General features: G+C 35.9%; 47 protein-coding genes (1 of these 47 running past the window's edge). 9 read left to right on the forward strand and 38 right to left on the reverse strand.

Annotated elements, in window-relative coordinates; all coding sequences use genetic code 11:
- Window positions 1-291: 291 nt before the first annotated feature.
- Together GHT08_RS07160 and GHT08_RS07165 are read right to left on the reverse strand one after the other, a co-directional pair.
- Entirely contained in the window at window positions 292-1266 is a 975-nt protein-coding gene (locus GHT08_RS07160) for a permease prefix domain 1-containing protein (RefSeq protein WP_163580750.1), read from the reverse strand.
- Window positions 1266-1598: a PadR family transcriptional regulator gene (locus GHT08_RS07165; protein WP_163580751.1), complete on the reverse strand. Its 333-nt coding sequence runs from the start codon at window positions 1596-1598 to the stop codon at window positions 1266-1268. The genes GHT08_RS07160 and GHT08_RS07165 overlap by 1 nt, the downstream gene beginning before the upstream one ends.
- A 120-nt stretch (window positions 1599-1718) precedes the next feature.
- On the opposite strand from GHT08_RS07165, the gene GHT08_RS07170 reads away from it, so the two are divergent.
- Window positions 1719-1940 (forward strand): hypothetical protein, encoded by a 222-nt coding sequence (locus GHT08_RS07170; protein WP_163580752.1) that lies wholly within the window; start codon window positions 1719-1721, stop codon window positions 1938-1940.
- Window positions 1941-2225: 285 nt separating this feature from the next.
- Here the strand turns inward: GHT08_RS07170 and GHT08_RS07175 are convergent, their stop codons facing one another.
- Complete coding sequence (locus tag GHT08_RS07175; protein WP_033404487.1) at window positions 2226-2459, reverse strand: TM2 domain-containing protein; 234 nt, start codon at window positions 2457-2459, stop codon at window positions 2226-2228.
- Between the two features lie 298 nt (window positions 2460-2757).
- Between GHT08_RS07175 and GHT08_RS07180 the strand changes: the two genes are divergently transcribed.
- The 4 genes from GHT08_RS07180 to GHT08_RS07195 all read left to right on the forward strand — a co-directional run bounded on the left by GHT08_RS07180 (window position 2758) and on the right by GHT08_RS07195 (window position 5373).
- The gene (locus tag GHT08_RS07180) at window positions 2758-3405 is read left to right on the forward strand and encodes a sigma-70 family RNA polymerase sigma factor (protein ID WP_163580753.1); all 648 of its coding nucleotides are present in this window, start codon (window positions 2758-2760) and stop codon (window positions 3403-3405) included.
- 16 nt (window positions 3406-3421) lie between these two features.
- A complete protein-coding gene (gene clpP / locus GHT08_RS07185) occupies window positions 3422-4006 on the forward strand; it encodes an ATP-dependent Clp endopeptidase proteolytic subunit ClpP (protein ID WP_163580754.1) in 585 nt (194 codons plus the stop codon).
- A gap of 618 nt (window positions 4007-4624) precedes the next feature.
- Window positions 4625-5041 carry a MarR family winged helix-turn-helix transcriptional regulator gene (locus tag GHT08_RS07190; protein ID WP_163580755.1) on the forward strand — a complete coding sequence of 139 codons (417 nt, stop codon included), beginning with the start codon at window positions 4625-4627 and terminating at the stop codon, window positions 5039-5041.
- Window positions 5032-5373 (forward strand): DUF3147 family protein, encoded by a 342-nt coding sequence (locus GHT08_RS07195; RefSeq protein WP_163580756.1) that lies wholly within the window; start codon window positions 5032-5034, stop codon window positions 5371-5373. Before GHT08_RS07190 ends, GHT08_RS07195 begins: the two co-directional genes overlap by 10 nt.
- 138 nt (window positions 5374-5511) lie before the next feature.
- Here the strand turns inward: GHT08_RS07195 and GHT08_RS07200 are convergent, their stop codons facing one another.
- The 4 genes from GHT08_RS07200 to GHT08_RS07215 form a co-directional block, all read right to left on the reverse strand.
- Window positions 5512-6129: a YdhK family protein gene (locus GHT08_RS07200; protein WP_163580757.1), complete on the reverse strand. Its 618-nt coding sequence runs from the start codon at window positions 6127-6129 to the stop codon at window positions 5512-5514.
- A 77-nt stretch (window positions 6130-6206) separates the two neighbouring features.
- On the reverse strand, window positions 6207-7382 hold the full coding sequence (locus GHT08_RS07205; RefSeq protein WP_163580758.1) for a D-alanyl-D-alanine carboxypeptidase family protein: 1176 nt from the start codon (window positions 7380-7382) through the stop codon (window positions 6207-6209).
- A 449-nt stretch (window positions 7383-7831) separates the two neighbouring features.
- Complete coding sequence (locus GHT08_RS07210) at window positions 7832-8875, reverse strand: YheC/YheD family endospore coat-associated protein (protein ID WP_163580759.1); 1044 nt, start codon at window positions 8873-8875, stop codon at window positions 7832-7834.
- 24 nt (window positions 8876-8899) lie between these two features.
- A complete protein-coding gene (locus GHT08_RS07215; protein ID WP_163580760.1) occupies window positions 8900-10114 on the reverse strand; it encodes an ATP-grasp domain-containing protein in 1215 nt (404 codons plus the stop codon).
- A gap of 371 nt (window positions 10115-10485) precedes the next feature.
- On the opposite strand from GHT08_RS07215, the gene GHT08_RS07220 reads away from it, so the two are divergent.
- Together GHT08_RS07220 and GHT08_RS07225 are read left to right on the forward strand one after the other, a co-directional pair.
- On the forward strand, window positions 10486-11718 hold the full coding sequence (locus GHT08_RS07220; protein WP_163580761.1) for an ATP-grasp domain-containing protein: 1233 nt from the start codon (window positions 10486-10488) through the stop codon (window positions 11716-11718).
- 78 nt (window positions 11719-11796) lie between these two features.
- On the forward strand, window positions 11797-12219 hold the full coding sequence (locus GHT08_RS07225; RefSeq protein ID WP_163580762.1) for a CotY/CotZ family spore coat protein: 423 nt from the start codon (window positions 11797-11799) through the stop codon (window positions 12217-12219).
- 865 nt (window positions 12220-13084) lie between these two features.
- On the opposite strand, the gene GHT08_RS07230 is transcribed toward GHT08_RS07225, so the two are convergent.
- The 7 genes from GHT08_RS07230 to iolG all read right to left on the reverse strand — a co-directional run bounded on the left by GHT08_RS07230 (window position 13085) and on the right by iolG (window position 21335).
- Window positions 13085-14806: a prenyltransferase/squalene oxidase repeat-containing protein gene (locus GHT08_RS07230; protein ID WP_163580763.1), complete on the reverse strand. Its 1722-nt coding sequence runs from the start codon at window positions 14804-14806 to the stop codon at window positions 13085-13087.
- 30 nt (window positions 14807-14836) lie between these two features.
- Complete coding sequence (locus tag GHT08_RS07235) at window positions 14837-15667, reverse strand: carbohydrate ABC transporter permease (protein ID WP_163580764.1); 831 nt, start codon at window positions 15665-15667, stop codon at window positions 14837-14839.
- Entirely contained in the window at window positions 15660-16517 is an 858-nt protein-coding gene (locus tag GHT08_RS07240) for a carbohydrate ABC transporter permease (protein WP_163580765.1), read from the reverse strand. The genes GHT08_RS07235 and GHT08_RS07240 overlap by 8 nt, the downstream gene beginning before the upstream one ends.
- Window positions 16518-16598: 81 nt before the next feature.
- Window positions 16599-17852 (reverse strand): ABC transporter substrate-binding protein, encoded by a 1254-nt coding sequence (locus GHT08_RS07245; RefSeq protein WP_163580766.1) that lies wholly within the window; start codon window positions 17850-17852, stop codon window positions 16599-16601.
- Window positions 17853-17980: 128 nt separating this feature from the next.
- The gene (locus GHT08_RS07250) at window positions 17981-19720 is read right to left on the reverse strand and encodes a multicopper oxidase family protein (RefSeq protein WP_163580767.1); all 1740 of its coding nucleotides are present in this window, start codon (window positions 19718-19720) and stop codon (window positions 17981-17983) included.
- A 53-nt stretch (window positions 19721-19773) separates the two neighbouring features.
- Window positions 19774-20247 carry a thioredoxin family protein gene (locus tag GHT08_RS07255; protein ID WP_163580768.1) on the reverse strand — a complete coding sequence of 158 codons (474 nt, stop codon included), beginning with the start codon at window positions 20245-20247 and terminating at the stop codon, window positions 19774-19776.
- 53 nt (window positions 20248-20300) lie between these two features.
- Window positions 20301-21335, reverse strand: a complete 1035-nt coding sequence (gene iolG, locus GHT08_RS07260) for an inositol 2-dehydrogenase (protein WP_163580769.1) — start codon at window positions 21333-21335, stop codon at window positions 20301-20303.
- A gap of 396 nt (window positions 21336-21731) precedes the next feature.
- Here iolG and GHT08_RS07265 point away from each other — a divergent pair, with 396 nt between their 5' ends.
- Window positions 21732-22721, forward strand: coding sequence for a LacI family DNA-binding transcriptional regulator (locus tag GHT08_RS07265; RefSeq protein ID WP_163580770.1), 990 nt, complete (start codon window positions 21732-21734; stop codon window positions 22719-22721).
- A gap of 533 nt (window positions 22722-23254) precedes the next feature.
- Here the strand turns inward: GHT08_RS07265 and GHT08_RS07270 are convergent.
- The 23 genes from GHT08_RS07270 to GHT08_RS07380 all read right to left on the reverse strand — a co-directional run bounded on the left by GHT08_RS07270 (window position 23255) and on the right by GHT08_RS07380 (window position 54024).
- Window positions 23255-24457, reverse strand: coding sequence for a Gfo/Idh/MocA family protein (locus tag GHT08_RS07270; protein ID WP_475404880.1), 1203 nt, complete (start codon window positions 24455-24457; stop codon window positions 23255-23257).
- Complete coding sequence (locus tag GHT08_RS07275) at window positions 24448-25416, reverse strand: sugar phosphate isomerase/epimerase family protein (RefSeq protein ID WP_163580771.1); 969 nt, start codon at window positions 25414-25416, stop codon at window positions 24448-24450. The genes GHT08_RS07270 and GHT08_RS07275 overlap by 10 nt, the downstream gene beginning before the upstream one ends.
- A 108-nt stretch (window positions 25417-25524) precedes the next feature.
- Window positions 25525-26607, reverse strand: a complete 1083-nt coding sequence (locus tag GHT08_RS07280) for a substrate-binding domain-containing protein (RefSeq protein ID WP_163580772.1) — start codon at window positions 26605-26607, stop codon at window positions 25525-25527.
- A 32-nt stretch (window positions 26608-26639) separates the two neighbouring features.
- Window positions 26640-27617 carry an ABC transporter permease gene (locus tag GHT08_RS07285; RefSeq protein WP_163580773.1) on the reverse strand — a complete coding sequence of 326 codons (978 nt, stop codon included), beginning with the start codon at window positions 27615-27617 and terminating at the stop codon, window positions 26640-26642.
- Between the two features lie 22 nt (window positions 27618-27639).
- Window positions 27640-29115 (reverse strand): sugar ABC transporter ATP-binding protein, encoded by a 1476-nt coding sequence (locus GHT08_RS07290; RefSeq protein ID WP_163580774.1) that lies wholly within the window; start codon window positions 29113-29115, stop codon window positions 27640-27642.
- 257 nt (window positions 29116-29372) lie between these two features.
- Entirely contained in the window at window positions 29373-29981 is a 609-nt protein-coding gene (locus GHT08_RS07295; protein ID WP_163580775.1) for a hypothetical protein, read from the reverse strand.
- A 101-nt stretch (window positions 29982-30082) separates the two neighbouring features.
- A complete protein-coding gene (locus GHT08_RS07300; RefSeq protein WP_163580776.1) occupies window positions 30083-31429 on the reverse strand; it encodes an alkaline phosphatase family protein in 1347 nt (448 codons plus the stop codon).
- 25 nt (window positions 31430-31454) lie between these two features.
- A complete protein-coding gene (gene eboC, locus GHT08_RS07305) occupies window positions 31455-32336 on the reverse strand; it encodes a UbiA-like protein EboC (RefSeq protein ID WP_163580777.1) in 882 nt (293 codons plus the stop codon).
- Window positions 32333-33193 (reverse strand): sugar phosphate isomerase/epimerase family protein, encoded by an 861-nt coding sequence (locus GHT08_RS07310; protein WP_337747254.1) that lies wholly within the window; start codon window positions 33191-33193, stop codon window positions 32333-32335. Before GHT08_RS07310 ends, eboC begins: the two co-directional genes overlap by 4 nt.
- Window positions 33159-33980, reverse strand: a complete 822-nt coding sequence (locus GHT08_RS07315; RefSeq protein ID WP_163580778.1) for a TatD family hydrolase — start codon at window positions 33978-33980, stop codon at window positions 33159-33161. The genes GHT08_RS07310 and GHT08_RS07315 overlap by 35 nt, the downstream gene beginning before the upstream one ends.
- Window positions 33981-34013: 33 nt before the next feature.
- Window positions 34014-34868: a sugar phosphate isomerase/epimerase family protein gene (locus GHT08_RS07320; RefSeq protein ID WP_420370953.1), complete on the reverse strand. Its 855-nt coding sequence runs from the start codon at window positions 34866-34868 to the stop codon at window positions 34014-34016.
- Window positions 34869-34958: 90 nt separating this feature from the next.
- Window positions 34959-35546, reverse strand: a complete 588-nt coding sequence (locus GHT08_RS07325) for a CalY family protein (RefSeq protein ID WP_163580780.1) — start codon at window positions 35544-35546, stop codon at window positions 34959-34961.
- A 30-nt stretch (window positions 35547-35576) separates the two neighbouring features.
- Entirely contained in the window at window positions 35577-36167 is a 591-nt protein-coding gene (gene sipW, locus GHT08_RS07330) for a signal peptidase I SipW (RefSeq protein ID WP_163580781.1), read from the reverse strand.
- A gap of 121 nt (window positions 36168-36288) precedes the next feature.
- Window positions 36289-36495 (reverse strand): hypothetical protein, encoded by a 207-nt coding sequence (locus tag GHT08_RS07335; RefSeq protein ID WP_163580782.1) that lies wholly within the window; start codon window positions 36493-36495, stop codon window positions 36289-36291.
- Window positions 36496-36573: 78 nt separating this feature from the next.
- Entirely contained in the window at window positions 36574-39924 is a 3351-nt protein-coding gene (locus GHT08_RS07340) for a ThuA domain-containing protein (protein WP_163580783.1), read from the reverse strand.
- A gap of 606 nt (window positions 39925-40530) precedes the next feature.
- A complete protein-coding gene (locus tag GHT08_RS07345; RefSeq protein WP_163580784.1) occupies window positions 40531-41604 on the reverse strand; it encodes a Gfo/Idh/MocA family protein in 1074 nt (357 codons plus the stop codon).
- 41 nt (window positions 41605-41645) lie between these two features.
- Window positions 41646-42476 (reverse strand): carbohydrate ABC transporter permease, encoded by an 831-nt coding sequence (locus GHT08_RS07350; protein WP_163580785.1) that lies wholly within the window; start codon window positions 42474-42476, stop codon window positions 41646-41648.
- 17 nt (window positions 42477-42493) lie between these two features.
- Complete coding sequence (locus tag GHT08_RS07355) at window positions 42494-43390, reverse strand: carbohydrate ABC transporter permease (protein ID WP_163580786.1); 897 nt, start codon at window positions 43388-43390, stop codon at window positions 42494-42496.
- A gap of 64 nt (window positions 43391-43454) precedes the next feature.
- Window positions 43455-44804 carry an ABC transporter substrate-binding protein gene (locus GHT08_RS07360; protein ID WP_163580787.1) on the reverse strand — a complete coding sequence of 450 codons (1350 nt, stop codon included), beginning with the start codon at window positions 44802-44804 and terminating at the stop codon, window positions 43455-43457.
- A gap of 343 nt (window positions 44805-45147) precedes the next feature.
- Window positions 45148-46155 (reverse strand): LacI family DNA-binding transcriptional regulator, encoded by a 1008-nt coding sequence (locus GHT08_RS07365; protein WP_163580788.1) that lies wholly within the window; start codon window positions 46153-46155, stop codon window positions 45148-45150.
- Between the two features lie 137 nt (window positions 46156-46292).
- Entirely contained in the window at window positions 46293-46730 is a 438-nt protein-coding gene (locus GHT08_RS07370; RefSeq protein WP_163580789.1) for a GNAT family N-acetyltransferase, read from the reverse strand.
- A gap of 328 nt (window positions 46731-47058) precedes the next feature.
- The gene (locus GHT08_RS07375; protein ID WP_163580790.1) at window positions 47059-48387 is read right to left on the reverse strand and encodes a S8 family peptidase; all 1329 of its coding nucleotides are present in this window, start codon (window positions 48385-48387) and stop codon (window positions 47059-47061) included.
- A 264-nt stretch (window positions 48388-48651) separates the two neighbouring features.
- Entirely contained in the window at window positions 48652-54024 is a 5373-nt protein-coding gene (locus GHT08_RS07380; RefSeq protein ID WP_163580791.1) for a phosphodiester glycosidase family protein, read from the reverse strand.
- A gap of 698 nt (window positions 54025-54722) precedes the next feature.
- Between GHT08_RS07380 and GHT08_RS07385 the strand changes: the two genes are divergently transcribed.
- On the forward strand, window positions 54723-55571 hold the full coding sequence (locus GHT08_RS07385; RefSeq protein WP_163580792.1) for a CvfB family protein: 849 nt from the start codon (window positions 54723-54725) through the stop codon (window positions 55569-55571).
- 415 nt (window positions 55572-55986) lie between these two features.
- Here the strand turns inward: GHT08_RS07385 and GHT08_RS07390 are convergent, their stop codons facing one another.
- Window positions 55987-57671: the 3' portion of a beta-glucoside-specific PTS transporter subunit IIABC gene (locus GHT08_RS07390; protein ID WP_163580793.1), read on the reverse strand. 202 nt of this gene lie beyond the right edge of the window; the window shows 1685 of its 1887 coding nt (coding positions 203-1887); its start codon lies off the right edge, out of view; it ends in the stop codon at window positions 55987-55989.

Genomic DNA, 57671 nt, shown 5'->3' on the forward strand with positions numbered 1-57671 from the left:
TATGAAAGAATCCTGTAAAAATGTAGACTTTATATAATAAGTTTAGACTTTTCACCAATCATTTAGATAATTTGTTCGGAGGAGAGAACATGAAAATCTTTGATTCACATTTCCCTTTTGTCAAAGTAAAAGCAACTGGTTTCGGGAGAATTTACTTTAATTTCCCAAAGGAAACTATACGTTGGTATTTGGGAATAAGTAACTTAAACTGGTACGGAGCATTACTAAAGCATTCTCTGTAGTTGAAATATGCTTTAGTAATACAAGTGTAATGGATGGACTCAAAATTAGTTATTCTTCTTTATTTACCAAGATAGAATAAGCTCCACTAAACATAGCAAACAACAGCCCCGTAATAGGAAACACAATCCAATTAATATACCAGAGACCATAAATGAAACCACTTATCAAGAACACGATTACGGCTAATGGCCAAATTATCGAAGCTACGGCACCAATGACACGATCTTCATCTTTTTCTTTGGTTCGTTTTGCATCCCCTTTTAAAAGTTTATCGTATGCTCCGTACATATTACCAAAATATACGAATAAATATACTGCAACTGCGACAAGTGCTAACATAATAAACACTCCAAAGTTAGCCATATTATCATTAAGAGCAATCATGCCAAGAAGAATTGCTGGAGATAGTATAATTAGAACAACTCCAACAATCATAATGATCGTAAACGTTGGCTGGTAAGCGTCATTCATTGTTTTTATTTTACTTCTTAAATCGATTGGTAAATCAAAATTCCCCTTTACACTAATATATTTATACTTATCTAATTGCATTCCCGCATAGATAAATAAGCCAACTGCGATCGCTACACATAATAATAGTATAATTACTCCTATATACATTCCTGTTTCCACAGTCAAGCCATTCATGTATCCATTTTCAAATAAACCTAGTAAAAGAACAAACATGGCTGAACCGAAAATACACAAAACCGCTCCTATTCCAATCCATTGACCCGATTTTTTACTAACCTGAAGATAATTATCCACCTCTTGCTCCGTTAGTAATGGTTTTGTCATTACCCCTTCCTCTTGTGAAATGTCGAACTCTTCGATGATTTCGTCAATATTACCGAATTCAGAAATAACAATCCCTATTGCTTCATTATCCGTTTTACCAGCTTGCTTTAATTCATGATACTTTTCTTCCATATTAGCCAGAAGTTCATCCCTTAACTGCCTCATTTCCGTAGATTTCGGTAATGAAGCAAACATATTATCGACGTAATTAATAATGGTATCCATTATAGATAATCCTCCCTAATAAATTGGTTAATTACTTCCTTTGTTAACTCCCACTCTCTACACTTGTCTTGATAATAAAGCAATCCTGATTCGGTAATTCTATAATACGTTCGCTTTTTTCCAAAGGTTTGCCCTCTATGAAAAGATTCAATATAACCCTTTTTCAGAAGACGGTTAAATGCTGAATAAAGGGTGGTTTCCTTGATGACATACTTATCATTAGATAACTCTTTGATTCTTTTCGAAATTTCATATCCATAGGACTCTTTTTCTAACAATAAATAAAGAATAATCGTATCATTGTAGCCCCGAATTACATCACTACTAATCAAAAAGTTGACCCCCCTTCCCACATCCCAATTTACTTCACCTGTCGTAGTAATTTCAGTTTACCACAATTACTACGACAGGTGAAGTAAAATTTTTATTCTGTTCGTATAGGTGTGACCAGAATGATGAAATATTTGAACAACTTGACCACCACTCCGGCTGCCCACTTCCCTTTCCGTGGGGTTTGCCCTTCAGCTAACTTTTTTGAGCAAAATCCGCTCAAAAAAGTGGATCTTCAGGTCAAACAATTCCCACAGGAGTGGAAATGGGCGGCCTCCGCTAAGATTTGCTCTACAACATATATCAGAGCTAAAAAATTGGATTATTATTCCCTAAAAGACTAAAATATAGCATTGAGATCTCCAAAAAGTTGTGATACCAATGTTTGCATACTTTCCTTACAAGTAAGAAAAGCGCAGAGCGCCCGTCTAGAAACATATTGACTTCAGAATTAACTAAGCTAATGGACACGATGATTTACGAATCGATGATGACTTATTGTAGGGCCATTCGTGAAGTCGCCTAGTTTCTGGAGGATCGGTGCTAGACAAATACCCAAATTTTATATTTTCTTGTCGTAAAAAAAAAGCCTATTACATCACTAAAAGTGACACAATAGACTTCCGCTTTTATCTCGGGTTCCGACACATTCCCGGAATTAAGAAAATATCGACAAATAGCCAAATCCATAACACAACTAATGGAATCCAGCCAATTAAGAGCCAGGTAGTACCCCATCCTATGATGCCAAGTAAAAGCTGGGTGATCCCACTCCCTACACGACCTGTGTAAAAACGATGCAAACCGATTTGTCCGAAGAAAAACCATAATAAATATGCAATAGCTAAGTTTCTTTCTTTCATCGTCATATTAACTCCTCTCATTTACGATAACATATACTTGTTAATTTTATCATGTTAGGTCCATTATAGTGTATGAAAAATAATGACTAAGATTTTATCATAATTTTGGAAATTGGATAACCTAACATATTGGTATTTGAATCATTACTTATTTAAACTGAAATATAATATTAGTAAATTTTTGTTTTGCCCGTATCTTTCTATCCTCCAAATTAGTTATATAAGTAGAGAGGTTCCAAAGGAGTGAATGCAATTGCATGTCAACAGAAGTTTTTCTGCCAATGAAGGAGGTTATCATATGGAAGTAGAAAGACAATTTCATCAATTATATCCGAAACTGAAGAAATATTCATATTTTCTAGCTAAAAATAAATGGGATGCCGAAGATCTTATACAAGAAACTTTCTTTAAAGCGATGAAACATTATCATTCATCTGAAATAAGTGCAGCACTTTTGAATAAAATTGCTTACCATGAATGGATGGATACCGTAAAAAAAAGAAAGGTCGAGGTTTTTAAAACAGCGGAAGAGAAATCAAAAGAAGACCCAGCAAGTAAGGCAGATCGATTGATTGATTTAGCGAAGTTATTAGTGAATCATTTAACGCCAAAACAAGCAGTTATTTTCATGCTTAAAGAAGCATTCAGCTATCAATCAGGGGAAATAGCTGATTTACTGGATACAACCGAAATGGCAGTCAAATCAACTCTGCACAGAGCAAAAAAAAGATTAAACAATAACACTTCCCTTCAGTCCATCGATTCATTTTGGCAGGAAGAAGAAAGAAAGAAATTGTATGACTTGTTATACCAATCCCTTCAGGCAGATGATCCGGTTATATTGATTGATTGTATTTCCACTTTACATTCCTTGGCGGAAACACCTATGCTTGCGAAACCAACGCATTCATATACACCTCTCAATATGTATTCTATGGCCGCATAGAAAAGGAGGAATTGATATGGCTACGATTCCATATGTCATTGAACAATCAAGTCACGGAGAACGTTCCTATGATATCTATTCACGATTATTAAAGGATCGAATCATTATCATAGGCGATGAAATTAATGATCAGGTAGCAAACATTGTAACAGCTCAACTATTGTTTTTGGAAGCTGATAATTCTGAAAAGGATATTTCCATTTATATTAACAGCCCAGGTGGTTCCACATCTGCAGGATTTTCCATTTTTGACACAATGGAGCTTATCAAACCAGATGTTAGAACGATTTGCACTGGAATGGCTGCATCTTTTGGAGCCTTGCTGTTGCTTGCGGGGACGAAAGGAAAGAGATATGCACTTCCTAATAGTGAAATAATGTTGCATCAACCTATTGGCGGAACAAAAGGGCAGGCAACAGAAATTGAAATTACGGCTAGAAGAATCTTAAAACTCAAAAGTCACATTAACGAAATAATCTCAGAGCGTACAGGTCAATCCGTTGAAAAAGTAGCAAAAGATACAGAGCGTGATTATTTCTTAAGCGCACAAGAAGCCATGGAATATGGGATCATCGACCAAATTATTAAAAAGAAAAGATGAGCCAATAGGTTGTAGAAGGGCGTTTCATTTAAATGCTCTTCTACTTATCCATTTCTTCTTGCAGAACGCTTACAATATTATATTTAATGACTATGTGTTCAGGTACTTCTAAACAATATTGCAAAAATTAAAAGGCTTAACTTATTCTAGATGATAAGCCTTTTAATTTATTTTGTATTAGTAGCTTACTCATCAAACCGAGCCAGAGAAGAATAGCTGGTAAAAATACAACTAGCAACGGATAATTGATTCATTGCCATCCTAATATATATAAGAAAGGGAGCTTGAAAATCATGGATGTCACGTCTATTAAAGACTGCAGTTCATTACCGTATAAATTCTCATGTAAATGCAGCATAAAATCAAAAAGATATATAAATAAAAATTTCAATATTTCATTTTCTCCTTTTCACTTAGGAGCTTTTAAATAATAACTAAATACATTTCCTCAACCTTAACATATTACCCAAATTATTTTGTACCCTTCATGCGGAAAACTCTCGTACATACAGAGAGCTACTACACCCCTAATTTTTTGTAGAAAAGATAACTTGATTCTTTGCTTTACATCTAAATATACGATATAATCTTATAAAACGATATAAAAAGGTGGTTTTTATGAGCAATAATATCTCCCTATTAAATCAATATTGGACTGACATTTATTTTTATTTACACTATCCACATAAAGAAAAAATTTCTCATCAAGTAGTACGTATCCTTCAACTTATAGATAAACGAAAAGAAATAGGAGTTGGTGAAGTTGCTTCCCACCTGAATGTTTCACACAATACGGCATCTGAGCACGTTAAAAGAATGATTGCTAAGAAATATTTAAAAAAGGAAAGAGCTACAGAAGATGAGCGAAAAGTAATTCTTTCTTTAACAAATTTAGGTGAAGAAGTTTTATATCGAAACACCAGTCTGGATGAAAAGAAATTAGAACACGTGTTAAATCAATTGAATGAAAATGAAAAAAGTTTAATAGAAAATGCCCTAAAAACTTTGAGTGAGCGAGCTAAACAATGTATGTGATATTGAAAATTATTGTTTCAGCTGTCGTTATTGGGATTGTTACAGAAGTTTCGAGAAGACTTCCGGCCTATGGAGGAATTATAGCAGCTCTTCCTTTAGTAAGTTTACTTAGCATAATATGGCTGTATGTTCAAGGAGAAGAGACAACAACTTTAAGTAAGTTTGCGTTAGGAGTTCTTTGGGGATTTCCGGCAACTGCCGTTATGTTAATAATCGTTTATATCGCATTACAAAATGCAGTTCATTTATTCATTTCAATAGGTTTAGGTGTATCTGGATGGTTAGTATTTCTATTAATTCAAGATCTAGTTTTAAAGCACTTACTACAATAGACGAACTTTTGTCTAAAAGTTCGTCTCACAAAAGATGGTTCTGCTCCTTAACTAAGAGAAAAGGAGACGAACTCTTATATTTTACAAGAATAGTAAAAGAGTCTCTTCAATTTGAAGAAACCCTTTGATTAACCATATTTATTCACTGGGTGACAACTCATCTTCTATGACCCATTTATGATTAGTAACCTCTTCTTTCGTCGTAGTCAAAGTAAAATCAACCATATATACAGTAGTATCAATTGCTGAGTCTATTTCGGCTGTTGCACCATCCATGCCTTCCATATGAGCTGCATTTATGGTTGCTTCATCTCCAATTTCTAAAGGCTCTTCACCGACATCTTCTAATTCTTCATGTATAACCCATTTGTGATCTGTAACTCTATCACCACCATTTGTTGGTGTGTAGGACACGGAATAAACTGTAGTATCGTATGCACCAATAATAGTTGCTACTGCACCATTCATACCTTCCATATGGTCTGCTTCAATCATAGCTTGACTGTTTACTTCATAAGTTGGATTTTCAGCTTCTTCTAATTGTTCCGGAACCTCACCTGATCCAGACATATTCATTTCGGAATGATCATGATCCATATCTTCCGTTTCATCTTGTGCTTCAGATTCCATGTCCATTTCTTCAATATTTTGTTCTGTTTCAGTGCCATCTGGATTTGATTCCTCTGTTTCATTAGCGCAAGCTGCTAATACAAAGATTACAAATAAAGAAAGTAGTGAAGTTGTTATTTTTGTCATTGATATCCCTCCATTACATTATTTATCTATACAGTGCCCTAGAGAGTTGCAGATTATGTGTAGACTGCTTGTATATATTAAGAATATTTATTTCTGCGATACAAATGACCAACCACTAAGCATAACAAGAATACCGAAAGCAGAACGAATAACAGATAATTCATTTCAAAATTATCTTTAGTTTGACTATTTTCTTTATTAGAATCTTTTCCTGCCTGTGATTTACTGTCTGTTGTTGCTTTTGTTAGATTATATGATTGGATAACTTTTTCCTCTTCATTGACAATACTCAATTTCCCATCTCGAGTTACCTGCTTTTCGATTTGATCATTAAAAGTGTGAGTATATGCTCGTTTCTCAGGATTTATATATTTGTCTCCATCTAGAGTAAATGAAGTATCTTTATCAATATAAGATGTTTTGTAATGACCAAATCCGTAGTCTAATAGTTTGATAGTATCGTCATATACCCCATTCCTTTCGTTACTTTTCAAGGTAATCACTATTAAACTTAAATCCTCATCTTCTGCTGTTGTTGCTAGCGTATAACCAGATTGATGAACAAAACCATTTTTTCCTCCGGTGATATTTTCATAAGGGATTTCTCCCTTTACTAATTTGTGATGAGTTATAATGGTGGTATCCCATGCCTTTCCATCCCATTCCATTTCTTTTGTACCAAAGATTTCTTCAAAGGTTTCGTTTTCCATAGCATACTTCGTTATTTTTGCTAAATCTTCTGCTGTGGTAACATGTGCAGGGTCAAATAAACCGTGTGGATTCTTGAAATGAGTATTTTGAACACCAACCACATTTTTAAGATAATGATTAATATCTTCCGAAAATTGTTCTTCACTACCGCTTAGATGCTCAGCAATCGCTACTCCTGCGTCATTTCCAGAATTAATTAATAAGCCTTTAATCAATTGTAATAAGGTGACTTTTTCACCTTCTTCTAAAAAAACAGTGGTACCTTTTACATTTTTAGAACTTGCATTACTACTAATCGTTACCTTATCATTTACATTTCCGTTTTCAATGGCATAGATTGCAGTGGCAATTTTCGTAAGACTTGCTGGGTACATTTGAGAGTTGGCGTTCTTTCTATAGAGAACTTGTTCTGAGTCTGCTTCCATTAATATGGCAGCTTCACTTTCGATATTTGGTGGGGGATTCGATTCACCATGAACTTTTGGGATAAATATAGTATTTATTATCATTAATGTTGCTATCCATAATGCAAATTTTCTCATTTCTACTCTCCTATTACTGCTATTCATGCATTTATTATAAAGATAAAATATGATGAAAATGTGCAAATCTATCATTTGTAACATTAGTTTAAAATAGTATATAAAATGTAATATACTACGTTGATACTTTAATCTTATAGATCATCTACAAAAAACTTTAGATTATTTTGTAATGTCGTCTTGAATAACTATGGGGATAGCTATTATGAAATAAACTACACGGAGCTATGGTGTGGCTAAATTGGCTATTGCTTGAAATGTCGAATTATTTTACCATAAATAGGTGAATCACATGATAGGAGGACAAAAAAAGCCAATTTGCTAACGCTTTGAGAAACAATAGGCTATCTCAGATTCCGACACATACCTGGAATTAAGAAAAAAGCTATAAATAACCATATCCATAGGACAAGAAATATGAATATCATTGAGGATTTCTTCTAAGCTAACTATTCAACTTCTAAATTTAACAAGTTACCTTTGTTTTCCTCCAAGTATTTACAATACAAAATAGTGTTTTTGGCTACATCTATTTCTCCATGGAACAAAACTGGAGTACCAGGTCGCCAGTTCACCTCTAATATCCATATTTTACCTTTAGTATCCAAACAGACATCTATCCCTAATTCATCTAAGGGATCTTTATATAAGCTGTCAAAATGGTTAGCAAAGAGGATAGAAAATCGCTCTAAATAGCGCTTCATATTATAATACTCATTGCCAAATTGTGTCTCTAAGAAAATAGTAAAAGGACTTACATATCCCCCACTATGAATATTCGTAACGATCCCATTAGCAGCAATTCTTGGGAAAATGGTTGTTAGTATCCACATTCCTTCCCTGCTTTTTTGCACATGCAAACGAAAATCTAAAGAGAACCCTTCTTTCGTTTTACTTTCAATATACGGTTGAGCTAAAAAGTCATCATCTTTTATTAGATTGGCTAGTTTATCTTCAAGATCGGTCTTGGATAGTGTAATTGTATTTTTGTTTTCTTTTAATTCATATAAATTATCCTTCTTTTTAATTGATATAACGTCTATCCCTCTAGCACCAGCTACTGGTTTAATTATTAACTCCTTATACTCGTCAATTAACTCAAAAACACGCGGAAGGCTAAGGACTTTTTCCGAAGGTATTAAATATTGTGCGAAATCTTTTCCTTTCAATATACGTTCAAAGACAGAAATTTTGTCACCAATCGGATGACTAGTGAAAGGAATTCTTTCACTAAGATGATCGTGTACATTCATTTGCATCTCAGTTAGTGCACCACCTGCATTAAAAATGACATCTGGATATGGTACTTCCTTTTCTACCCAAGCTCCATTTTCATAAAAGAGTCCTTTGATTTTTTCTTGTTCCATATCTACCATACCAGGGGTGAAATAATAAAAATCACACTCTTCTATTCTAGCCGCAGCTGCATAGGTATAGGATTTAAAAACTGTTTTAGGATCTTTACGATAATGTAGCATACCAATGGTAGTCAATATAGTTCACGTCCTTTCATTTATTTAATCAACATGAAACGAAATCTCTTTAGCAGCCTCACGTGCTATTTGAATTGCTTTTTCTTTGTCTTCAGCAACTGCTAACACATAACCATAACGATGCCTCATCGACATTGGTGACTGTAGTCTTTTACCTTTACGAGGTTTGATAAAGACTTCCACCACACCATCATGTCTGGAAGCTCGATTCTTGCCTGTTACTTTTAACAACTTTCCTTGTTTGTCTACTGTCAAATAATGGGCATGTGCATATCGTAAGAATGTGTGGGGGGCCTTTGTCTTTTTACCAAGAATAAGTTTAATGGTTTCCTCACATAAATCTAATCCAGTTCCAACCTTGATTAAACGATTCACAACTCCACCTGATATCCGCGGATTCGCTTCAATCAGCTTCCATTTTCCTTTTATTCTTCTCATTTCAAAATGAGCTGCTCCATCCCTTAGCTTGATTCTTTTACAAAGTGAATCTATTACATGACACAACTCATCTAATTGTTCACTTCCGAAAGATGGTAGTAAGCTATAACCAGTTATAATAAATCGCTCTCCCTGTTCAATGGTCTGTTCGATTATTCCAATGATATGAACATTATCATTTTCCACCAGTACTTCCACTAAATATTGAGGGCCTTCTAAATATTCTTCAATTAAAATAGGAGATTGATTGCCTTGTTGGAATAGTTGTTCGATTGTTTCCTTAAACTCTTGTTCATTTGTTGCTAGAATGACATCTTTCGACCCTGTTGAGTTAGGTGTCTTAACAATAAGAGGAAGTTTGCTAATATATTTATTAGTGAACTCATTAATTTCATCTTCTTTAGTAAATACCGAGTAGAAGGAAGAAGCAGGATGCCCTTTTAAAATCTCTCGTGTTCGAATTTTATCCTCCATTAGGTAAATAGCTTCTGTTGAACCTTTAGTATGACAGAATTTTTCAGAGAGCTTTGCGGCTTGATAAACATGAGGTTCAATAAAACTTATAATAGCTATCATTTGTAGTCCAAGTTCTTGAAAATTTTTAATTTCTTGTTGAATGGCTTCATTGTCGTGCACGTCGATATATACCATTTTGTGAACGTCGGGAAATTCTGTTCGCTGTTCTAGAAACCTTTCTCGATCAGTAAGAAGAATGGTAAAATACCCCATTCTTTCCGCTGCTTTTATCGCTTCCCGACTTGATCCCGATTTATTTGATCCTAGAAACACAATTGATTTCATAGTTGCACACACCTATTCATTAAAATTATATGTCATCTTTAACTATAGTACTTAGAAATTGATTCAAATGTATGGGTAGTTCTCTTCACCAATAAAAAAATTAAAGAAATTTAATTATGTAACCCGTTTTGATTATGACCTTTTTACCTGTAGCTTTAAATCTATTATTTATCACGGTGCTAACCGTCTCTAAGACCCTGATAAGCTTCACTAATGATCAGTGAAATGGGCAAAATCCCCATAGATCATAGTCTCACTATATATATTAGACGCCAATATTTTTAATCTGTCATATATCACGGCAAGCGGGTATTGCATAATGTATTAATTATAAATTGATGTAGTTTTTTGCTGAGAGGATGTTCGCTAAGATGGACAAAGCCATCATTTTTTTAGATACGAATAAATCAGGCTCGAGCCGTGAAGCAATAAAGGCAGCTAAGCGTTTAGGATATTTTGTTATTCTGTTTACAAGACGAAAGAAATTTTTAAAACAAAGAAAAGAGTTTTCAGATATAGATGAAATACTCATTGTTAATCTCACAAATGTAGAAAAAATACGGGAATTAGTAGTTGAAAAGATAAATGAAGGTTTAGATATTCATTGCATTACTAGCTTTATTGATCCTTATGTATACGTAGCCTCTCAATTATGTACAGAGTTCTGTGAAGCGAATCCTATTTCATTAGATGCTGTCAAAGCAATGGAAGATAAAATGATAACGAGGCGCTTATTACGGAAAAAGAAATACACCCCTTTATTTATAGAACTAAATGAAAATGATGCATTAGATGATTGGATTGAGATATATAATCAAGAACTTCCACTTATTATAAAATCTCCAAAGTCCACAGGCTCAAAAGATGTTGTTTTAGTTAATAACAAAAAAGAGTTAAAACAAGGAATAAGATCACTACGAAAAAATTATCCAAATCAACCGGTACTGATTGAAGAATACATCATAGGGCCACAATATTTGGTTGAAGTCATCGTTCATAAAGGGGAAATTCATATTGTTGCTGTTATTGAGCAAGAGATTACCATTGGTGAGCGGTTTATTATTACTGGTTACAGTATATCTTCAGAGATTGAACCTTCGATTTTTGATGGATTAGTCAAGACAGTAAAACAAGTGGTAATGGATTTTAAAATGAAAAATGGAGCTTGTCATTTAGAGTTACGACGTGTTAATGAAGACTGGAAACTGATTGAAACCAACCCGAGAATTTCAGGTGGAGCCATGAACCGTATGATTGAAGAAGCTTATGGAATTAACTTGGTTGAACAAACACTTCGACTATACTTAGGCGAAGCTCCAAATCTAACGAAGGCATTTGAAAAATGTATATATACACACTATATTATTGTTCATTCTGTGGGGAAATTATTGAAAGTCACAGGTAAAAATCGTGCCAAAAAACATGATGGTGTTTTAGATGTTTTTATAAAACCACGAAAAGGGCAACTCTTATTACCACCACGTTCTATGGGGCACCGTTATGGATATGTCATGTCGGAGGGTAATACGAAACGGGAAGCAAAAGCGATTGCCATTCATGCAGCCAGTCAAATTCGATTTTACTTACAGGCACTAGATGAATAATATACTCCCCCTCAAAACCCACACCACATCAATTTTTAAAAATAGGATATTAGTAAAATCAAGTAAGGAGGGTAAAGCATGAGGTGGGAAAGAAAAAGCTGCATATGTAATAGCATGGAAAAGCTCTTGAAAGAACAAAAGCAATTAGCTGGTGAATCCTATCAATTTGTTTGTAATCCTTATGGTATGGATACCATTCCGTTTATGTTAACTAACTCTCATCTATGCAACTTTCGAGTATATGGAATTGATGAGAACGAGTGCTTTTCCACATTGATATTTAGAATAGAAGATATGGATAGTGATCGTTGCTGTGCAATCTTAACTTTATTAAAAGCCTACGATATGGATGGATGTATTACCGATTGTATACAAGATGTTTATTCAATAAAAAAATCAGACCAGCGCATAACGGTTGATTTATCCTGTTTTTGCATCATAACCCCACTCCCTCCTAAATTTGTCAATCGGCCACTGCCGATTATAGAACCGAAATACTAATAGTACCGTAATAGTCATTTTATAATAAGTCTCTATATGATGGATTAATGGAAGAACTTTTCGATTCTTCCATGCATATCTTTGACGAACGGATATAAATAGGAATATGAGAGAATTGATAGGGAAGGTTATTTAGAACGATGGTAAAGTCAGTTACAGATAACCTAGCAGATTAACCTCTAATAGAAACTCAACATTTTTTGGTAGTTATATCTATCCATTTTTCTAGGCTTCCCTAAGCACTTAAGGTGAATTTGAATTTACTAAAGACAATATTTGTTTTTGACGTGTTATATCTAAATGAAGCTGTTCTATATGTGAATTATGAATAATTCGCTTTAATTCTTCTGAATTTAACGTGAGTTTCTTCACGATAATATTCCCTTCCTGCATAAAGGCATACTTCTCTATATAGAATTTCATAACTATAGAACGCTACATAGCCATTGGTCCCTTCCGAATATAGTTCGATGTGCTTCTTCCAATTGAAGAATTTCTTTTACGTTATCAGCTTTTATTCGATAGGTGATAGCTAATCTTCTGCTACCCTTTTATGAATAGCAACCTCTTCGCCAGTCGTAGTTAATGCAAGGTCAACCATATAAAAAGTAGTTTCAACGGCTGAATAAAGAATAACACTGATGAGGACTGTTTATTTTATCGCTAATTACTTTATCATTTATTCGACTAATATTTACACTAATATGTCTGCCTCTTAGAATTGTTTTGGCATAATGGCTTGGCTTGCTAATTGGCTGTTAATATCTTTGAAAACTAAGTCGTATTATATTTAGGCAATTGTTATTTGAGTCAAATTTACTTTGTATAACAGATGGTACATTTTAATATCTGAATATTCCACCTCTTATCTACTGGTAAACAACCTGAACTTTTTGTTAATTGGTGAAATCATATTTACCTTTACTTTTCTAAGGTTATGGTGCTCTGAAATTCCCAGGTTTTCTTGCCAATGTTCGTATTCACCTGACTCAATCGTAATTTTGTCACTTCCTGACAACAGTGTTAAATCATTATCTTCCCAAAAATATGAGTGGTCACCGATTTTTTTCAACCCTTCTCCTTTCAATTTTTCATTCAGTCTAAAAAGAAATTCTATTTGAACAAATACATCCGCTCTATCATCAGTTAAAACACGAATAGTCCAATCATTACCTTCTCGCACTATATCAATGGTAACTTCAAAGGATTGGTTATGTGTTACGTTTCGATATTGATGTGGTAGTAAATACCATATCCCTTTGTTCTCACTATTTTTGGGTAGATATTGACCAGGAATCGGACCAGTATATCCCTTATCTAACACTTTCGTTAGTCGATAACCGTATTTCATTTGCTCGAGTTCATCAAAGTCTACCAATCCGGGGGAAAAGCTCGTATACATTTTAATACCCAATATTTCTGCTTTACCGTTACGCAAAGAGAAAAAAGAAGGGTTTTTCGTCATAATGGTTGCGCTAATATCTTCATTACGGTACCTTACGATTGGTGCACCAAAGGAAGTATGCATGCTGCTATGCTCGATGCGATTTTCATGACCAACGCTTTCCAAAGCCTTTATATTTTCCTTTATTGGATAATCACCGTTTATAACTTTTTCATAAACTTTTGGTAGTTCAGCTTTTTCTATATTCTCATTCTGAATAAATGGGAATGATAGATAACCTAGCAAAATGTGATTGTTGACAGGTCCCATTTCAGAAATAGTTTCAATTGCTAAATCTGCCATTGCTTGAAATACAGGATTATGATCATGATGAGCCATCAACCGGTAAATCAAATGGTAAGGAGACAAACCATAATGTTTATCTAAGTCCTGTCTACCAGAATACTCTGTTACTACTTCACCATTTGGATGCACTAGATAGACCATCATTTTCAAATTATTGCGTACATGATCCAGTAACTCCGTTTTATTTAATAAAATTGCAGTGTGATAAAGACTGATATCACTAACAGCGTTATATATTCCATTACTTCTTTCGGTCCATTCTCCATCCTTAGTTATATCTAAGCCTTCATTTAGCCATTCTTCTGCTCTTCTCACCAATATATTATCATTAAAAATATGATAAAGATTTGCTAGGGCAGAAGTTAATACCCATCGATGATTTGGCGTGTGGCAGCCCCCGGTTAACATTGCTGGCATAGATCTCTTTAAGAATAAATATAATTTCGATGCTAACATTTTTGATCCATCTTCCTCGAGTAAATGGTAGATTTGCGAGAACCCAGTTACAACAAATCCGGTATCAGGTGGTGAATGATAATTAGTATAACCAGGTGATATCGTCCCGTCATTATGTTGCATGGTTAGCATATAATCTAATGCATAGTCTATTCTATTTTTTAACAGCTTGTCATGGTAGTATCTAGATTCCGGATTCACATATGCGGATACCCAACTTGCTATCACACTACCTGTTCCAACATGAGTGGGGCTAGGAATCCCAGTATGTCTGTCAATAATCCCACCAAAATAGCGACTTCTGGACTCTAATATTTGTCTTTCCAAAAAAGTTGTTGTGATGACATCATTTATTTTGATCAGTTTCTTATAAGTCTTCATGCATAAAACCTCCCGATTTGTAATCTTCACCTATCCTTTTAAACCCGAAGTAGCACTTGTATCCATAATGTACCGTTGAAAGACGATAAATATCAAAATCATTGGTACTAATGAAATAATTGAAGAAGAAAGTAATAGCACCCAATCAATATTGTCTGCTCCAACAATACTTCTTAAAGCGATTTGAACGGTATATTTATTAGGATCACTTAAAACGATTAATGGCCATATGTAATCATTCCATCTCCATTGAAAAGAAAAAATAGCTAAAGTTATCACAACAGGTTTTGCAATCGGTAACATTAAATCAAAAAATATTCTCCCTTCATTTGCTCCGTCTATCCTAGCAGATTCTATTAGATCATTAGGAACAGTTATAAAATATTGCCGGAACATGAATATTCCAGTGGCAGTATTGATCGATGGGATAATTAAACCGGCTAGGCTATCATATAAACCCAACTCCAAGATAACGGAAAATGTTGGAGTCATGATCACTTCTGTTGGGAGCATTGTAGTAGCCAACATACATATGAAGAATACATGTAACCATTTATAGTTGTATTTTGCTAATGCAAATCCACAAGTCGCACTGGCCAGCACGGTCAATACCGTTGTTACTATAGCTACGATCAGTGTGTTGGCAAAATACTTTATAAACGCCATTGTTGCCCATGAATATATATATCCATCTATGGTTGGGTTTTCAGGCAAGATATTTAACGGATAGGAAAACAATTCACTACCAGGCTTTAACGAGCTGAGCAATAACCATATAATAGGAAAAAGGTACATCAATGCTACAATGACAAGTGCTGTTGTTAACATTACAGTGGAAAATCGATCATTCAGCTTAGTCATCTATTTTTCCCCCTTTAGCAAAACGGAATTGTAGTAAGGCAAATACTAGAAGTACTACAAATAAGACCATAGAGGCTGCACTAGCATATCCTATTTTCAATTGATCAAAACCTGTCTCATAAATATATTGCACAATAAAAGTAGTATCTGAACCTGGTCCTCCATTTGTTAAAGCTTGGACCATTGGAAATTCTTTCATTAAGTTAAACACAGCCAATAGTATGACTAAAAAGGAAGTAGATCTAATGGAAGGTAATGTAATGTGCCAAAATTTTTGCCAAGCTGTACCACCATCAACATCTGCTGCTTCATATAGAGACTTGGGAATACTTATCAAAGCACCTATAAAAATCAACATATTAAAAGCAGTTCCCGCCCATGCAGTTGCAAATAAAACTACCAAAAAGGCGAAATTGCCATCGGAAGACCATGGTATTGGATTGCCACCAAGTACTTGGATCATATAGTTTATAAACCCAAAGCTTTCACCGAACATCCATCGCCAAAGGATACCAACTACAATCGGAGAAACTAACCAAGGGAAAAAGAATATCATCTTTGCAACATTCTTCCCTTTTGTATATTTGCTTACAAGTAATACCGAAATAATTAGCGACGTTACATATATGAAGGGAACTCCTAACAACGTATATAAGAATGTCCTAAACAGTGCTTTATAAAAACTCGGATCTTGAAATAGATTAATATAATTATCAAGACCAACGAATGTCGCTATATTTCCGTTATATTCTGTAAAGGAATAGTAAACACCTAATAATGCCGGCCAAGCAAAAAATAATATAAACAGTACCAAATTAGCAAAAATAAATAAAAAAGGCCATTTTTTCACACTACACAACCTCCTTCATGCTATTACATGGAAAGATCCGTAATAAATAGCGACCATTTTGGTGGTCGCTATTTGAAAGTGCTATTCTACGTAAGCATCTGTCATCTCTTTTTTTACATTTTCTAAGGTGTCTGCTACGCTTTGCTCATCATTCAATGTTTTAATCATTTCATCTGCCAAGGTACTAGCTAAACTTCTTTTTGAAACCAATTGTTTTCGAACAAGCTCATTTCGCTGCTGACTGGCAATTGGATCAGAAGCAGCAATCTCATTTTGATAAACAACATATGCTTCCGGAGCAAGTTCATATTCTACTTCTGCATCTTCCTTTACAGGTAAATAACCTCCATATGTTGCTAACTCTTCATAATTCTCTTTTTGATACAACCAATCAATAAATTGTTTTGCTTCTTCTTCTTGACCAGATCCTTCAAAGCCAACCAAATAGTTTCCACCAAGATTGGTAGCTCTAACATCTTCATATGGCATATAAACAGCTTCCCATTCAAAATCTTCTATATTCGAAGCAAAATCTGTAATTTGCCAAGACCCTGACATATAAACAGGAACTCTTCCACTTTTGAACATCGAAGAAGCGTCTTCACCTGCTGTCCATACAGACTTTGGCATGATGGTATTATCATTTAATTCAACAAATTTTTCTAGTGCATCTTTTGTTTCCTCATTTGTTGTATATTGATCACCATCTTGGTAAAAACCTTTACTACCATGTTGGTATAAGAAAGCATTCAGTCTGTGTTCGGAATCATCCATTACCATACCGTATTGTGCATCCGTTTTTTCCAATATTTCATTTAATGATGATACTAATTCCTCCCAAGTCCAAATATCATCTTCACTAGTTGGATAACGGACACCTGCTTCATCAAACAAATCTTTATTTACAAACATACCAACTGCTGTAAGGTCTACTGGAGGAGCTACTAATTCATCATCAACTGTTATCCCCATATCAACCATCACATTATTATCTTCTGCAATTTTGGATAGATCGATTAATTGCCCTTCCCATGCCGGGTTAAACCCTGTTACACGAGCTAATGCAGGTGGATCTCCTGCTCGAATCATATTCGTGATTTTAGTTACCATATCACTGTATGGAACATCTACCACCTCTATTTCTATTCCCATCTCTTCCGTATATTTTTCTGACATTTTTGTTAATGCCGAGCCTTCTATAGTATCCCCGGATACATAAAATTGCATCTTACCTCCTTTTGAATCATCACCTGGAATAGAATCAGCAGCTGGATTTCCACATGCGGCCAGAAAAATGGATAGAATTAAAAATAATAAAACGAATCTTTTTTTCATTCATATTCTCTCCTTCTTTCAGTTTTATCTAATAAAGTCACGAACCCTTTTTCTCATACCTCTATCAAGTAAACGCTTACCATTTTGTTTTAGTAGGTTAAAATTTATTTACAAATATAATTATCAAATTATTCTATAATATTTCCTGCATCAGGAGTGAAAGGTAATTCGTAATCTTCATATCGTACCATAGTCGACATTCCCTTCATTGCATGTTGTAGCTTATGACAATGGTACATCCAATTGCCAGGATTATCTGCTTCAAAAGCTATTTCATATTCAACATCAGGCATTACTAGTATAGTATCTCTACTAATAGGTGAACCTTCCAAATCCTCTCCATTGCGAGATATTATTTCAAAGAAATGTCCGTGTAAATGCATCGGATGTGGCAAAGGGGTATCATTAGTTAACGTAAGCTTAACAATGTCACCTTTATTCACCCAAATAGGCTCGTACTCCTCAGGATAAACGCTACCATTAATAGTCATTGAGCCATCTTCTTTCATCCCTAAATCTGATCGGTATTCCTTATCAAATTGTTTAATGTCAGTAAATTTTCCTTTTTTATGTTGTCCGTAATCTAAAATGTCTATAGGTTCAACCGAATCATCTATAATAGTCTTCTCCACTTCTATACTATTATCACCGCTACCTACAGATTCAAACTCTATTACTGTATTATCTGTTAACCACATATCTGCCATTCTTTCGATTACAATATCCTGATTTTCGTCATATATAAATTCCACATCATACCGCTGTCCAGGACTAGTTAATAATGATTTATTAGTAAAAGTTTCGGGTTTATTAATTGGTTGACCATCTGTATGAGTGATTTTAAATTCTGTACCAGAAAAACGTAGTGTATAATCATAATTTCCAACATTAATGAAGCGTAGTTTAACAAGATCTCCATCTTTAACATCAAGGGGCTCTATTTGGTCATTCGTTTCACCATTCATCGTAAACGTATCCCATACTTCTACAGGCGCCTCTACTGTTGGATAATTTCCTCCTAAAACCTCATCATACAGTTCTTTATCACCGATCCAGTCATTCATTATAAGTGTGTAATCTTGATCATATTCAGCATCTTTTTCCTCTACTATGATAGAGCCAAATAAACCTTTATCAACTTGAAAAGCACTATGTTGGTGAGAATGATACCAATAAGTTCCGGGTGTATCTGCTACAAACTCATAGGAAAATGTCTCCCCAGGTTGAACAGCGTTTTGCGTTACTCCTGGTACCCCATCCATCTGATTAGGTACAGGGACACCATGCCAGTGAATCGTTACAGGTACTGGTAATTCATTTACTAAATGAACACGTATAATATCGTCTTCAGTCACGCGAATTTCTGTACCTGGAGTCTCACCGTTATAAGTCCATACCTCTCGCTCGGTACCATTCAAAGTAAAAGCTGCCTCTTGTGCAACAAGTGTAAACCCCTTAACTGTTTTTCCTTCTGCCAAATATTTCGCACCGGTTTTAAGTACACCAAAAGCGTTCTCAGAGATTAATTCATCCTGTTGATAATAATCAAGTAATTGTTGAAAGCTAGCTAGATGTTTTGCCATTTTTTCTGTTTCATCATTTTCAGCATAAATATTAACTGATGTAAGATGAACATTTAAGATTCGGGCAACTTTTTCATTAGCAATCTCTCTAGTATCCTTGTAACGATCTACAAGTGAAATCAAATCTTCGATACTACTTATTATATAATCAGCATCATCTATTGATTTCGTTTCCATTTTTACTTGTTCATTAGATGCTTCGGTAGATTGTGCATTATTACCCTCCGATAAAGTAAATACACTAAACAAGAAAACTGTAGATATTAAAACTAGCTTTTTTTTCATAAACCCTCTCTCCCATCCAAAACAAATGACTATCAACCATAAACATTACTCCCTTACTCGTTATCTAGCACATACGTATTAAAAAAACGCTCAAAATTCACATCAGCACCTTTAACTCGGGCAACTTCTTTTCCATCTTCATAGTGAACAACTGTTGGGGTTGATTCAATATTAAATGTACTCCAGGCTTCCCGAAATTCGAGCAAGTTTAATTTTTTTAAATCCATCCCCATTTCTTCAGCTAAAGGTACTATTATAGGAGTCGTTTGTTTACAATATCCACATGTAGGGCTGTAAAAGTATACCGTGACGTCTTCCTGATCTGTTAGTTGTTCATCTAGTATATCGGGCAAGATTTGATTTTGATAATTTGGATCATCTAGCTGTTCAACTGTTTCTGGATGTAAAGAGCTTTTTCCATAAGGATTTTCTTCAGCTAACTTATTATTTTGATAGTTCACAAAAAATCCTAGTAACACAAATATCGTAACGAGGCCAATAAAAAAAATAGTCATGTTTTTTTTCATTTTTTTCACTCCTTCTTCAAACACCAAATCTCTTACCGCTGGTACAGAAGCCATCAAAAATAAGGCAATCCATAATCAGCACAAACTTCATTTACTTTAACAGAGCGTTCCTCTTGCGCAGACTTCTTAGCAGTTAATGCTAATATCTCAGCTTTCAATCCATCATCCAACTGAGTTAACGTTGATTTATTTAATAGTATGGAATCTGCAAAAGCATCAATTTCACTTTGATAAGCATCATAATAGCGATCCAAGAAAAAATAACTTGGCTGTGCTACCACAACAGAATCTTTTGTACTAACTTCAAGATTTGTTTCTTTTTCATTTTCTACTTTTATTAAACCTTTTTCACCGAACACTTCAATGCGTTGGTCATATCCATATACTGCTTGTCTACTATTATCGATTACACCAAGTGATCCATCATCAAAAATCAATGTTATGATTGCTGTATCTACGTCTTTATTCTTATGAAAGATAGGACTAATTAAGTTAGCTGTCTTAACACTAACTTCTTCCACTTCTCGTCCTGATAGATAACGAATTAGATCAAAATCATGAATAGTCATGTCCATAAACATCCCACCTGATTGTTCAATATATTGTTCTGGTGGTGGTTCAGGATCTCTAGAAGTAATCTTGATAATATGTGGGGTACCTACTACTCCTTTTCTAACTAATTCATAAGCCTTTTTAAAATGTTTATCGTATCTCCTATTAAAGCCAACCTGAAATTTAATATTAGTTTTTTTCACAATGTCCAAAATTTCATAGGTATCATGAATATGAAGACTTATCGGCTTCTCGCAAAAAACATGTTTCCCTTCACTAGCTGCCTTTTTTATATAATCCACATGCGTGTCTGTACTTGAGCATATGAATATAGCCTCAATTTCGCTATCAGTTAGGATTTTTTCAGGTTCATTCGTTATGATTGGCACACTCTCTCGTAAAGAGGAATGGTCTAATTGACCGATTGATACATCAGATATAGCTCTCAGTTCAAAATTAGTAGAATGGAGAGCATTGTAAGCATGAATTTTACCAATCCGTCCGACACCAATAATTCCAATCTTTAATTTTTGCATGATAACTTCCCCTTATTTTAATGAAAGTATAATAAGTCTTTGATATCACTTACCTGTTTCTCTTTGATAATTTGCTTTCTTGACCAAATTTGATTAATATCAGCACTGTCTTACCAAAGAATGTCTCCAGTAAACCAATAGATTGGACCACCCAAATTTGTAACGTTTACATACTTCTTTTTACAATGTAAACCTGAACTTTTTACCCTACCTATCGTTTTTATTACAAAAAATAATATATTTTAATAAGTTACAATTCATTTGCATACATTTAACAAAAGAGTAATTTCATCTTATTCAGTATATTTAGAAATATATCGTTGACAAAACAAACTCGGTTTTATACTATTTCACTGTAAACGATTTCCTGACAGAATAGAAAGAAGGTAACGACGAATGCCAAACATCAAAAAAGTAGCTGAATATGCCGGTGTTTCTATTGCTACAGTCTCTAGAGTTTTAAACGGACAAAAAACGGTCTCTCCACAAACTAGAATTAAAGTGGAAAAGGCTATTAAACAATTAAATTATGAACCAAGTATCCTAGGAAGAAACCTTCGAAATTCTGAAACAAGATTATTATTAGTACTAATTCCAAACATTTCAAATCCTTTTTATTCAAAAATAATTAACGGAATTGAAAATACAGCATTAAAAAGTAATTACAACATCTTATTATGTGAAACAGACTCAAATCCTGAGCGAGAAAAAATATATTTTGATTTAGCAAGAAAGAAAATGGCAGATGGAATTATTTCAATGGATCCTCAAGTTGACAAAGATACATTAATCGAAATGGCAGAAAAACATTCTATTATCCAATGTAGTGAATACACATTAAATAGTACCATCCCATATGTAACCATCGATAATGAGAATGCCGCCTATCTCGCCGTTAAACATCTATTATCACTTGGACATTCAAAAATAGCGTTCATTAACTCCGATGTGAAATTCACTTATGCTAGACAACGCGAAGCTGGTTACAAACGTGCATTAGACGAAGCTGGTATAGACGCAAAGAGTGATTGGATTTATTATTCTCAGGAGTTGGATTTTGTTAAAGGACAGCAAGCAATGAAAAAATTTCTAAACCTCGATGAGAAAATAACTGCAATTTTTGCTGTTTCTGATTTGCTAGCAATAGGCGCATTAAAAGAAATTAATAATAACAAATTGTCTGTACCTGATGACATTGCTGTAGTAGGCTTTGACAAAATTGAATTTTCTAGTATGACAAACCCTACTCTTACTACCATTGAGCAGCCAATGTATAAAATGGGGAACATTGCCGCAAAAATGATCATTGATAAAATTCAAGGAAAAGAAGTGGAAAATGTGATACTTGACCATGAATTAGTGATCCGAGAATCAACTTTGGGATAGTTTCTTGATACAGTAACGTTTAGCGCGAAATAAATTTAATAGAGAAAATTCATTTCTTTTGAATTATAAAAAAACAGATAAGTAAGCTTATAAATAATATAATCTCCTTTCTGTTACTACACATCCAATTAAGATCATATTCCATGGTCTCTCCTGGATCTACTTTTCCATGTGGATCAGACTACTATGTACTATGGATAAGGGGAGATATCACTGTCTATATCTCCCCTATTTTTCTCCATTTTTTGACATCCTAGTCTTCTACTTGATCATTGTCGATGGTTAATCCGTACTAGCAACACTACCACAAGTACTATTATCTAAAATAAATTCTAATCATCCTAATACTTGTTATTTAAACTCCTTTTTATACTATATAACCTTTACCATTTTCTTTGATAAAGCCCGTTATGACAACTTTTTGTACATAGTTAAAAGAAAGTTCACCTGTTGTTTGTGCAAAAAATCCATCATAGTCTTATAGGAAACTCCTAATTTTACAATTTTTTATATGAAAAGTTTGCTTATTTTCTCTAGGAATGAATTAACTTTCTTCTCGCTTGTTCTCTTAATTGCGCCACATTAACCCAACCCCCTGTTTCATTGGACTGCTGGACGGCTTCCAAAACAGCTTGATTTTTGGCTCCATCTTCAAAGTTAGGCTTTGGACTATACCCATTTTTAATGCCTTTCATCAACTCGGAGATCATGTTTAAAAAGGTATGTTCATAACCAATAATATGACCTGCTGGCCAATACGCACGTATATATGGATGTACTTCTTCGGTACAATTTATCGTTCTGAATCCTTGTAAACCTTCTTCATCATCAGTAAAGAAAACTTCTAAATTATTCATATTTTCTAAATCCCAACGAATAGATCCCTTTTCACCATTTATTTCAAAGCGATTTGCATTACGGTTTCCTGCAGCAAATCTAGTTGCTTCAAAAGTACCGAGTGCGCCATTTTCAAAACGACTCATAAAAATTGCAGCGTCATCTACTGTAACTTCTCCCATTTCTTCTGAATCGACACTTGCACTTAAGCCTCCACTCATTTCTCCGATTGGTCTTTGTTTAACAAAAGTTTCCAACATACCATTAACTTCTTTCATTTCACCAACAAGAAAACGAGAAAGGTCTATAATATGTGCCCCAATATCACCTAATGCACCAGACCCAGTAACTTCCTTCTTCAACCTCCAAACTAATGGGAAGGAAGGATCCATAATAAAGTCTTGGAGATATTGTGCTCGAACATGAAAGATTTTTCCTAATCTTCCTTCATCTATTAGCTTTTTTGCATATTGTACTGCAGGGGCATAACGGTAGTTGTGAGAAATCATATGGATAGTGTTCGACTTTTCAGCTACTTCAAGCATGCGTTCAGCATCTAACAAGGACAAGGCTAATGGCTTTTCACAAAGCACATGTTTCCCCGCTTTTAAAGCAGCAATCGCCATTTCTGTATGCGTATTATTTGGGGTTACTATATCGACTAAATCAATATCATCCCGCTCTATTAATGTTCTCCAGTCCGTTTCATAAGAATTATACCCCAAAGCGCCAGCAGCTTCTTTGACCGCTTCTTCATTGCGGCCTGCAATTGCCTGTTGTATGGGTTCACAGCCCTCGTCAAAAAAGAATGGAATGTCACGATACGCATGACTATGTGCTTTCCCCATGAATTGGTAACCAATCATACCAACTCGAACTTGTTGCGTGTTTATGCCCACCACATTTCACCAAGCCTTTCTTTTATTATTAATTCTTTAAGGAAATCTGTTGCTTTTGAAAACCCCTCCTCGACAGACATTAAACTATCTTCATGTTCGATACTGATAGCGCCGTCATACCCAACAAGTTGTAAAGCGCTTATGATTCGCTTCCATATTTCTTCTCCGTTTCCATAACCAATCGTTCGAAAAATCCAAGACCTGTGTAATTCATCACTGTATGGTTTTGTATCTAAAACGCCATTAACAGCAGTATTTTGGGGATCTATTGCTGTATCTTTTGCGTGAAAATAAAATAGTGCATCATTCTTAGCAAGTTCTTTAATCCCTACAACAGGATCCATATTTTGCCAGAATAAATGACTTGGATCAAAATTAACACCTATCCGATCTCCGCATTCTTCTCTCAATTTTAAACTTGTTTCCGTATTATAAACGACAAAACCCGGATGTGGTTCAATCGCTACTCTGACACCGTATGCTTGTAAGAATTCATTCTGCTTTTTCCAATATGGAATAACCTTTTGTTTCCACTGCCAATCCAATACCTCTGGATGGTCATCCGGCCAAGCTGCAGTAACCCAAACTGGATTTTCTGAATGTTCCGATTCACCTGGACATCCTGAAAAAGTGATAACTGTTTCCACGCCTAATTCAGAAGCAAGTTTTACGGTATTTTCAAATTCGCGATGATGCTTATTTGCTATTTCTAACTGAGGATGTAATGGATTTCCGTGGCAGCTTAGAGCACTAATTTCCAAATTTCTTTTTTCAAAAGATTCTTTAAATGCTTGTAGTTTAGTAGGATTTTCTAATAATTCAGCTGGATTACAGTGTGCATTACTAGGATATCCTCCCGTCCCTATTTCAACAGCATCTAACCCCTTTTCAACAATAATATCTAACGCCTCATCAAGGGAACGATCTCCAAATAATACTGCAAATACTCCTAATTTCATGAGAAGACCTCCATTATAAATTTATAAACTTAACTAGATAAACCTTGTATTATTCATTAAAGGAGGATTTTAGGGAGCATTGGTTATGCCCCCTAAACCTTATGACCATTAATAATTTGCATCCTCATCGTAATAGTCTTCTACATTTTCAGGTGTAACCGGCGTTGCATCAAGAACAATATCATGTGGTACTAGTTCACCTTCGAAACCTTCTGGACTTTCATTTTTTAGAATTTTAGCTGCTAGATTAACCCCAATAGCACCCTGTCTAGGTGAGTACGTAACCGATACCTTTACTTCTGGCATCGTACCTTCTAGCATCATATGATAAATTTCCTTCATACCACCTGAACTTACTATAAACATTTCCTCTTCACGTTGTGCATCTCTGATTGCTTGAACAATACCAACAGTCATATCATCATCTTGGGAAAAAACAGCATCAATTTCATCGTTCGCTAACAGAATGTTTTCCGTTGCCGCTAATGCAGCTTCTGCAGTAAAGTCACCAGGTTGACTAGCTATGATTTCTATCTCCGGATAATCTTCAATATAATCACGGAAGCCTTGCGATCTTAAATCCGTCACAGTAGAAGGTACACCAGAAATCTCAACTACTTTACCAGCTGGCTCACCATTCTTTTCGATTAAACCTTCAACTAAGTACTGTGCATCTACTCTACCAATACCATAGTTGTCACCACCGATATAAGTACGATAAGATTCTGTTTCTAAACCGCGGTCTACGTTAATTAATGGAATTCCAGCTTCTGCAACATCTTCTGCTGCTGGTGTTAATGCAGCAGATTCGATTGGTAACATTACAATCGCATCAACACCTTGAGTAATGAGATCATCAATATCAGATGCTTGCGCTGCTGGGTCTGAAGATGTTACTAAGCTATAATCGATATTCTCTTCTGCAAGCTCCTCAGCTGCTGCTTCAGTATTTTGAACCATAGCCCCCATCCAGCCATGACCGGCAGCTGGCAAGGATATACCTATTGTGTAACTATCTGAGTTACTAGCGTCACTGTTTGACTCTTCATCTGCATTTTCAGTATTTTCTTCCGCTGTTTCCTGTTCATTATTTTCATCAGTTGTGGAAGGCTCTGCATCGTCACGACAAGCAGCCAAGATAAAACCTACCACCAAAATTACCAAAATTTGAAAAAACCTTCTCATATTCATTTTATTTCCCCCTTAGAAATTATAAAAATAGATCAACTACGCTTTTGCAACAATACCGCTACTAGTATGATCGCCCCCTTTACAACACCTTGAATATAGGGTGAAATATTTAGGAGATTCATAATGTTGCTTAGTATTGCAAGGATTAATATACCGAACACAGTTCCTATAATTCGACCTTGACCACCTGTCAACTTGGTTCCACCTATAATAACTGCGGCAATTGCATCTAATTCATACATTGAACCAGAGCTTGAAGTTGATACAGAATTTAGACGAGAAGTTTCAATGACAGCACCAATCGCGGCTGTTAAACCACAAATCATATAGGTCATAATCGTAATTTTGTTTATCGGCACTGCAGATAAGTGTGCTGCTCTCGAGTTACCGCCCACTGCATAAATATGGCGGCCAAATGTTGTCTTTTCTAGTAAGATAAATGCGATTACAACTACAACTGCAAATATATAAACAGGAATCGGTATACCAAATAAATACTCATTTCCAATTGCCCGATAATCCATGTTAGAACCTGCTATTGCACCAGCATCTGCATAATACAATGCTGTTGATCGTGCAATCGTCATCATAGCTAATGTTGTAATGAATGCTGCTATCTTCCCATAGGTAATAATTACTCCATTAACGACCCCTATCAGAGCTCCAGCTACTAATCCAAATAATATAGCTGTAAAAATAGATGTACCAAAGTCAACTTGTGATGCCATTACGATGGTACCTGTCAGAGCTAAAACTGAACCAACAGATAAATCAATGCCTCCAATTAGTATGACAAAGGTCATCCCAACTGCTAGAATCCCAATAACAGATATCTGTCTAAGCATATTGGTTATATTTAGCGGTGAAAGAAAGTGATCACTCGCGATAGATGCAACGATAAACAGTACAATAAAAGCAAATACTACACTGTAATTTGACCAAAAATATTGCATCCAATTATATAGCTTCCTATCTTTTGTAACTTCAATTTCTGTTTCCAGATTTGCCATTCTCTAAGCTCCTTTCTATTACTTAAAGCCCTGTCGCTTTTTTCATCAGTTGTTGTTCTGTAGCTTCTTCATGATTGAATTCACCACTAATCCTGCCATTATGCATAACAAGAATTCGATTACATATTCCTAATAGCTCTGGAAGTTCAGAAGAAATAACGATAATCCCTTTTCCTTCTTTTGCTAAATTAGAGATCGAATGATAAATTTCTCTTTTCGCACCTACATCAATACCTCTTGTTGGTTCATCAAACAAAAATATCTCTGTATTTGCAACTAGCCATTTCGCAAGAACGACTTTCTGTTGATTACCACCACTCAAATTTTTAACTGGCTGATTGACATTATGAAGTTTAATATTTAAATTTTTTACTTGCTCTTGAATATCAGCTTTTTCTAATTTTCTATTAACAAACCCAACTCGCTGATATTTCCCTAAATTAGGTAGAGTAATGTTTTGAGCAATACTCATATCCAGTATTAAACCTGTTTGCTTTCTATCTTCAGTTGCAAAACCGAAACCACCTTTTACCGCTTGTATTGGATTCTTATAATTCACTTGTTGTCCTTTTAAGCTTACTATTCCTTCATCAGCGGGGGCCCCTCCAAAGATCGCAGTTGCAAGTTCACTTCTTCCAGCTCCAATTAACCCTGCAAAACCTACGATTTCACCTTCTTTAAGTGTAAAGCTAACATCCTGAAAGTTTGGATTCTGAGTTAATGCCTCTACTCGTAATATTTCATTACCAAATTTAGTTGGTATTGGCGGATACATATCTTCAAGTTCTCTTCCTACCATGAGATTGGCAATGTCATGTTCTGAAAAATGCTCTAGGACATCCGTTTTTATCCACTTTCCATCTCGTAAAACTGTAAGTCTTTCACAAACTCTTTTTAGTTCAGGTAATCGGTGAGAAATATAAATAACAGAAACATTTCTTTGTTTTAATAAATCAATTAATTCAAATAGTTTTTCTGTCTCCTTATCTGTTAACACCGCAGTTGGCTCATCCATGATGAGAATTTCAGGATTAAGAGATAACGCTTTCAAAATCTCAACGATTTGTCGTTCACCAATGCTTAAATCCATTACCAATGATCTTGGACTAAGTTCTATACCAAATTGATCTAATAATGCTTTTGTATCTTTTCTCATTTTCTTATAATCAACAAATCCCAAATTCTTTGGTTCCCTGCCTAAAAATACATTTTCTGCAACTGATAAATATGGAATTAAATTTAATTCTTGGTGGATAATAGCGATACCTAGCATTTGAGATTCTGCTGGAGAGGATATATCAACACTTTTTCCATTTAAGATAACTTCACCTGAGTCAGGTTGATGGACACCAGCTAAGACTTTCATCAAAGTTGACTTTCCCGCACCATTCTCTCCGACTAATGCGTGAGCTTCTCCTTTTGCCAGTTCTAAATTCACACCATCCAGTGCTGTAACACTCCCAAACCTTTTTGTAATCCGTTTCATTTCCAGAATCATAAACTCCCCCCTTATTGCTTAAATTAGTTGTGGTAAAATACAACGCATGAAAAGCTGCTAATCACTTGTTAATATATTTACAGATTATTTTTAATATTATGATAATTAATTATAGAAATTACATGATTATAACCTCGGAATAACTGAAATTTTAAAAACATCTAGGAAAACGTTTACTTTTATTAGCTGTTTTTATCTAAATTACACTCCATTTATTTTCTTATAATAAAATCATGTAAATATTATTGGTTTATTCATTACTCCGGAGAATGATCATGTTTCGCTTCATCATTTATTTGATCTTCGGCCTCTCCTCCGCTTTTTTGTTCGTTATATCCTGGTTCTCCTTCTGGATGGGTTTCATAATGATGATGAAAGTGGTCAAAAAACTCCTCATAATATTTATCCTCTTCAGAGCTAACTATCCACCCAATCTGATATCCCCTGCTAAAATAAATAGTAGCCGGAATCGTAATATTTTCTAAATCCAGTAATTCTTCTAATTCTGGATATTGGTTAAGATTTAGACGATGAACAGTAATATCCCTATCCTCTGCTAATGGAAAAATTAACGAATTCATTCGTTCACAATCGTCACAGCCTGGTTCATAAACATAGATGAACTCTCCAGTTGGACTCCCCATTAGACTTATTAATGAGGCACGAACTTTTTCTAAATTTCCTGTTAACTCATATTGTTGTAGTTCTTCCGGTATATCTTCCGCTTCTATTCTTTCCTTTCCTGGATTGAGGATAACCATTACAACAATAACAATAGCTATTAAAATAATTCCTATACCGCTTAACCATAACTTATACTTTTTTTTCTCATTTTTTCCTTGCTTTTTCTGTTGTTTATTTACCATGCCCAAAACTCCCTTAACGGATAAATTAACTTTTATTAAACACGTTTCTTTTAAAAAACTAATCATCAAAATGTTTGCAAAAAATCTTCGTATGGATCTAATTACGCGTTTACTTTACTCTTATTTAAAGCAAGATCAAGTATAATATCATGAACGTCTGTAGCATTTATCTGATTAGGGAGATCGATATCATTACCAGTGACAATCATCGATACTAGATCTTCTTCGTTCCGGGCTGGTAGACCATGAGAACCTTGTATTCTCTCTGGCTCTAATGGAATTTTATATGTCTTTGGATTAACAAAAAGCTCAACAGGATCATATCCGGGTTTGCGATGGATATCAACGGTATATGCAAACTCTGGCGCCGCTTCATTATCCAACCACCAATAATAGACAAACCAACTATTTCGTTCTGCGATCGCAATCAATTCGCCCGAACGTTCATGGTTAATCCCGTTAACTATTTTCTCTTCTTCGCCCCATACTTCAGCTATACCAGGAGTCTCTTCTAGTAACTTCTTAACTACTGAAATATCTTCTTCTTTATTAATATAGATGTGTGCTAATTGGTGATCTGCCAATGCAAAGGCACTACTCATCTCCAAATCAAGGAAATCTTGGCCTTCTACCTGTTTGACTGCAATGTATCCACTTTTATTTAATATTTGATTAATCATAACTGGTTGATCTACTTGGTTGAAATTATATTCAGATAAAAGAACTAGACGAGTTTTCTCCTTTAAATTGCGTTTCTCTAACGCTTCAACAAACTCTCCTATTAATTGATCAATTTCCTTAACTGCATGCTTGGCCTGTTGACTCTCAGGACCAAACCGTTGCGTATGATAATCCATGTTTGGTAGGTAGACAAGTGAAAGTCTTGGGCCAAACTCTTCTAATACATCTAGAGCTGCTTTAGCAATCCATTCACTAGATTTAAATGATGCAAGAGGCCCCCAGAATGTACTCAAATCGAATGCCCCATATTTTTCTTTTAGTCTAGGATACAAATCTCTCGGTTTAGAGTCATACCATTGAATCATCTTATCGTCTAAATGAAAAGGGGCAGGTGTGACAACATAATCAGCAGTAGTAAGCTTACTAAATTGCCAAAAAAGAATGGCTGTTTCTGCACTAGGGTCTTCATGCTTCAACCGTTCCCATAATTTTTCACCCTGTATTGGGATCATATATTGATTCCACATTTCTACTTCTTTATAGTCTCTATCAGGTAAACCGTTACATATAATACCGTGCTCACTCGGTGGCTTACCAGTGATATACGTAGCCTGCATCGTTCCAGTCACAGCTGGAAATACAGGCTTAATTTTTGTATGTTTACCTTCATTTAATAGTTTTTGTATATTCGGCGTAAGTGTCTTATCACTAAGCAGTGCAGGAGATAAACTGATAATATCTAAAACTACTACATGTTCTTTAGTCATCAAATATCTTCCTTTCATTTTAAAATTACGTTACAGCGAATAATTTCGTAAATAAATAGCTTGCTAACATAAAAACTGCAACACTTAAATAGCCAGCTAGTCCTCCGAAAGGGGTTGCCAATGCTGCAACTAATAGTGGAAGCCCAACAATACAAGTTCCTACAGCCTTCCGAATATACTTAGCTGTAGGACTTTTCAAAGCTAATCTGATTCCTTTGAAAGTCCATATTAAAAAGATGAATATTGCAATAATACTGATGTAAAAATTATCCCAATCACCAATTAATAAAACAGCTAATGATGATAAAACAACGATAGTTGCCATTACTTTGACCCGAACTGGATAGGTTCCTTCTCCAACCTCAGCTCTAGCGAGGAAAGTAACTGTAAAAATGTAGACCAAGCTTATAAGTGAAATCCACCAATTTTCGATAAGCTGATCGGTGACAAGTGAAAATCCTAATAATAAATTTAGTAGTCTGCACATCCCCATTGTTAACGGCCCGTAAAAATAATTGTGCTTTGCAAATCTGTCATATAACAAGATAAACAATGTTAAGACAACGGCGATAACTAAACTTACCATATTAACTAAGGCCGCTAGCAGGAGGGCTAGAGGTAACAAAGACAGCCCTAAATATAACGCAGCCTGCTTGGAAATACGGCCAGAAGGTAATGGTCGCTCAGGACGTTCCTTTTTATCAACCTCATAGTCAAAGTAGTCATTAAATATCAACCCGCATGCATACAACAAAGCACTAGCAAGTAGTAAGAAAACAAGTTCTATTGAAAATGGATGACTATTTAAACCGCTCACAATCCATCCCGCTGCCATAATATCAGCCATTGCAGTAAACAAGTTGGGAAGTCGAACAAGTTCTAAAAATGACTTTACTTTGCTATTCATAGCTCGTTTAATATTCCCCGTACATAGTCATAGGATTGCTTAGCAGTTTCGATTGCTGTCGTTTGGTAGGGGTATAACTCAATTGTAATAAATCCATCATAACCAGTATCCTTTATTTTTTTTAAAACACCTGGTATGTCAATGGACCCTGTGCCAGGAATCATATGCTCATGAACTCGACTAGCAGCGATATCTTCCAAATGATAATGTTTCGTATATGGCAATAATTTATCTACTAATTTAACTGGATCTTCATTTACACAGAAGAAATGCCCTATATCAAAATTCAACGCAATTGCATCTGACGGTACAGCCTTTTTAAATTCAATAAATTGGTCGGATGTTTCAATGGTCAGATCAGGTTCTGGTTCCACAAGAATGGTAACTCCTGCTTTCTCCGCATGGTCAGCTAATTCTTCCATCGCTTCAATAAACACTTTATTAGCCCAAGCACTATCTACTCCCTGCATTGGTCCACCAGGCTGAGTAGATAATGTTTTAGCTCCTAATCTAGCTGCCATATCAATACACGAATGAGTATGATCAATTCGCCTTCTTCTTTCCCCTGCTTCACTTTCAACAAAAGAAGGGCGCCAATTGTCAATATAACCATAAGTCATGAAGGCATTCATATTGGAAATTTCAATCTGGCGATAGTCCAACCATTGTTGAATTTCTATTAACTTTTCTTCTGTTGTATCAGGAGGAAACGCATGCGGAATATCTTGTAAAATCTCAATCCCGTCATATCCTATTTCTGCTAAAATATCAATAGTTTCTAATATATTGTACTTTTTAAAACCGTTACTACTGAATGCTAATTTAATTGGAATGCACCTCCTGTTGTTTTTCCAAATTTAATTTTCCAGATTGTTTGTAGTAGTTAAATGGGTTGTCCCAAACTAATTTCTCAATTTCCTCGTCACTATAGCCAGCTTTTCTCATTGCCAACGCAGTATTAGCAATATTCAATGGATCTGCAGGCCCCCAGTCTGCTGCTGTGTTAATCATCATTCGATCTGTACCATACTTACCAAGTAACTCTAATGCACCATCCACTAACACCTTGGTAGGATAAATTGTCATGGCACTCCACGCTCCATAATCAACAGCGATGTCCATGGTATCCTGGTTGTTATGGTCCAGGATAACCTTATCTTTATTAATACCTACTTGCTCTAAAATCTCGCAAGTCTTATAAGTACCTTTTCGTTTTTGAGTATGTGGAGTGTGGACCATTACTAATAAATCTAATTCTTTTGCCATTTGTAGCTGACGTACCATAATTTCTTCTTCAGCATCCGTAATTAAATCAAATCCGATTTCCCCTAGAGCTAGACAACGTTCATGTTCGAGGTATTCTCCCATCCCATCAATTACTTCATGTGCAATTTCAAGGTTATTTGCCTCTTTTGGATTCATACCAATACAACTAAAATGTTCGATATTACCAAATTGCTTTGCTCGTGTCGGCTCGAAGGTAAGGATATGTTTAAAATAGTCGAAATAAGATTCAGCATATTGGCGATCACTACCTAACCAAAAGGAAGGTTCTACTACTACACGAACTCCAGCAGCTCCCATTCTTTGATAATCATCAGTAGTTCTTGAATAACAATGAATATGTGGATCAAAAATTTTCATCAAAAGATCTCTCCCTATTTATAATTTTTGTTATTATACTGAAATATTTATATAACGCTCTAAAAATTCATAGGAACGCTTTGAAGCATAAATAGGATCGTGCGAATACGTATATAGTTCTACTGTTACAAAACCATCATATTCAATTTCATTCAACACTCGAAAAATCGAATCAAAATCCATCGTTCCATCACCTGGTATTAAATGATAATGCTTCTGATAAGCGATATCTTCCATATGCAAATTCCATATTCTATTTTTGAAATTTGATAATAACTCGGGTAAATTTTCTCCGATTACCTCCGCATGACCTAAGTCTAAATTTGCACCTAGTCGATCCGAACCTACTAACTCGATAACTTCTAATAGCTCTCTGCCATTTTCAACTAAAAGTCCTGGTTCATATTCGATTCCTACATTTATTTGTTTTGCTTCGGCATACTCCATAATTTCTTTAAGCGACTCAACTAATTGAATAAGCGCCTGATTAGGAGGATTACCTGGAAGACACATTCCACTTGTAATACTAATGTTTTTTGCCTCTAACTCCACAGCCATATCTATACAAGCTTTTGTATATGCAATTCGCTTCGATCTTTTTTGTTTATCAGCATTACAAATAGACGGCTCAAATGTAGGCTCTCCTGTTGGATCAAAAAAGAAGCCCGCAACCGTATTTCCATTGATATTAGATACTTCTAATTGATATTTATCTAATTCATACTTCAAATCCTTTACCCAATTTGCATTAGTTGAAGGAGGAAATGCATGAGGGGTATCTGCAAGTATTTCCACACCTTGATAACCTGTTTTCCCAATTTCAGAAACGGCATTTGTTAATGTCATATTTTGGTAACCATTGGTACTATAAGCTAATTTCAAACCCATCACCCCTATTATTAGTAAGATAGTTCCTAGGGTAGCTAAATAACCTTCCCTAGGAAACTATTTTTATAGATTCACATTTCTAAGAGACAGTTATCTCTGTTCGCTATCAGATTGGTGAGCGATAAATGTCCACTCTAATTCTAAGGAATCACCTTGGAATTGATTTTGATCTTCCCCATTATCAACAAATACAAACTTTACAGAAAGATCATCTAATGTACCTGATGGAAGTCCTTCTTCTCCTAAAATAGGAATAATAGCAGATTCAGCGACAGCCTCAGGAGTCATTGTTTTGAGTTCGGCTAAAGTAGTTTCATAGATAACTTCATCAAATTTATCTAGATTCATTAAGAACTCTACCTTAATATGTTCCCCAAAATCTTCCGTATTGTCATTATTAGCATCTGTTACTGAATAGTCAGTTTCCAATAGTACTCTAGCAATATCTAATGAGCCATTGTTTTGCAACTCAAATGTGCGGATCATTTGATCTCCTGGCTTTAAATTGTCAATATTAATAATTTGTGTCGGCTCGGCAGTTAAATCTAACGTACCAGCTGCAAATGTGCTATTTGTTACTTCACTATCACTAAAGTAAGCGAATGTCCCGCCGCCTACTAATGATAATCCTAATGCTCCAGTTGCAATCCCCATTGCTAGTTTCTTTTTAATACCCATTTTTATCTTCCTCCTAATAATATGTTTAATTTAGACTTTCTTATCGGCCTGAGATCTTGCTACCAATGCTTGTGTTTCTTCTTGTTGATTTTCCAGCTGCTTAAGCGCTCGCCAAATGCTAACAACTGAATAAATAAGTAAAAAAACACCGGGTACGATAAATAATAACGCAACCCCTTGCTTGGTATTAGCAAAGTTTGTAACATACCCAACATAAGGTAGGTTAAAGCCCGTATATTGTCCTACTATGTTCTCAGAAAGTACCGGTTCTATATCAGGGCCATCGTTATTGTCTCCTTCTGTAATATACTGTTGCCCATTTCCCTTCACTTCCACAATTCTATGGGTAATAAGAATATTATCTTTTGTTCTAAACGTGATAACGTCTCCTTCATCAAATCGGGTCATATCACCACCGACTTGAATTAAAATAATCGAACCTGTCTGAATCTCTGGTTCCATTGATCCAGACAATACTGTTTTCAGTTGATGTCCGAAAACAGTCGGTTCTCCACCTGATGCACGCACAGAAATGACAACGATTACAGAAAATACTAATACAATAAACAATAGACCTGTAATAATGTTGTTAATCATTTTAAAGATTTTATTCCACTTCATGGTTGAACAACACCCCGATACTTTATAAAATTTATTATCTGAACATAGCTTAGATGGTAGATAGATTCTTGAATTCACCTTTTGCTACTTTAAATCACAGTTATTTGTTACATTTTTATACTTAATTCATTAATTCTTCCTGTTCCTCCACAACAGTAGAAATGGTTATAGTAACAGTTTCAGAATCCTCAAAATAAGCAGCAGTTGGTGATGTTAGTTGGCTAATCAGTAGAAGTAATACAGATAAAGTAACAAGTATTTGTATCGAAAAGGTTGTCCGTCTTTTTATCGCATTCTTATTTGCTTGTGAAAACCATATATTATTCATTGCAGTATCCAACCCTTCGTCATACTCCCCTTCTGCGACAGATTTTTACCTGGCACAGAAGGGTAAATACCAAACTACTTACTGCCAATTTGCAATTAAATATTCAGTTCCTGCTGCTAATTCCTGATAAGCTTGATCAGTTAAGATTCCTTCTTGATTTTGGTGTTCTATCAAGTCTAGGAAACCATTTAAGTGTTTGACCACTTTATCAGCTTGATCATTTTCTTCATATTGACTTACAGAAGTTAAATGCGTATTTAATAAACGAGCCACTTCTTCATCTGTAATATCACCAGATTCTTTGTATTGATTAACGATTTCATTTAATCCATTCGCATCTTCTACAATGACGGAATCTTCACCTGGTGCCGGGAAGTTCTCACCAGCAAACTGGATCCAGTTAAGATTTGCCTCACCTGATACCCAGTAAACATAGACATCATGAACACCAGATACACTAGCAAGTTCGGAACCAATTGTTTCCCATGCTTGCCAATCACCAGTAGCTTCTGGGCTTACAGCTGCAATTGTTTCTCCATCAGGAGAATCTAGGCGTAATTCAATTTCTGCATCAAAATTAGAAGCATGTCGGAAATAGACTTCTTCCATTTGCTCTAAGTTTAAGTCTTCAAATTTCAACCATTCACCTTCGCCAGTCCATCCGACATTCTGTCCCCCACCTTCATCAGAAGTACTTTCTGTGTCTATACCAGATGACTTGTCATCATAGTACTCTGCTTCAATACGAGGTTTGATAAATTCGATAGTTTCAATACCTTCAAGAGCTGGTGCACCATCATTACCATTATCAGTCGCAACTAGACTCAATTGCCACCATATGTTATCATTATAGTTATGACCTTCATCCAATAGAGTATAAGTGGCTTCGCATCCAGTTTTATACTCTTGCGGATGACCATGATCATCATGAAGTAAATCTAATCGCCATTCTAAGTTTTCACAAGCAAGCTCTCCATCTTCCGCATCGATTGCACTGCCAGTGACGGTAATCGTATCACCGTTGTTAAAGAATGTTTTGCCTTCATATCCATGAATTTCTACTACTGGAGGGGTATTCCCTACTACAATAGTTTTATTCCAGTTTGCAGTTTTACCTGTTTCGTCTGTAACAGTCAAGCGAACATTATATGAGCCATTTTCACTGTACGTATGGACTGGATTAGCTTCTGTTGATGTATTACCATCACCGAAGTCCCAAGCAAAAGTAATCTCGTCTCCGTCTGGATCTTGAGTACCAGTAGTGTCAAAGGATACTTCTTCACCTACTTGTACATACTCTGCACTTACTTCTACTTTAATTTCTGGTGCACGCTCTAGTACTCCCCAAGAAATCTTACGGATACCAGATTCTTCATTTACTTCCCACCAAGAGTTACCGAACTCAGCAATATAAATACTTCCATCCGGTCCAATTTCGACATCCATTGGTAATTTTAAGTCTTCAATGAAGTCTTCAACAGATATGATCTCACCGTTTTCATCAGTGTCTACTGTCTTCATCCATCCTCGAGCAAAGTCGTAGAATAGTAGTTTTCCATGGTAAGAAGATGGCAGTGCATTTTCACCAGTTCCCGGCTGATAAACTGGACCTGCACTTGCTGAACGCCCACCACTTCCCCATGGTTCTTGTTCTCCATATGGATAGGACGCAATCGGATAAGTGGCTTTATTTTCAGCGAAATCAAGTATTTCTTCTGGAGTAGTTAAAATATCTTCTGAAGTTAGGTCACCTCTGATGGTACTGAAATCAAAGTTCTCAGCAAACTCTGCGAAACGATCAGCAAACTCATCATAAGGATTATCTCCATTTACATACGGCCATCCAAAATTTTGTCCAGGTTCGGTAATTACATTAAATTCATCGTAATCGTAATCCGCTCCATCTGGACCAACATCTCCTGCATAAATGTAACCAGTTTCTGGATCAAAGGAGATACGATAAGGGTTACGGAAACCATAAGCATAAATCTCATCACGTGCACCTTCTACACCAATAAATGGGTTATCTTCAGGTGCAGAACCGTCTTTGTTTAGACGTAGAATACTACCACGTAAATCCCCAAGATTTTGGGAAGTAGTAATGGAATTTACCTGAGGTCCATTTGTTGCAGGGTAGTTATCCCCTAGCGTTAAATATAACTTGTCATCTGGTCCAAATTCTATGAAACCAGCTTGGTGACAACATTGTGGATCCGAAGGAACCTCTAATAAAATTTCTTCTGAATCCGGGTCAATTGTGCCATCTGCATACTCAAAGCGAGATAGATTATTCATAATTTCTCCATCCTCAGTGTATTCTGGTACTGAGTAATAGATGTAAACGTAACCATTTTCATCAAACTCAGGATCTAAGGCAATTCCCATCACACCGTGTTCGCCTTCAGTAGTTGTATCAATGTCTAAAATTTGATTTGTAGAACCATTTGGTTGTGTTTCATACACACCACCATTGATGCTAATAGAGAATACACGGTTATCATCCGTTACTTCTAATGAAGTCGGACGTGGAACTGCATCTGTTAATGTTTCAGAAACTAATCCTGGTTTGGCAGAAGGTTCATCACAGTTTGTATCTGTTGCTAAACCGAAAACATACTCTAAACCACCAAGAAAATGTTGTTCAAATTTTTCCTCTGATGTCCAAGTTTGTGAATGGTGTCCTAACGCTGTAATGAATACCCGTCCTTCTTCTTGAGGGCTGCACCAAGAAGTTGGGTGATCATCAAATTGACCGCCACGTTCACCTTCCACAGAATCAGTATCTAAGCTTAGTAAGATATGCTTTCCAGCATCACGCGGGTTCATATCTTCAGGGAAAATATAAACTTCTTCAAGTTTTGTCCATTCTCCACTTGTAAGGTGTTCTGTCGCAGGATGTTCACTGTCCTCTACTAAGAAATTTACTTCTTGTGTCCAAGGATGAGAATCAAAGTAAGCCCCTACCATTTCACCATATTCGGGCCAATCATATCCTGTATCAATAGCAGCGTGTGCTCCAATGAAGCCACCACCATTTTCAACAAAGTCAATAATTGCTTCTCTTTGTTCTTCGGTTCCGAAGTTCATGGTTGTATTACCAAACATGATGGCATCATAATCTGCAAGATATTCAGGTGTGAAAGCTTCGTCCAATGACAAGTCACCTTCTCTCGCCTGATCTGTTCCATCAACAAACGTTACTTCAAAGCCATTTTCTTCTCCCCACTGAGGCATCACGTCTTTAATATCTTCGATTGATGCATGACGATAACCTGCAGTATGGGTAACAACTAACAATTTGTGTACTTCTCCGTCTTCATGGTCTCCTTCATGTGCGGAAGTCGTTATTGGCTGCATCAATGGCGATACCAATGTCGACAATACAATGATTGCAATGAAGAAAATACTACCGATTTTCTTTTTTACCATTCGTTTGACACCTCCGATTTGATTTAATCCTTAGATGCCTAGACCTGTTGCTGTTAGTAATTAAAAGCACTCTCTTCTGCTCGAACTCCATTAATCACCCCCTTAAGTTAAACAATTACCAAGAGTTTCTTGGGTCGTATTCTATTTTTTTGCTATCAAATCTTATTAACAGTAGATAATTCTTTGAGTTTTAGAAATTGAGTATCATTGTATTTTCAGTAGAAATAATCACAGGTGATATTAATATGGGTTTGATTTTAAACGGGAGAAATCTAGGTTGAAGGGTTGAAGTGATAACAATTTGTGTAAACCTTTTCATAAAAAGGACCAATAATATATAGATACCAGCTATAAACAAGCATGAAATATCAAGATAAAGTGCTATTATCTATACGAAGTATTTATGTAAACCTTTACATTGGTAAAGATATCAAACCATGTAATAATTGTCAATAAATTTTCAAAATTAAAGTTATTTTATTAACTCCTCGTATAGCTTCCTTCTGTTACTTATAGGTTTTGTATATATCTTTTATAGCGAATCCGATTGTATTGTCCATTTGCTCACCTTCATTACCTAAAAAAGCTAATGAAGGTGAGCAAACCCTACCTTAATTTTTCAATAATCATATCAAATAATTCTAAATCCTTTTTAAAATCTTCAGGTGTCGTTTTTGGTAAAATCCCTTTGGTCACAACCTCAAAAAAATGTTCTAATTCCAGGGTATAGGGATCCTTAAATGTCGGTCTTGTCACACACTCTGAATAGTGACCATTTACTGTTTTGGCTAAAATTAAATTAGTAGGTAAATGACGAATATAGGGCGTATTGTATTGAACTGTTAGTTGTTTATTGTTTCCAAATACCTCAATATGAGCATCAAACCTAATAATATTATCTATCCCAGTTTCAAAGGTAGCATAAAAATCGTCATACTCTAAAGTTGCTGTTATAAACTTACCTCCGTTCCAATTAGATGCCGACACAACTCTATTCGGAAATCCAATTAATTCACGCATTGCAGATAAATCATGACTACTTAACCCACACAGTAACCGATAAGTAGTGCGTAATGTATCAGGTGCATCTTCTCCAATTGCTTCATCCACCATTTTCATAGCTCGCTCTTCTTTATCAACCATTGCATCTTTGGGCATATCATTAAACCGAAGAACATTACTGCTTTGTTCTATAAACAAGCTGTTTTGCCCTATAATATCACGTACTTTCACATAATTAATTTTGTCTAACTTCTCCATTTCATGTACTGCCTCAATAAAAGCTGGTGCAAATCTTCTCATATAACCAACCATTACATGCACTTCATTTTTATCACGAGCCTCAATAATTCTATCCGCATCAGATTTAGTCAAACACATTGGTTTCTCAACTAGTACATGTTTCTTATTTTGCACTGCAGAAATTACACAGTCAGTATGATATTCATCGCTATTTAGCACAAGGATTACATCAAGGTCCTTCTGTTTTGTTAACTCTTTGGCATCTGTGAATAAGTTGGTTACTCGATACCTTTCACCTATAGTTTGCAATAGTTGTTTAGATATATCACACAATGCCGTGACTTCATACTTATCCGATAATGATTCTAATATCGGCAAATGTATTATTTGTGCTACTTCTCCTAACCCTATAATTCCTACCTTTAGTTTGTGATTCATCATCATCTCTCCTGACTTTTTCTTAAGTAATAGAATCAGCTTTATCCTTTGACAGCACCTGCTGCACTACCTGCAATAAAATATTTTTGTACAAATAAAAAGAAAAGAAATACCGGAACCATTGTTAGTGTTGCAGCAGCAGTTATACTTCCCCAATCTGAACTATACTGTTGCATAAATAACTGTATACCTACCGGAATAGTCATTACATCCTCTGTTTTCAAGAATATACTAGCAATTAAGTATTCATTAAATGAGAATAAAAAGGAAAAAATAGCTACTGCTGCGATACCAGATCCTGAAATAGGAAGTATAATTTTAATAAAAGTTTGAAATCGATTACAGCCATCCATTCTAGCTGCCTCTTCTAATTCCCGCGGTATCGAATCAAAATAACCCTTATACATCCAAATTGCAAAAGGTAGATGAAGCGTAACATAAAGAATGATCACTGAGTAAAGGGTATTAATCAACTCTAAATGTCGAAACATAATAAATAATGGTATCAACACGAGAATAATCGGAAACATTTGCAGCATTAATAATGATTTTGAATAGATAGAAATAAATGTTGAACGAAACCGAGATATGGCAAACCCCGCAAATGCCGCAACAATAATACTCAATAAAGTTCCCCAAAACGTAACAATTACACTATTCTTAAATTGGGTCCAAAACATCGTTTGAGTATGTAAATGCAGATAATTCTCCAAAGTGAAATTTTGAGGTAATATATGAGTTGACGTCCTCATTTCAGAATTACTTTTGAAAGAATTCAATATCATCGTGATGATAGGTAGGTTAATTAAAAATGTAATAACTATTAGAGAAAAAAACAAAATAGTTTTTCTTATACCTATATGTTTCTTCATCCATCTCTCTCCCTTTTTCAATCTTCTTCTTGAAATCTAAGCATTAAATAAGCTAACCCCATTAGTATGATTAAACTTACAATCGCAATGGATGAACCTATACCTAACTCACTTTTGATAAATGTATAATTATATGCTAATACGATTAAGTTCTCTGTTGCATTGATTGGACCACCCTGTGTTAGTAACCAGATCGTGTCAAAATCATTAAAAGACCAAATAGTCATAAGTATCCAACAAACAACAGAAATAGCTTTAATAGAAGGCCAGGTGATATAGAGAAATAATTTCCACCTATTAGCACCATCTATTGTAGCTGCTTCGTATAAATCATTATTAATAGTTTGTAATGCTGCTAGAATGGATACCATCATGAAAGGGAAGCTTCTCCAAATTTTAATAAGAATTACTGAAAAGATAGCTCCACCTTCTGTTCCTAAAAAATTTATTGAACTAAAGCCAAAAAAAGTTATCATTTGATTTAATAAAGCATTTTCATCAGCTATTAACCATCTCCAACCAACAATTGAAACTATAGAAGGAATAATCCAAGGAACAAGTAGCGCAACTCTAAAAAACCCCTTTAGCCATACATCTTTATTAATCAATACCGCAAGTCCTAACCCAGCTAAATAACTCCCAATCACCCCAAAAAATGCAAAAACAGCACTAAAATATAGTGAATTATAAAATTCCGACATTCGAAACAAATCAATATAGTTCTGTATGCCTGCAAAATCACCAGGTTGTATTAAGGTACCATCTTGCAAACTGTACATAACCCCTACAATTAAAGGGTATAGATTGATCATTGCAATAAGAATAAGTGATGGCAATAGAAAATTATAAGGAGCCCAATCTATTTTTCTCCTATTAAGTGGTTTCTCTGCTTTACTTATATTCAGTAAATTCAAAGGGAACCTCCTCCTGTTTTTATCTAAGACGAGCTAGTTTATAAAACTCTTCAATATTTTTTATCTATTCACCCATAATATCTTGTAGACCTCCTTCTGCTTCTTCCATTGCACTCATTACATCTTTTCCTGAAAGAATCTGTTGCGCTAAAGATTGTAAAACACCATCCCCTTCAATTTCATTTAATTCCGGAAAACTTCCATTAAAATATGTAGAGGTAGTAAATGCATTCGGAATGTACTCATCGTAAACAAATTTATAGTCTTGGTCTTCTTGAAAATATGGCTCTTCTGAGAAAGAGACTCTTGCAGGCAACTGATTAGAATTCCCTTCTGTCCATAATGGCAACTGATTTTCAGACCACCATTTCAAGAAAGTTTTAGCTTCTTCCGGATGCTCTGTTTGCTTATAAAGCATAATGTTATTAACCCACATAACAGTTCCTTTATTTCCATTGGGACTTTCTAAAGCTGGTAAGATACCAACTTCATCCGTTATTTCTGGGAATTCACCTCTTGTGCCTGGTGTACCAAGGTACAGCGCTGCGTTCCCTTGTCCAAATGAATTTAATGCATCATCCTGCCCCATTCCTGGAGATGCAGGATTAATTGAACCGTCTGCTTGTAGATCAGCTAAAAATTGAATCGCCTCTTGATTTAGCTCATTATTCACTAACTCTACATGACGATCCTCCGTAAAAATACCTCCACCATTGTTGAAGATTAAGGTAAATAAAGTATGAATACCATTATTTGCTCCACCTTCAATAGCTAATCCATACTGACCATCTCCATCAGTTAACTGATTAGCAGCCTCTCGAAACTCTTCCCAATTTGTTGGTACTTCTACTCCCGCATCTTCAAATAAGTCTTTTCTGTACCAATATACCCTTGTATCTAATCCCCAAGGTAATGCTAGATAATGACCGTCATATTGCATCGCTTCGATCGTTCCAGGATAAAAGTCATCTAGTTTTCCTTCAGCTTCCCATTCTTCAATTACATCATCAATCGGTAAAATAGCATCTTGCCCATAAAATTGGAATGCTTGAAAACCGGCTCCAGTACTTATATCAGGGGCTGTGCCTGATGCGATTGCTGTAGTAAATGTTTGATACCAGTTTGCCCATGGAGTAGATTGATAGGTTACATTTATATCAGGGTGTTCTCTATTGAATTGATCAACTATTTCTTCAGCTGCTGTTATGTATTCTGAAGGTCCCCAAGACATATCCCAAAAGCTAAGTTCGACCACTTCTCCACTTTCACCTTTATTGTTTTCACCAGAGGTATTACCATTAGAACTATTATTAGTCCTATTTTCACTGCTAGATGAATCACTTGAACACCCTACAATAATTGTAAAAATAACAGCCAGTAATAAAACATTTAAAAAACGCATTTTGTTACGCATAAACATAAACCTCCATGATTGAAATAGTATTTTTATGCTATAAACTACAGCGTTACGACTACATTATTCTTACGATATAACGGTTTGTTTTCTCCTCCACCTCCCTAAATCCCAAAATAAAATATAAACGTTTACATTTTGCGACAAATGTTGCTATTGCCAGTAATCTTTATTAAATTCTTGATATAACCAGGACGTTTACACGTAATTCTACATAAAAATGATATTTGTTTCACTACAAAATATAAACGTTTACATTTATAAGTAAGCGCTTACTAGTTAAAACAAATGTTAGCATACTATTTTTATATTTTCAATAAAATTTCTCATTTTTTTCAATATTTTAGGTGTCTCTTTTAATTAACTGGGTAGGAAGTATTATTTTTCTAGGAGCAATGCTTTCACTACTCTCCATTTGTTCAATTAATATATTAACAACTGTTTTCCCCATTTCATGTATTGGTTGTTTAATAGTTGTTAAAGATGGGCTAATAATACTAGAAGTACTAATATCATCGAAGCCTACAACGGAAATATCATCAGGTACTAACAGCTTTTTCTCCCTGATACCATTTAACGCACCATATGCAATTAGATCGTTAGCACAGAAAATAGCCGTGAATGTTGAGTTCCCCTTTAATAATTCTAGCACTGCTTTATAACCAATTTCCATAAAATTAGCATCGTTGCGCGTTGAAAAAATAATATCCTCATTTATCGGAATGTTGTTGGTCATCAAGCAATTTTTATAGCCAAGCTCTCTTTGTTTAGATGCTCGATCAGTTCCAATATACGCTATACTATTGTGTCCTCTGCTTATCAAGTATTCTACAGCATTTATGGCTCCGCCCAAATGATCGACGTCTACAGAAATAATGTCCGACAAGTTTTGACTTTGTAATCCTACCATTGATATACCATTTTCATAGAAAGTAGAAAGCATTTCATTTACCTTTTCATCCATTCCATGTGTTAACGGTCCGACAATAATCCCGTCCACATTTCTTTCTTCAAATAATTCCAAAACAGATATAATTTTATCCTTTTCTCTATTATGTGATGCAAGTAATAGTGCATAACCTTTATCCCATAATGCATTTTGAATAACTTCAGCTAATTCAGACCAGTAGCTTGCTAACTCTGGAAGAATAAACCCAATCATTTTTGTCTTCTTTTGTTTCATAGATCTAGCACTATAATCTGGTTTAAAATTCATTTTTTCAATTGCATCTAGAACTTTTAACCTAGTATCTTGCTTCACTTTATCTTTCCCATTAATAACTCTGGAAACAGTCGCAATTGATACATTTGCCTCTCTGGCCACATCTTTGATGGTTTTTTTCACTTCCATTCAGATCCTTTCCTGCAGTAAAGTATAAACGTTTACATGTATTATGATATAAATTTCGCTCAAAAAAATCAAGACTTTTTATCTATTTTTTGTGACAATTATTAAGCATTTCGAATCAGTTCAATCAGCTATTTTTTTTACAACTTTTTATACATTATTGTTTGTAAATCTTGAAAACCAATTCGGTGATAGATCTCTTTCGCAAAGTTGCTAGCAAATACATTGAGGCGAATTTCTTTAAAACCACGATATTTACTATCAGTCACCGCAGCTTGTAATAATTGTTTAGCTATCCCTAGATTCCGATATGCGGGTAAAACATACAGTTCATAAATAAATGCATGAGGTGAATTTGTAATATAATCTACGTTTTCCCCAAGCAGAATCCAACCAGTAATTTCTCGATTGACATGTTCATAGACTAAATAATATCCATTTTGATCAAGTGTAAATAACGCCATTTGCACAGCTTGTTCTTGACTGATAGCTTTTTTAGATAACGTACCTTCATTTGCAGCATCCTTCGCTTTTGACAAAATAAACTGCACATCTCTATTCGTTGCCTTTCTAATCATAGTTACGCCCCTCAAAATAGAATTGTAATGATGTGAACCACCATAAGTAATAGCATATTTCTCGATATGGAGGATTAACAATACAGTTTGACGGTTGCTCACCATAATAAAGCATATGTTCTAAATTCTTTTTTGTTCTGTTGTACAGAGGGACTGTTACACCGATACTATAAAGTAAAGGATATTCATAGTCAATAATCAAAAGCTACCATCCGAGATATGAAACGAAATCTCAAGATGGTAGCCTTTTTTGTTTCACTCATCCAATTGTGGCAATTCATCTATTTTAAATGACGGCATGTCCCCATTTACCGCTCCATCACATCTTCTACTGTGGTATGGAGTTTTCTGCATTGATATAACCAGCACCATAGATGTTATTATCACGGTCTTCCCACAAATCCACTCCATTTTTCAGTAGTTCTTTCATCTCATCAGGTGTTAAATCTGGGTTATGCTGCTTCATCAAACTAACTACGCCAGCACAAATTGGTGTCGCCATCGACGTACCTGACATGGTAAAGTAATCCTCTCCGACACGACTTGATTTTTGCAATTTATCAATATAAGAATTTGGTGAACGCAAGGAAATAATATCAACACCAGGAGCTAGAATATCTGGTTTCACTTCACCATAAATCGTTGGTCCTCTACTAGAGAAACTTGCTACGTCATCATCTCCGCGAGTATCTGCGGTATCACGATCATCTAATGCTCCAACAGTAATAACACGATCACTCAGACCTGGACTTGAAATCGTTTGTGGGTCAGGTCCGCTATTACCAGCTGCAACACAGACAGTAATCCCATTCCTCCATGCTTCCTCTACAATTTGAACCAATGGATCCCGATCTTCTTCTCCATAATCCTGTGGCTCTGTTCCAAGGGACATACTCATGATATCAATCGGAGTATCCGGATTATTTTCATTATATTGGATACACCATTCTACACCTTGGATAATCGTATCTAAAGAACCAGATCCTACATTATTCAATACTTTTACACCTGCAATATTTGCTTCTGGAGCTGGTCCTGCGTACGCTCCAGCAGAAGCAGAACCATTACCAGCTGTATCTCCTGCGCAATGTGTTCCATGACCGTTATCATCATATGGTTCAGAGCGATTATTGACAAAATCCACAAAATCAGTGATTCTTCCTGATAAATCTTGATGAGGATATACCCCTGTATCAAGAATTGCAATTTTGGTCCCTTGTCCTGTTAATGTTGTATTATTTCGAATTACTTGTTTCGCGTTAGCTGATTCAACCGCAACATCTAATAAGGCGTGAACCTCTTTATTCTTATATACCTTTTTGATATGCTTACAGTTTGATAGTATCTCATCCAAGCTGTCAGGGGTCATATCTGCTGAACAACAGGAAATCCTCGAATGATAATGATATAACTTATTTTTCCGATATTTTTTTGTGACCTCCTCTATTTGGTGACAGCCCGATTCATAAGCCTCAGGATGAAACTGAACTATAATTGACAGTTTTTTCTTACGTTTTAACCTTTTTTCAGCTAATCGATGCAAAAAACACGGTGTATATTTAAAAGGGCGATACAGATTAATTAACTCATCCCGTAAAGGACGATCTAATTTACTCGCATGGTTACGCACCGTCTGAATCATTGAATATCCAAACAAATTATCCCCTCATTTCTTCTTTTTCTACAAGCTATGAGTAAATGAGGGGGTTGGAATCCGTGATTGTCCATAAAACGTCGAAAATAGGCGAATTAGCAAGAAAAGTGAGATTTTCTTTAATGGACCCACAGAAATGAAAAAGAAAGCATACCAATGGTTCAAAAGGTATGCTTTCTTTTTGCATATTTTTAATAGAAAAATTTGATCGCTTCGTAACTATATCCAAATCATCCACGGTTAAAGCGTAATTGTTTAAACAAAGAGTTATTTATCTGGCCTTTGGCCTTTAACAGGTTTTGGTTTATTTTTAGTAGTTTGATAAACTTTAATCGCTTGTTTGAGTTCTTTTTCTGCCTGATCCAATTCCATTTTTGTTGCTGTATTGTCATCTGTAGCAAGTTGTGCTGTTTCAATTGCATCATGGAACACCTTTCTCGATCCTTCATCGTATTTGATAGGGTGATTAACATTTTCTGTTCGGTCATACAATCGCTGTGCTCGATCAATTGTTTTAATTAATTTTGATGCCTCAGCTTGAATGGTCACCTTAAATGTCATACCCGAAACAAGAATTTTCTCACCATTCTGATCTTCCATTACTACATCATTTATAGTGATATTACTGATGTCTGCATCAGCTTTCTTATTTGTACGGAAGATCAACTTTTGTAAGTTTTCATTTAAAGAATCTGCATCCTCAGATCGATCCTCTGCTACAAATTGTAATTCTCCTGAATTAATTTCATGCGTCAGGATACGGAACCCTTCTTTCTCTGCTGTTTCTGCAAAACCTTCAAAACTGATTTGTTCTTCATCAAAGCGAATCGTAACATGTTGAGTTGGCAGTTGTCCTTTCATGCCTTCTAGTCCATATGCTAGAGAGAACTTTTCCCCTGCTCGAACGCTATTTTCACCAGACAAATGCGCTGTTAGCTCGGATGGCTCTTCGTCTTCATCATCTTCTGTAACACGAATAATCGCTTCTGTATACACTTCAGGATTCGCCGCACTTGTTGCTCTCACACGTACTTCTCCTGCCGCAAGCGCTGTTACTAATCCACTTTCAGAAACTTCTGCAACTTCCTCAGTAGATCCTTCCACACTCCATACGATTTCCTTATTCTCTGCATCTTCCGGTAAAATAATTGCTTCTAGTTGGTCACTTTCTCCAACTGTTAAATCTACTTCTTCCTTACTCAGCTGAATAGTTTCTGCTACCACTTCTTCGTCAGAACCTGATTTATCAAGTGGGATTAAAGTAAACTCATCAACTGTTCTACCACCTATCGTTTTCGTGATAACTTGAAGGTTTTCTCCATTAACTTCTACAGCTGCGTACATTTGCGTTTTTTCATCATCGACAACTTTTTGCCATGGATATTCCGTAAGACCGTAGTACTTATTACCAGTACCTCCTGGAGTCAGATAAGTCGTCCCTTCACCTTCAGCAACCTGTTCCCCATTTTTCATCGGGTGTGAACGTAAATAAATATGGTCATGACCATTAAGAACAAGATCTACACCGAACTCGTCAAATACTGGTACCCAGTGCTCTTGGACAGATTCTGTTACATACGTACTTCCATAAGGACTGCGGTGAAACACTGCAATCGTCCAATCTTTGTCATTTTGTTCTAAATCCCTTTGCAACCACTCACTTTGTTCTTCAAAATCATATTCACTATTAAGGAAAACAAAATGAATATTATTATAATCGAACGAATAAACCGTTCCGTCTAGCGTTTCACCAAGATAATCTGAGCTCGGATTATTATAGTGTGCTAAATAATCTTCATTCATCCGGGTTCCAGTCACTTCATGGTTACCTACAACCGTTTGTGTAGTTGTGTTTAGCAAATGGTCTTGAGCTGTCTCAAACCACCAATTCCACTGCTTTTCATTATGACCATGATCAACCATATCACCAAGGTGAATAATAAATTCACTGTCGGGATAATGATTAAACGCTGTGTCCACTGTATTGCCCCATAGCTGATAAGTCTCTAGCGAACCTGCCTGGGAATCACCAAACACCAAAAATTTCGTTTCATTGCTATTAGTTGGTGCAGTCTTAAATGTTCCTGTCTCGCTATAATATCCCTTACCATCTCCAACACGATACGTATAAGAAGTTCCTCGTTCCAGATCATCTGCACTTGCTTTATGAACACGGATCGTACCATCCAATGTTGTGTTATAAGAATAGTTTGTCCCTATATATTCCATCACATTGTCTGCATCAAAGCCAGAAAATTCTTCGGTTTTCACTAATTCAACCACTGTACCATCAACACTCGGATGAGTATTCCAGTTAAAACGCCTCTCAGTTGTTGATTCCGCACCCATAGCAACACTAATATTAGTTGGTTTCATTTCTCCTGCGAGTTCTGAAACTTCAAAGCTGTGTACAGGACTGTGACGATTGCCTTCAACTGCCTGGACCATATGTGTTGTCACTTCTTCGGTTAATAGTGGAGTACGCAATATACCATTTTCGTCTGTTACTAGATTTTCGTCACCTATACGCTTGCCATTAGCATAAAGAGAAGCACCTGCTACAGGCTGATCTTGTTCATCCAATACTTCAAAGGTTGTTGTCTGTCCTTTCGCATATTGCTCGTTCCATTCCAGCACAAGCTCATGACCAATTTGTGATACCATATTTAAACCAGCATAGCGCTGTGGTTCAGAATCTCCCACTTGTAGTATCTCCCCAGATACAAACTCAATCTGATTTGCACCTTCAGCATCGGCTTTAATGTCATAGTGAATCTGTGCTAAAATTTCGTCATCTGTAAGGTTCTCGTTCTCCAGATTCTCGAACATTACTTTAACCATCCCAGTTTCTGCATCAATAACTTCTCTTACCTGGCCATCCTTTAAAAGAGAATGAGGCGAGACTGACCAATTCTTCGTTTGATCTGGATCGAATTGAAATTCCAGATGGCCACCACTCAATTTTTTAACCTGGTCACCTTTAATGTCTACCGTATATATTTGGCCAGCATATACATTTTCTAATGTTGTGTAACGGAACTTCGATGAGCCTGTGTCCACATTAAATTGCCATTCACGAATTGTCTCATTGTCAGACATATCGCGTACTGCAAGCTTAACATCGTGAATACCGTCACTTAAACTTTCTTCTGGTGTATAGCTGATTTGCCCATTTAATGGATAAAATGCTGGCTCGACTTGCTTACCATCAACATACATTCTTATTTTTTCAGGATTGATGAGCGTGTTAGCAGGATGCAAATCAGGATCGTAATGCGCATCCTCAGCAAAAGCTTTAATTGTTGGCATGTTTGTTTCAATCGTTTCATCTTCTGCTGGATAAATATCACGAACGATCGGCGGTTCGCGGTCTTCTTCGACATCGCCGTACAAAACGCGAATATCATCAACAAAAAGAGTTCCATCCGTTTTATTACTATTATTTGTCTCCATGTAACGCACTGGCATATCTATTGTTAATGGCATTGGGCGCCCCTGCGGAATATTTCCTTCAACATAACGCCATCCCACCCAGTCTACACCTGGATTACTACCAGTTAGATCTACAGGAAAAGCGTTACCATCTCCATCACGAAACTGTGCACGTAACCAATGTCCTTGCCCATCACCATATACCCACATTCCTAGCTTCATAGGATATCCAGGCACCTCTAATCGGTTGCTTGCACCTTTTACTGTTAAATAGGCACCAGATGTGCCAGTTTTCCCTCGAAAATCGTAATCAAGACGTAGTGAATGATCTCCTGAGCGGACATAATCCTGATTAGACTCTAAATCTGCGCTTACCGATACATAAGTAGCTCCAGACTGATTATAATAACGATCATGAAATGCAAAATCATCTGAAAAATCATTAAAATCTTCTATCATCACTGGTGGCTGTCCAACACTTAGGCGTGTTTCAGCCGTAACTTCTCCATAGCTTACAACTACTTTCCCATTTACTTCATCTTGATTTGTGGCCGTAAACACTCCCTTATCATTTACGGTACCAATATCCCCTTCGACCATCCAGTCAAATTGATCTGCATCAGCCTGAATGACTTGACCATTACGTAAAGCTGTTATATCTAAGTTCACTGTTTCACCTGGCATAACCGCCATTTCAGTTGTTTCCAACTGCAGATCAGTCAATTCATTTACAACTTCAACAGATGCCACTCCATCGTTAACATTTGTTGAGGAAACTCGTAATTCACCAGTGGACGCATGGCTAGAAGCAATATATTGGCCATCTGTTATTTCACCAATTTCCTCATCATTACTCCACTCTAGTAATCCATCGAATGATACAGCATGTCCATTGGTATCAACAGCGGATGCATCAAATGAAAAACTCGATCCACTCAAAACCCGCTCAAATGATGGCGAAATAACCAAATTTTCTGGCTCATTTGTTTCTGACGCTGTACTAACAAGAAGCAACCCGTTCGCATTATTTCGTTCCCCACCATCAGAACCACTATTTAACATTCGTGCAGTGTGCTCTCCAGGCATCCTGCCTATAAAAGTAGACGATCCACCACCATCCAAGTTCATCGCATTTTCTACACCTAAGTCCTTCATAACAAGCGCGAGATCATCCAACTTTAAGCCTTCACTAAAACCTGGCTGACGTCCATCCACTTCATATAACACAATCGAACCGTCTGGCTTAGTACCAATCGCACTGCGGGGATGTACCCCAGGACTTAGATCAGTATTGGCTTCACCATTTTCAACAAGCATGGAATTTCCACCGATTGCTGTCACTACTTCATCCCATGGAGATTCAACAAGGAAACTTGCTTCTACAAGATCACCTGCTGTAAGTCCTGCTAAGATCTCCCTTGCTGTTCCGCTCGCGGATAAAACAGCCTGTCCTTCAGTAAGTTTTGTATTTCCTTCATTCTGCCTCACTTCCACAACTTCCATTATCACCGTTTCGCCACTTTGAACCATACCAGATTGGATATCAAGTACAACTTCATCACCACTATTATCCGTTTGTGTTGATGTGTAGTACTTATCTGTATACAAGACAAGCTGATTATTACCACGTAAACGATTAATATGATTGATCGAAAATGATTGGCCGTCTATCTGTAACTCTTTATGTAAATGTTGATTGGGACGACCATAAACACTTCGCCCGTCCTCGGTAACACCGAATGCATATTGATTATTCGAACTCGGAGTATTATAAATCTCGCCATCTAATATAAACAACCCATTCGGTATGCCTGTTGCTACTTCATAAAAGTCACCATTGATACCAGAAATCACGCGGTTACCAGGCCTGTCCACATCCCCTGCCATTTCAGTCAATGTGTGAAAACCACGCACTTTGCCTTGACTTGTCCCACCTTGTAGTTGTACATGCTCGTTTGCAGGATCAAACTCAACAAAATGCATTTTTTGCAAGCCATGTTCTGTCTCCATATTGCGCCAATTATAATTTACATCTGGAACCAATTCCACCTGCCGTGTGTCCAATACTTTGCCAAATTCTGTTTCAGGCAGCGGAGCAGCAGTTGACGTCATTAGTGGAAAAGAAATAAAAATACATGCCCAAAAAAGAAGTATGTAGAATACTTTCGCTTTTCTCCTCCACCAATCTTTAGTAATTATATGATCCATCTTATACCTCCTGAAATTTATTATCGTAAATTCCAACTTCTATTCTAGGAAGCTAATATTAAGTAGAACATGTATTTGTATAAATTTTTTGTAAATGTTTACTCATTTGTCATTGACTAGGTAAATTGATGCAGGTATAATGTTATGCTGATGTTTTTCTTTATACAAGTAATAAATACCTGATATGAGAGAACAATCATTCCTGTACCTTTTTCTAACTTTAAGCAATTGTAGAAACCTACTAATGAGAGTTTTGGTTAACTTCTGTGGTATGTTAAAAATGAGGAAAGTTTTCTAAAGACTCATGAAATACAGACGGTAGATCCGTGAAAACGGAATTTAATAGTTGACATTCCTATTCATTTGTGAGATTATAGATAAGTTAACAAAGTGAAGTAACAAATAAGTGTATCTGGCATTCTACGGAAAGTTTTTCGAAGATGCTTATTCACACTGGCGCGACTAAGGGGTCGCAAGGACGTAAGAGCAGGTAGGGCTTATGTTGCTTAAGTTAGAAAATTCCCAGTGGAACATGTACCGCGGTTAAGTGAAATTCAAAAAATGAAATTTCCCACCCTAATTTATAGGGATATTAAAAAATAAAAAATCTTATGTGTTACTTTAGAAATCAAAGGGGTACTCTTATAGTAAGAGTACCCCTTTTCCAATACATATAAATGAAGAAAGAAGGTTTTAACATGAATAATCAAATAGGTACAATCCAAACGCTGGAGGTGCTACGAAAAATCGATACTGGTTATGTTTTAGAAAACGACATACTCCTTCACCATAATGAAACAGCGTCGGAACTTGAAGCTGAGCAAACTGTTGATGTTTTCCTATATCAGGATAAAAAAGGACAAACTGTTGCAACTACACAATTACCGACTATTCAAATCGATACGTATGGCTGGGCTGAAGTTGTGGAAGTCTTACCACACTTAGGTGTATTTGTTAACATTGGAACAACAAAAGAAATTCTCGTATCAAAAGATGATCTGCCATTGTTTGAAAACGTATGGCCAGCAATAGGCGACCAGCTTTATGTTACATTAGGAAAAGATCGTAAAGGACGCCTGCTCGCAATCCCTGCAACAGAGGGAATTTTGGAAAGGGAATTTGAATTTGCACCGGATGATTTATTAAATAAAACCATGAGTGGTCGCATCTATCGCACAGACAGAGAAGGGGCTGTTTGTATTACAGAAGAGGGCTATCGTGGGTTTATCCATCACACTGAACGAAAGGAAGAACCACGTCTAGGTGAACTAGTAGAGGGTCGCGTAATTGAAGTGAAGCGTGACGGAACATTAAATGTATCACTACGACCATTAAAACAGCATAGTATGGGTGAAGATGCTGATGCAATATTGGCACAATTAGAAGAAAGTGGTGGCGTGATTCCGTTTTCCGATAAAAGCGATCCTGAAGATATCCGTGACACATTTAACATAAGTAAAGCAGCATTCAAACGTGCACTTGGTAAGTTGATGAAAGAAAGAAAAATTGAACAACGTGATGGAAAAACTTATTTAATTAATAAGTAGAAGTCCTTCTTTCAACATTTTTGATAAATTAAAACTTCCATCAGTAGATTTTTCGTTTCTACTGATGGAAGAAATCTTACTTGATTCACCACTCTAAATTTAAGAAATGCTTGAAGCATAAAGTGGAGGCTTACGGACGGTTATCGCCGTAATTAAGAAATCACTAAAAAAAGTGAATTGATGATTGCATTTGCCAAAGAGCACGACGAATAGGGAAACCTAGTATCATTGGTCTGGTTGATGAAAGGACGACTAGATCCCTGATTTCACCAGCTGGTCAATCCTCTTTATTTAATGCCTCATCGTACATACATCTTGTTTCTTTCCCCTGGAACGGACATCAGCTCAAAGTTCTAGTCTTTTAAATATAAACTACACATTTCGATTGAGCACCTTATTTCTATAGATTGCTAAATTAATCTTTCACAGCTTTTAAAAGCCATTCGCCTTGTTTCACTTGTTTGGATTGCTCATTAGATAGTATTTCATGATAATCAGAGCTGTTCGTTACAATAATAGGCGTCACCGTTGGATATCCGGCATCTTTAATCTTCTCAATATCAAACGTAATAAGAAGATCTCCTTGTTTGACATCTTGTCCTTGTTCTACATGGGGTGCGTAATATTTTCCTTCAAGATTGACCGTATCCAAACCAACATGGATTAACAACTCCAATCCATTCTCTGAACGTAAGCCAATCGCATGCTTTGTTTGGAATAGCGAAACTATTGATCCATCAAACGGAGCTACGACTTTACCATTCATCGGTTCAATTGCTATTCCTTCTCCCATAAGGCCTTTCGCAAAAGTGGGATCACTTACATTCTTAAGCGGAATAATCTCCCCTTCCAATGGACTATTCACTGTCTGTCCTTCAAATGTAGACTGTTGTTCATTTTTAACAGCTGATAGTTCTTTATCCTCTGTCTTCTCTTTTTTACTCTCGATGTCTTTAAATCCAAATACAAATGTTAATAACATTGAAATTGCTATTGTGATTAATAGCCCTAGAATAAGATAGATAAATTTAGAGCCACCGAAAACTGGGAGACTTGTTAAACCTGGTAATACGAAGGCTGATGAAGTTACACCTAATCCGGTTACAAACGCACCACCGATTCCTGAGCCGATTAAAGCAGCGATAAACGGTTTTTTCAACCGCAAGTTTACTCCATACATTGCTGGTTCTGTGATCCCTAGGAACGCAGAAATACTTGAAGATGCAGCGATCGTTTTCATGTCTTTATTTTTCGTTTTCATAAATACAGCGAGAGCAGCTGCAGCTTGTCCCATATTAGCCATAAGAAATACAGGAATTAGATAATCATATCCAAGAACAGCAACATTTTGGATCGCTATCGGCATTAATCCATAGTGCATTCCGACAATAACTAACAGAGGTCGCGCAGCACCAAGAATCCCACCAGCGAGTATACCAGCACGCTCAAACAACCAAGTAACACCGTCTGCTAATCCTAAACCTAGATACGAACCAAGTGGTCCAATGGCAATTAGTTGAAACGGAATCATTATTAATAAAATAATAGTAGGTGTAAAGATAATACGAAGTGCACTTGGCATTTTAGCATCTATCCATTTACTAACATAACTTAATAACCATACAGAGATAATTATAGGAATAACGGTAGAACTATAATTAATAAATGGAACTGGTAAGCCAAATAATGATAACCCTTCCGCTCCACCTTCAGCAATTGCTTTTTCTCCTTCGATTAACGTTGGATACATTAGTCCCCCTGCTAATGCAAGAGCAAGAAATTCATTCGTTTTAAACTTTCTCGCAGCTGACACAGCAAGAAAGAAAGGCAAGAAATAAAATACAGCATCTGCAACAATATTTAAAATAGCTACAATATCACTATCTTCGGGTGCCCAATTCAATGTGGTAACTAGTCCTAAAATTCCTTTCACTAACCCGGCACCAGCAATTGCAGGAATAATTGGTGTGAAAATGGACGCAATTATTTCAAAGAAGCGCCCGATAAAATTCCCCTTTTTTTCTCCTTTCGTGGAATCATCGTTCGTTTCACTATCAAAGTTACCTAGTTTCCCTAATTCCTTGTATACCTTTTCAACTT

Origin of the sequence: Gracilibacillus saliphilus (assembly GCF_010994085.1) — a bacterium.
Taxonomy (GTDB): domain Bacteria; phylum Bacillota; class Bacilli; order Bacillales; family Amphibacillaceae; genus Gracilibacillus; species Gracilibacillus lacisalsi.

Bases quoted from the DNA above. Each gene is read 5' to 3' on its own strand.
- GHT08_RS07160 (WP_163580750.1), bottom strand. From the start codon at position 1,266: ATGGATACCATTATTAATTACGTCGATAATATGTTTGCTTCATTACCG.
- GHT08_RS07170 (WP_163580752.1), top strand. From the start codon at position 1,719: ATGATGAAATATTTGAACAACTTGACCACCACTCCGGCTGCCCACTTC.
- GHT08_RS07175 (WP_033404487.1), bottom strand. From the start codon at position 2,459: ATGAAAGAAAGAAACTTAGCTATTGCATATTTATTATGGTTTTTCTTC.
- GHT08_RS07180 (WP_163580753.1), top strand. From the start codon at position 2,758: ATGGAAGTAGAAAGACAATTTCATCAATTATATCCGAAACTGAAGAAA.
- clpP (WP_163580754.1), top strand. From the start codon at position 3,422: ATGGCTACGATTCCATATGTCATTGAACAATCAAGTCACGGAGAACGT.
- GHT08_RS07190 (WP_163580755.1), top strand. From the start codon at position 4,625: ATGAGCAATAATATCTCCCTATTAAATCAATATTGGACTGACATTTAT.
- GHT08_RS07195 (WP_163580756.1), top strand. From the start codon at position 5,032: ATGTATGTGATATTGAAAATTATTGTTTCAGCTGTCGTTATTGGGATT.
- GHT08_RS07200 (WP_163580757.1), bottom strand. From the start codon at position 6,129: ATGACAAAAATAACAACTTCACTACTTTCTTTATTTGTAATCTTTGTA.
- GHT08_RS07205 (WP_163580758.1), bottom strand. From the start codon at position 7,382: ATGAGAAAATTTGCATTATGGATAGCAACATTAATGATAATAAATACT.
- GHT08_RS07215 (WP_163580760.1), bottom strand. From the start codon at position 10,114: ATGAAATCAATTGTGTTTCTAGGATCAAATAAATCGGGATCAAGTCGG.
- GHT08_RS07220 (WP_163580761.1), top strand. From the start codon at position 10,486: ATGGACAAAGCCATCATTTTTTTAGATACGAATAAATCAGGCTCGAGC.
- GHT08_RS07225 (WP_163580762.1), top strand. From the start codon at position 11,797: ATGAGGTGGGAAAGAAAAAGCTGCATATGTAATAGCATGGAAAAGCTC.
- GHT08_RS07230 (WP_163580763.1), bottom strand. From the start codon at position 14,806: ATGAAGACTTATAAGAAACTGATCAAAATAAATGATGTCATCACAACA.
- GHT08_RS07235 (WP_163580764.1), bottom strand. From the start codon at position 15,667: ATGACTAAGCTGAATGATCGATTTTCCACTGTAATGTTAACAACAGCA.
- GHT08_RS07245 (WP_163580766.1), bottom strand. From the start codon at position 17,852: ATGAAAAAAAGATTCGTTTTATTATTTTTAATTCTATCCATTTTTCTG.
- GHT08_RS07250 (WP_163580767.1), bottom strand. From the start codon at position 19,720: ATGAAAAAAAAGCTAGTTTTAATATCTACAGTTTTCTTGTTTAGTGTA.
- GHT08_RS07255 (WP_163580768.1), bottom strand. From the start codon at position 20,247: ATGAAAAAAAACATGACTATTTTTTTTATTGGCCTCGTTACGATATTT.
- iolG (WP_163580769.1), bottom strand. From the start codon at position 21,335: ATGCAAAAATTAAAGATTGGAATTATTGGTGTCGGACGGATTGGTAAA.
- GHT08_RS07265 (WP_163580770.1), top strand. From the start codon at position 21,732: ATGCCAAACATCAAAAAAGTAGCTGAATATGCCGGTGTTTCTATTGCT.
- GHT08_RS07275 (WP_163580771.1), bottom strand. From the start codon at position 25,416: ATGAAATTAGGAGTATTTGCAGTATTATTTGGAGATCGTTCCCTTGAT.
- GHT08_RS07280 (WP_163580772.1), bottom strand. From the start codon at position 26,607: ATGAATATGAGAAGGTTTTTTCAAATTTTGGTAATTTTGGTGGTAGGT.
- GHT08_RS07285 (WP_163580773.1), bottom strand. From the start codon at position 27,617: ATGGCAAATCTGGAAACAGAAATTGAAGTTACAAAAGATAGGAAGCTA.
- GHT08_RS07290 (WP_163580774.1), bottom strand. From the start codon at position 29,115: ATGATTCTGGAAATGAAACGGATTACAAAAAGGTTTGGGAGTGTTACA.
- GHT08_RS07295 (WP_163580775.1), bottom strand. From the start codon at position 29,981: ATGGTAAATAAACAACAGAAAAAGCAAGGAAAAAATGAGAAAAAAAAG.
- GHT08_RS07300 (WP_163580776.1), bottom strand. From the start codon at position 31,429: ATGACTAAAGAACATGTAGTAGTTTTAGATATTATCAGTTTATCTCCT.
- eboC (WP_163580777.1), bottom strand. From the start codon at position 32,336: ATGAATAGCAAAGTAAAGTCATTTTTAGAACTTGTTCGACTTCCCAAC.
- GHT08_RS07315 (WP_163580778.1), bottom strand. From the start codon at position 33,980: ATGAAAATTTTTGATCCACATATTCATTGTTATTCAAGAACTACTGAT.
- GHT08_RS07320 (WP_420370953.1), bottom strand. From the start codon at position 34,868: ATGGGTTTGAAATTAGCTTATAGTACCAATGGTTACCAAAATATGACA.
- GHT08_RS07325 (WP_163580780.1), bottom strand. From the start codon at position 35,546: ATGGGTATTAAAAAGAAACTAGCAATGGGGATTGCAACTGGAGCATTA.
- sipW (WP_163580781.1), bottom strand. From the start codon at position 36,167: ATGAAGTGGAATAAAATCTTTAAAATGATTAACAACATTATTACAGGT.
- GHT08_RS07335 (WP_163580782.1), bottom strand. From the start codon at position 36,495: ATGAATAATATATGGTTTTCACAAGCAAATAAGAATGCGATAAAAAGA.
- GHT08_RS07340 (WP_163580783.1), bottom strand. From the start codon at position 39,924: ATGGTAAAAAAGAAAATCGGTAGTATTTTCTTCATTGCAATCATTGTA.
- GHT08_RS07345 (WP_163580784.1), bottom strand. From the start codon at position 41,604: ATGAATCACAAACTAAAGGTAGGAATTATAGGGTTAGGAGAAGTAGCA.
- GHT08_RS07350 (WP_163580785.1), bottom strand. From the start codon at position 42,476: ATGAAGAAACATATAGGTATAAGAAAAACTATTTTGTTTTTTTCTCTA.
- GHT08_RS07360 (WP_163580787.1), bottom strand. From the start codon at position 44,804: ATGCGTAACAAAATGCGTTTTTTAAATGTTTTATTACTGGCTGTTATT.
- GHT08_RS07365 (WP_163580788.1), bottom strand. From the start codon at position 46,155: ATGGAAGTGAAAAAAACCATCAAAGATGTGGCCAGAGAGGCAAATGTA.
- GHT08_RS07370 (WP_163580789.1), bottom strand. From the start codon at position 46,730: ATGATTAGAAAGGCAACGAATAGAGATGTGCAGTTTATTTTGTCAAAA.
- GHT08_RS07380 (WP_163580791.1), bottom strand. From the start codon at position 54,024: ATGGATCATATAATTACTAAAGATTGGTGGAGGAGAAAAGCGAAAGTA.
- GHT08_RS07385 (WP_163580792.1), top strand. From the start codon at position 54,723: ATGAATAATCAAATAGGTACAATCCAAACGCTGGAGGTGCTACGAAAA.